The following is a 55,725-nucleotide window of genomic DNA, read 5'->3' as shown; positions in this document are numbered from 1 at the left end:
TCGGCCAGCCAGTCGATCACCACGCGCGTCTTGAACGGCAGGTAGCGGCTGCGCGAGCGGATCACGTTCAGCTCGAAGCCGAAGGGCTTTGGCTCCTCGAACACGCGCACCAGCGCGCCGGCAGCCAGCGCATCCGCCGCGAGCCACGCGGGCAGGCGCGCCAGGCCCATGCCGCCGATGGCTGCTTCGAGCAGCACCTCGGCGCTGTCGCAGCGCAGGCGCGAAGGAAGCGTCACGTCGACGAGCCGGCCGTCGGCACCGTGGAAGTGCCAGGTCGAGACCTGTCCGTCGCGCGCATAGAGCACGGCTTCATGCGGTGTCTGCGGCGCGGTGAGTGCCTCGATGCCGCGCGGATGCCCGCGCTCGGCCAGGTACGCGGGCGCGGCGCACAGCACCATCCACTGCACGCCAACCGGCCGCGCGACGAGTTCCGACGTGTCGGCAAGCTCTCCGCTGCGGATCGCGAGATCGAGGCCCTCTTCGACCAGGTCCACACGCCGGTCGCTGAACGCGAGTTCGAGCGACAGCGCCGGATGGCGACGCGCCAGCGCCAGCAGCAGCGGCCCGACCTTGAGCCGACCGAGCATGGCCGGCATGCTGACGCGCACGAGGCCGGCTGCCGTGCTGCGCGCCGTGTCGGTCACGGCTTCGGCCGCGTCGAGTTCGGCCAGCGCGCGGCGGCAGCGCTCGTAATAACCGTGGCCTTCCTCGGTGAGGCTCTGGCTGCGCGTGGTGCGAAGGAACAGCCGCGTGTTCAGCCGCGCCTCGAGCCGCGCGATGCTCTTGGCAACCGCAGAACGGGTGACGTGCAGCCGCTGCGCCGCGAGGGCGAAGCTGCCCGCTTCCACTGCCGCGACGAACTCCTCGATGCCTTGCAGGCGTCGGCTCATTGGATACTTTCAGGCGTCATATTGAAGAAAATTATCCACCACCGGATAGTTTTCATCATCAATAGCATCAAGGCTTCGCTGTTTTTCGTGGAGCTTTTTCGATGCAAGAACCTCAGACGCTGCGCCGCTGGCAGCTTCCCCAATTCGGCCGTGCCCATCTCGAACAGGTCGAAGCGCCGCTGCCCGTACCGGGCGCGGGCCAGATCCTCGTGCGGGTCGGCGCCGTGTCGCTCAACTACCGCGACCTCCTGATGATTCGCGACGGCATGGGCATGAAGCTCGCGCTGCCCTTCACGCCCGGCTCCGACATGGCAGGCACGGTGGTGGCCGCGGGCGCTGGCGTGACGCGCTTCGCCGTGGGCGATCGCGTCGTCAACACCTTCTGGGGCGGGTGGATCGACAGCCACTGGCACACCGACGCCGTGCTCGCCGGCGGGCCAGGGCCGGGCATGCTCGCATCGCATGTGCTGATCGACGCCGCGTGGGCAGTGGCCGCGCCCGCCACGCTGAACCTGGCCGAAGCCAGCACGCTGCCTTGCGCGGGTCTCACCGCATGGTTCGCGCTCGCCGAAACCGGCGCGTTGCGCGCGGGCGAGACCGTGCTGATCCACGGCACCGGCGGCGTCGCGCTGTTCGGTCTGCAGCTCGCGCGGCTGCATGGCGCGCGAGCCATCGTGGTGACGGGGAGCGAGGACAAGCGCGAACAAACGCTCGCGCTCGGCGCGTCGCACGTGCTGATGCGCGACAGCGACTGGCCGACCGAGGTGCGCAGGCTCACGAACGGACGCGGCGCGGACCATGTGCTCGAACTGTCGAGCGGCCCGAACCTCGATCGCTCGCTGCAGGCCGCAAAGCAGGGCGGGCGCGTGTCGATCATCGGCATGCTCGGCGGCGAGACCTTGAGCGCATCGTTCTATGCAATGGTGCTTGGCCGCGCGACGGTGCAAGGCATCGGCGTCGGACACCGTCGCGCGCTCGAAGATTTGGTACGCGCCATCGACGTCAACGCGCTCAAGCCCGTGATTGCGGCGCAGTACGAATTCGATGCGCTGCCCGCCGCACTCGATCACCTGGAACGCGGCGCATTCGGGAAGATCGTCATCACGCTTTGAGGTATTGAGGCCTTCCGTTCACATGCAACGCAGTTGCGGCAGCGCACAAAACTTGCGCGATCCGTGAAGAGATTCCGTTCGCTGCAACAAGGTGCTCGACGCCCCTGATTTCTCGACTCAGAATGCGCCCGCGCTCGGCCCTGGACCGGCGCATTTTCTCAACTTCAGGATGGAGCGTTATGGAACACAGTACCTACAAAAAGTGGTCGGCCGAATTCATTGGTACTTTCTGGCTCACGCTCGGAGGCTGCGGAAGCGCGGTCCTGGCGGCGGCCTTTCCGGGTGTGGGCATCGGCCTGCTCGGGGTCTCGCTGGCCTTCGGTCTCACGGTGGTGACAGGGGCCTATGCGCTGGGGCCGATTTCGGGTGGCCACTTCAATCCGGCGGTGTCGATCGGCCTCGCAGCCGCGGGCCGATTCAAGGCATCGCAACTCGCGGGCTACATCGTGTCGCAGGTGCTCGGCGCGATTGCGGCGGCCGGCATTCTCTATCTCATCGCCACGGGCAAACCGGGTGCCGACATCGGCGGCTTCGCCACCAACGGCTATGGCGAGCACTCGCCCGGCAAGTACGGCCTGTATGCCGCAGCGCTCTGCGAAGTGGTGATGACGGCCGTGTTCCTGATCGTGATCCTCGGCTCGACGGCCAAGCGCGCAGCCGGCGGCTTCGCGGGCATGGCCATTGGCCTCTGCCTCACGTTGATCCACCTGATCTCGATCCCGGTGACCAACACCTCGGTGAACCCGGCGCGCAGCACGGGCCCGGCCCTCTTCGGGCCGTCCTATGCGGTGTCGGAACTGTGGCTCTTCTGGGTCGCGCCCATCGTGGGCGCGATCATCGGCGCGGTGATCTACCGCACCTTGCTCAGCAACGGCAACGACGACTGAGGTTCGTCGTCTCTGTCGTCGCCCGCAATCAGCTGCCGCTGCCCGACTTCACCAGCGGCAGCGAGGTCGACTGGCCGATCGATTCGGTGCCGGTGGGGTGCGAGGCGGCGAAGGCGCCGGCCTGCACTTCGGTGTCCGAGACCTTCGACAGCATTGCGGGCGCGCTGGTTGACTGGCCGACGGACTCGGTGCCGCTCGGACGCGCTGCGGCCATCGCACCGGCCTGAACTTCGGGGTTTTCGGCCGAGTTCATCTGCAGCGGATGGAAGTCGGAGCCATCGGTCGTTTCGGCCGATGCATTCACGGTGCCCAGCGCTGCGAGCGCAGCGAAGGAACCAATGGCGAGAAGCTTGAGGGAAGTGCGCATGGTGTGTGCTCCTTGAGGGCAGGTTGTCTCCGGTCTCGTGCCATCGCGCGAACTGCGCTTGGCAGGACCTGAACGCACTCTAGGCAGCCCGACTGAGATGAGCGTGAGCGAAGAGTTAGCTGCGGCTTAGCGGGGCAAAGGCGGCAGATGCACGCGCGCCATGAGCCCCGGGCCGTCGTCCCGGTTGCGCAATTCGATGCGCATGCCATTGCGCTCGGCGGCGGTTCGCGCAATCGCCAATCCGAGCCCGCTGCCGCCGGCGGCCGCGCCCGGCACGCGAAAGAAACGGTCGAACACGCGCCCCATGGCGCTCTCCGGAATGCCCGGCCCGTTGTCCAGCACATCGACCACCGCATGGCCCTCTGCCTCGTGCAGCCGCACATCGACCACGCCACCCTCGGGCGCATAGCGCAGCGCGTTGTCGATCAGGTTGTCGAACACGCTGCGCAACTCGGGCGCTGGCGCGGACACCACCGGCGTGATGCTGCCTTCGAAGCCCACGTCCACGCGCCGCGCATCGGCCAGCACCATCAACTGGCTCACGCTTTCGCGCAGCAGCACCTCGATGTCGATGGCCTCGCGCACCATGGCGCGCTGCGGCGCGTCCTGCCGCGAGAGGCTCAGCAGTTGCTCGATGAGGTGCTGCGCGCGCGTGACGCCCGCTTCGAGCTGGTTGAAGCGGTCGGTGGCTTCGCCGGCCGGCACGTGCGCGCGCAGGTTCTCGATCTGCAGCCCGATGGCGGCCATGGGCGTGCGCAGTTCGTGCGCCGCGTCCTGCACGAAGCGCCGCTGCGTGGCGAAGGCGCTGCGCACGCGCGACAACAGGTTGTTGAAGGCGGTCACCAGCGGTGCGATTTCGTCCGGCACGCGCGCAAGCGACAGCTCGGTGGGGCTGCGCTCGTCCTGCGAAGCCACGTCGCGTGCCACCGCGCGCAGTGAGCGCGAGGCCGCCGACACGATGAGCCAGAGGATCAGCAGCGTCAGTGGCAGCAACACCGCGATCGGCAGGCCTTCGAGCAGCGCGCGCTTCAGCACGCGGCGCTTCCGGTAGTCCTCGTTCTGCAACACCTGCACGCGCGGCTGGTCGGCGCGGGTGCCGGGCTCGACGGTGTAGGCACGCCAGTTCGCGCGCGATCGCGTGCCGGCATCCACGTCGCTGAAACCGGACTGGGGCTGCAGCGCCACCGGCAGCAAAGGCCACGACGTTGCGCGCAACGTGCCGTCGGTATTCCAGATCTGAACGACGATGGCGCCGTGCTCGAAGATGTCGTCGGCATCGAGCGGCCGCGGCGTCTTCTGCGAATCGCCGCCCCCGTAGGACTCGGCCACCAGCCGCATCTGGTCGTCCAGCGCGTTGTGGACCAGGTGACCGTAGGCGATGAAGGTGAACCAGCCCGTGAGCACCGCCGCCGCGAGATGCAGCGTGATGAGCCAGAGCAGCAACTGCGTGCGCACCGAGCTCGGACGCCGCAAGGCCTTGCGCACGATCGGCTCGGCGGACGAAGCCGGTGCCGCCGTGGTGTTCATGCCGCCACGCGCCAGCCCAGTCCGCGCACGTTGCGAATCGACTCGGCGCCGAGCTTGCGGCGCATGCCGTGGATCAGCACGTCGATCGCGTTGCTCGTCACCTCTTCGCCCCAGCCGTAGATGCGGTTTTCAAGTTGCTCGCGAGAGAGGATTGCACCTGGCCGCTCCAGCAGCGCATGCAGCAACGCGAACTCGCGCGCCGTCAGCGCCTCGCGCGCGCCATTCACCAGCACCTCGCGCGTCGTCAGGTCCAGCTGCAGGACACCGCTGCCCACCAGCGAATGCGCCGCGCCGTCGCGGCGGCGCACGATGGCCCGCATGCGCGCGAGCAGTTCGCGGAACTCGAAGGGCTTGAGCAGGTAATCGTCCGCGCCGAGGTCCAGGCTGTTGATGCGATCGTCGAGGCCGTCGCGCGCGGTGAGCACCAGCACCGGTGTCGCGTCGCCGCGTTCGCGCGCGCGCCGCAGCACGTCGGTGCCGTCCTGCCTGGGCAGGCCCAGGTCGAGCAGCACGCAGGTGTAGCCGCCGTCGCCCAAGGCGCTCTGCGCGAGCTCGCCGTCGCGCACCCAGTCGGCGGACCAGCCCGCGCCCTCGAGCGCCTGTTTCAGGCTGCGCCCGATCATTTCGTCGTCTTCCACCAAAAGCACGCGCATTGCAGCGACTCCTTGGGCCGCAAGGTAGCACGCGATCGGGATGATCGATAGTGCCTTGCGCCGCGGCGCAGCGTAGGGGCGAAGTCTTAGGCGGCGCTTAGGCGCCGTGCGGGCGCAAGGGTCACAGCACGCGAACGTCGTGCTGCTGGCCTTCGCCTTCGCGCTCGCCGTCCGCGGCAAAGGCCAGCAGGCGCATCGCCTCTTCCTGCACGCCGAGCCGGTCGGCCTTTGACCAACGCGTGAAAGGCTCCAGCACCGCAGTGGCTGTGTTCTTCGCCCGCTCGATCTTCCAGGTGCCCGCCACGAAGCCGTCGAGCAGCACCGTGCCGCGCACGATGCCGTTGACGGTGAACACGCGGGCACGGTGGGCCTCGCTCAGCACGCGGCTGCGGTCGGCGTGGGAGAGCAGCAGGTTGTCCCATTCGGCCACGAGGCGCGGCGGCGCGGGCGTGCCAGGGTCGGGACGCGGCGCGCGTGGCAGGTCGAACAGCTCCTGGCCCTGTTCGCCGATGAACACGCGCAGCTGCGGCCGCAGGCGCTCGGCCACCGCCTTCCAGCCGGTGAGGCCCGACCACGCGCCGGCATCGGCGAGCGTGGCGGGGCCGAAGGCGGCCAGGTAGCGCAGCAGCAGGTCGTCCTGTGTGGCGAGGGCGGCATCGGCGGTGGATTCGCCGAGCCACTGCCCGATGGGCTGCAGCCGTGCGTTCTGGTGCGAGTTCCAGCTGCCCGCGGGCGGCAGATGCACCAGCGGCACGTTGTTGCGGATGAGCGCCGCGAGCGAGGCGGGCGCCCGGTCTTTCCAGTGCGCCGCGAGCCCTTGCCCGAGTTCGGTGCCGGTGAGCGGGCCTTCGTCGAGCAATGCTTTGCCGGCCTTCACCACGGCGGCGCGGTCGATGCCTTCGAGCGCCCGCGAATGTTCGCCCGACAGTCCCCGCTGATGCACGGCATCGAGCAACGGACGCCATGCCAGCGCATCCGATGCGGTCATCAGGTGCAACGTCGCGCGCAACGTCGACATGCGCACGATGCGGCGCTTCTTCAGCGCGTCGGTCAGTTGCTCGCGGCGAAAGCCTTCGAGCCGGCTCCACAGGCCGATGTACGGCGGGTTCGGCGCCTGCGCCTGCAGCCCCGCCAGCTTCTCGATGGCCTGCACGACCGTCGCCTTGCGCCGCTCCAGCAGCATCTGCCGCGCCAGCGTGGCCCGGTTCAGTGCGCGCTGGCTCAGCACCGCGAGCATGGTGTGCGAATGCTCAGAACTTCTCGTGCGGCCCGAGGTAGCGCCACTGGCCCACCGGCAGGTTGCCGAGCATCACCTTGCCGATGCGCACGCGCTTGAGGCCGACCACCTTCAGGCCCACCAGCTCGCACATGCGGCGGATCTGGCGCTTCTTGCCCTCGGTGAGCACGAAGCGCAATTGCTCGGGGTTTTGCCATTCGACCCGCGCCGGCTTGAGCTGCTGGCCGTCGAGGCTCAGGCCATGCCGCAGCCTCGCGAGCATTGCCGGCGGAAAGACCGCCTGCACGTTCTGCGTGACGGGATCGTCGTCGTCCATGCGGATGAGCTGCCCCGTGGGCGCGGACTGGCCCGGGCCGTAATAGGCCACGCGCACCAGGTATTCCTTTTCCATCACCGAGTCTTCGCCGATCAACTGGCGTGCGATGCGGCCGTCCTGCGTCATCACAAGAAGGCCGATGGAATCGATGTCGAGACGCCCGCAGGGCGCGAGGCCGCGCAGTTGCTGCGGGCTGAAGAAGAAGCGCGCGTTGTCTTCGGCCCAGCGGTTCTGCGGCGTGAAGAGGGTGACCGCCGGCTCGTGCCCGTCTTCTGCCTGCCCGCTCACATAGCCGATCGGCTTGTTGATGAGGATGGTGACCTGGTTCGCCTGCTGGCCCTTGGCGGCCTTGTCGATCTCGATGCGGTCCGATGGCGTGACCTTCACGCCCATCTCGGCCGGCTTGCCGTTCACCTTCACCCAGCCATTGGCGATCCACTCGTCGGCCTCGCGGCGCGAGCACATCTTGAGTTCGGCCATGCGCTTGTTCAGGCGCACGGGCGCATTGGGGGAGGTGGAGGGCTCGGTCATCGAAAGGCTTGATTCATGGGCGGCACCGATGCTATCCTGAACCCAAGCGCAAGTTGATTGCGCCAATTTTGGGGGATTCCCAAGTGAGCACACGCAAGTTTCAGTACGCCATCGTCATCGGGCGTTTCCAGCCCGTTCATTTCGGTCACCAGCGACTCATCGAAGAAGGCCTTCGCGCCGCCGATCGGGTCATCGTGGTGGTCGGCTCCGACCGCAAGCCGCGCAGCGTCAAGAACCCCTTCACCTTCGACGAACGCGAACGCATGGTGCGTGCCTGTTTGCGCGGCACCGAGCAGATGCGCGTGAGCGTCGTCGGCGTGGGCGACTCGCCCTACAACGACCAGATCTGGATCGCGTCGATCCAGTCGGCCGTCGACCGGTTGATCCAGCAGGACGGCCACGCACCCGCCGAGGCCAAGGTCGCGCTGGTGGGCCACCTGAAGGACGCCTCGAGCTACTACCTCAAGCTCTTCCCGCACTGGGAGTTCGTCGGCCAGCACAGCGTGGAGAGCCTGAACGCCACCGATGTGCGCAGCCTCTACTTCGACCCCGAGAACCGCGGCCAACTCGCACGCGCCGACCTGCCCGACGGCACCGCCGCCTTTCTCGACCAGTTCACCCACACCGCCGACTACGCCGAACTCTGCGAAGAGCGCGCCTTCCTGGTCGACTACCGCGACAAGTACCGCTACGCGGGCAGCGACTTTCCGCCGATCTACACCACGGTCGATGCGATCGTGGTCGAGGCCGGCCACATCCTGCTGGTGCAGCGCAAGTTCCATCCCGGCAAGGGCACCTGGGCGCTGCCCGGCGGCTTCGTCGGCCAGCACGAGCGGCTGCAGGAAGCAGCCATTCGCGAGCTGAAGGAAGAAACGCGCCTGAAGGTGCCCGTGCCCGTGCTCAACGGCAGCATGAAGGCGAGCCACGTGTTCGATGCGCCCGACCGCTCGCAGCGCGGCCGCACGATCACGCACGGCTTCTTCTTCGAGCTGGCGCACAACCAGTGGACGGGTCTTTCAGACGTGCGCGCCGACGACGACGCGGCCGAGGTGCGCTGGGTGCCGATTGCCGAATTCCTCGGCATGCAGGACCGCATCTACGAAGACCACTACTTCATCGCGAATCATTTTTTGGGTGGCCTGGGCAAGAACTGAACGACCAGGCTTTTTCAGCAAGAACGGGCCCTGGTTGACGGGGCCCACGTGAAAGGAGCTTTCACATGAACCGCAACCTCACCTCCTCGCCCCTGGGCAACAACCTCCTGCTGCGCACCGACTCCTACAAGGTGTCGCACTGGATGCAATATCCGCCCGGCACGCAGACGGTCCACAGCTACATCGAATCGCGCGGCGGCATCTTCAGCCACTCGCTCTTCTTCGGCCTCCAGGCCTATCTGCGCGAATACCTGCAGACGCCGGTGACGCTCGCCGATGTCGACGAAGCAGCCGCGCTCATGGCCGTGCACGGCGAGCCCTTCAACCGCGAAGGATGGCTGCGGCTGATCGAGAAGCACGGCGGGTTCATGCCGGTGCGCATTCGCGCCGTGCCCGAGGGCAGCGTGCTGCCGGTGCACAACGTGCTGGCCACCATCGAGAACACGGACCCCGAATTCTTCTGGGTCACGAGCTTTCTCGAAACCGAATTGCTGCGCGCGATCTGGTATCCGACCACGGTGGCCACGCTCTCTGCGGCTGCGCGCACGACGCTGCTGCGCTACCTCGAAGCGACTTGCGACGACCCTCAAGGCCAGATCGCCTTCAGGCTGCACGACTTCGGCGCGCGCGGCGTGTCCAGCCTCGAATCGGCGGCGCTCGGCGGCATGGCGCACCTGGTCAACTTCATGGGCACCGACACGCTGGCCGCATTGGTCGCGGCGCGCCGTTACTACGACTGCGATGTGGCGGGCTTCTCTATTCCGGCAGCCGAGCACAGCACCATCACAGGCTGGGGCCGCGACCACGAGTCCGATGCCTACAGCAACATGGTCGACCAGTTCGGCAAGCCAGGCGCGACCTTCGCGGTGGTGAGCGACAGCTACGACATCTTCAATGCCTGCGCGCGGATCTGGGGCGGCGAACTCAAGGCGAAGGTCGTGGCCTCGGGCGCGACGCTGGTGGTGCGGCCCGACTCGGGCGACCCGGCCGAGACCACGCTCAAGGTGGCGCAGATCCTGGCCGATCGCTTCGGCACCACGACCAACGCCAAGGGGTTCCGCGTGCTGAACAACGTGCGGATCATCCAGGGCGATGGCGTCAACCTCGACTCGCTGCGGCTGTGCCTGTCGAACTTCTTCCACAACGGCTTTTCGACGGAGAACATCTCCTTTGGCATGGGTGGCGGGCTGCTGCAGCAGGTCAACCGCGACACCATGCAGTGGGCGATGAAGTGCTCGGCCATGCAGGTGAACGGCGAGTGGCGCGATGTCTACAAGTCGCCGGTGGGCGATGTGAGCAAGGCGTCGAAGAAGGGGCGGCTCGCGCTGGTTCGGAATGCACGCGGCGAAGTGCAGACCTTGCGCGAAGAAGCGCTTGCGGATGGGCAGGTCGATCTGCTGCAGACGGTGTTCGAGAACGGGCGCATCGTTGCGAGCACCACGTTCGATACGATCCGTGAGCGGGCGGCTGTGGGGGTCAATCAGTTTGTCACTTCGCGGGCACCGCTCTGAGTTTGCGTTGCTCCTTCAGGGCGTGTGCACAGGCCACCGGGTACTCCCCTCCGCGAATGTCCCCCGGGGCTTCGCCCCTCCTCCTTGATTTCGCTGCGGGGAGCACCCGATGCCCTGCGCACTTGGGCACGCTGCTGGTGTTTCGCTGATCAACGACTGCTCTGAAAACGAGCACGCCGATGGGGTGCCTTGCGCAGCGAAATCAAGGAGGAGGCGAAGCCGGGGGACATTCGCGGAGCAAGGTACCCCGTCGGCGTGATCGCCGCCCCGAACGGCAGGCCCGAAAGCAGTGCCACACGGCTTGTCCATAATCCGCGCAGACCGTCGAATACATGACCAAACTCCTGATCCTCAGCGTGAGCGCCGGCAACGGCCACGTGCGTGCAGCACAGGCGCTCGCCGCCACCGCCCAGTCCCTCGCCCCGCCCTGCACGGCGGTCCACACCGACGCCATGGCCCATGTGGCCGGGGGCTTTCGCAAGGTCTACACCGACTGGTACATCCAGCTCGTGAACCGCGCGCCCGAGCTGTGGTCGTACCTGCATCAGCGCACCGACACCACGCCGCATCACGCGCCCTCGCAGCGTCTGCGCCGTGGCATCGAGCGACTGAGCACCGGCGCGCTGGTGCGCGAGATCCGGCGCGAGAAGCCCGATGCGGTGATCTGCACGCACTTCCTGCCCGCGGAGCTCTTGATGCGCGAACGCAACCGCGGGCGCATCGACTACCCGGTGTGGCTGCAGATCACCGACTACGACCTGCACAACATGTGGCTCGTACCTGGCATGGCCGGTTATCTGGCTGCGACGGAAGAGGTCGCCTTTCGCCTGCGCGCACGCGGCATTCCCGCGGACCGCATCCACGTGACTGGCATCCCCGTGATGCCGGCGTTCTCCGAGCCCGATGTGCCGGCGCTCGCGCGCAACACCTGCGCCGCGGAACTCGGGCTCGATCCGTCACGGCCCGTGTTGCTGATGGCCTCGGGCGGCGCCGGCGTGGGCGACCTCGCGAGCATGGTCGAGCGCGTGCTCGGCCTGGGCGGCGAAGGCAACTTCCAGGTCATTGCGGTCGCAGGCCGCAACGTGGAGGCGCACGGCAAGCTGCAGGCGCTGGCAGCGCGTTATCCGGGCCGCGTGGTGGCCGTGGGCTTCACCAACGAAATGCACAAGATGATGGCCGCGGCCGATCTCGTCGTGACAAAGCCCGGCGGCCTCACCGTGTCCGAGTGCCTCGCGCTCGGCAAGCCGATGCTGCTGATCTCGCCGATTCCCGGACAGGAGGAACACAACGCCGGCTTCCTGATGGAAGAAGGTGCCGCCTGGCTCGCCTACGACGCCATCGGCCTCGACTACAAGGTGGCGCGCCTGATGGCCGACCCCGCCAAGCTCGCGAACATGGCCGCGCGCAGCCGGGCGCTCGGCAAGCCGCAAGCGGCGCGGGCCGTGCTGCAGCACGTGCTGGGTGCCGTAGCGTGAGCGGCGCGACCGAAAAGACCGGCGTGGGCCGGACGCTCGGCTACCTCGCGTGGGTGGTCGTCATGGCTTTCTTCTTCGCCAACGCCGAGATCCAGATCGAAGGCGGCGCGGGCTGGGCCACGTCGCTGCCCACCTGGCGCATCGAGAACAGCATCTGGCTCGACCTCTTCTGGGGCGGCCGTGCGATGACTGGGTATCACGCCTGGGTCTTCACCTTCATGGCGCTGGTGTTCTTTGCGCCGCTGGCGTTCAACGGCCGATGGACCTGGCGCGACGCGGGGCTCGCCGGCGTGGGGCTGATCGTGTTCTGGGTCTGCGAAGACTTCCTGTGGTTCATCATCAATCCGGCCTTCGGCTGGGCGCGCTTCAACCCGGTCGATGCGTTCTGGCACAAGCACTGGCTGTGGGGTGCGCCGGTCGATTACTGGGGCGGGCTCGCGGTGGCGGCGCTGATCCTCACCGTGCGCCACTGGCGCCGGCGCGCGCGATGACGGCAACGAAGGTCGACGATCTGCGCCCCGGCCACTGGGCCGATCCGTTGGACGAACTGCACGTCGAGAACCTGCACCGCATCACGCCCACGCTGTACCGCAGCGCGCAGCCGCGGCGCGCGAACGTGGCAGCACTGCAGTCGCTGGGCATCCGCACCATCGTGAGCCTGCGATCGTTCAACGACGACAGGAAGGTGTTCGCCGGCAGCGGCATCAGGCTCGTGCGCGTGCCGATCAACACCTGGTCCATCGACGATGCCAAGGTGCTGCGCGCGCTGGTCGCGATCCGCGAGGCCGAGAAGCAGGGACCGGTGCTCATCCATTGCATGCACGGCGCCGATCGCACGGGCGTGGTGGCGGCGGTCTACCGCATGGCGGTGCAGGGCTGGGACAAGGAGAGCGCGCGCCACGAGATGCTGCGCGGCGGCTACGGTTATCACACGCTGTGGCGCAACATCCCGCGCTACATCGAGCGGCTCGATCCGCTCAGGATGGGCCATGCGCTGGCCCATGCCCCGGTGATTCCGGCGGTGTCCTGAAGGCGCCTGCAGTTTTCGATACCCGCTCCTATACTGGCCGCCCCGTGGCCCATGGCCATCTCCGAACGACCTTTCACAGGGGCTTCTTCCATGGCACTCCAACTGCGCTCACTCGTCCGCTCGAACGGCGAACTCGAACTCTCGCTGCACGACGAACCGATCCCCGAACCCAAAGCCGATGAAGTGATCGTGCGCGTCGAAGCGTCGCCGATGAACCCCTCGGACCTGGGTCTCTTGTTCGGCGCAGCCGACATGAGCACCGCGAAGGTGTCGGGCACTGCGGATCGTCCCGTCGTCACTGCCATCGTTCCCGAACGCGCGCGGCCTTCGATGGCGGGGCGCCTGGACCAATCGATGCCGGTCGGCAACGAAGGCGCGGGCGTGGTGGTCAAGGCCGGTTCGTCGCCGGCCGCGCAAGCGCTGCTCGGCAAGACCGTCGCGGCCATTGGCGGTGCGATGTACTCGCAGTACCGCGCGCTCCCCGCCGCGCAGTGCCTCGAGCTGCCGGCGGGCACGACGCCAGCCGAAGGCGCTTCATGCTTCGTCAACCCGCTCACTTCGCTGGGCATGGTCGAGACGATGCGGCTCGAAGGCCACAAGGCGCTGGTGCATACGGCCGCGGCATCGAACCTCGGGCAGATGCTCAACAAGATCTGCCAGAAGGACGGCATCGACCTCGTCAACATCGTGCGCAAGTCCGAGCAGGAGGCGCTGCTGCGCGGCATCGGCGCGAAGTACGTGTGCAACGCGACCTCGCCGACCTTTCTCGAAGACCTGACGCAGGCGCTGGTCGACACCGGCGCCACGCTCGCCTTCGACGCGACGGGCGGCGGCAAGCTCGCCGGCCAGATCCTCGGCTGCATGGAAGCGGCGCTGAACCGCACCGCCAAGGAATACAGCCGCTACGGCTCGACCACGCACAAGCAGGTCTACATCTACGGCGGCCTGGACCGCAGCCCGACCGAGTTCGTGCGCAACTTCGGCATGGCGTGGGGCATGGGCGGGTGGCTGCTGTTTCCGTTCCTGCAGAAGCTCGGCGCCGAAGGCACGCAGCGGCTGAAGGCGCGGGTTGTCGCCGAGTTGAAGACGACGTTCGCGAGCCACTACACGCGGGAGATTTCGTTGCTCGAAGCACTGCAGCTCGATGCGATCGGGGTGTATGGGAAGCAGGCGACGGGGGAGAAGTTCTTGCTGAACCCGAACAAGGGCGTGGCGGCCTGACGGAGGAAGTGCCGTCGTGACGTGACGGCAGTTGCCCTCACCCCAGCCCTCTCCCAGAGGGAGAGGGAGCAACACCTCTACACCGCTTGCGTCCCCCATCTTGTCCCCTCTCCCTCTGGGAGAGGGTTAGGGTGAGGGCACTGTGCCGTCGATACAGCGCGGCCTCCAGTCAACCGCTACGTTGTCCCGCAGCTAAACCACCAACCGATATCCCACCGCAGTCTCCGTCAACAGATGCCGAGGCTGCGCCGGATCGGCCTCCAGCTTCTGCCGCAGGTGCCCCATGTAGATGCGCAAGTAGTGGCTCTGGTCCGTGTGCGACGGCCCCCACACCTCGCGCAGCAGCTGACGCTGCGTGAGCACGCGGCCTGCATTCGCGACCAGCACGGAGAGCAAGCGGTATTCAGTCGGTGTCAGGTGCACCTCGGTGCCGGCGCGGCGCACGATGCGTGCGCTACGGTCCAGTTCGATATCGCCGAATCGGAAGACGGCTTCAGCGGGTTCATCGTTGCCCCCACCGGCTGCGCGCGGGCGGCGCAGGTTGGCGCGCACGCGGGCCAGCAGCTCGCCGGTGCCGAAGGGCTTGGTGAGGTAGTCGTCGGCGCCGGCATCGAGCGCGGCGATCTTGTCGGCCTCGTCGGTGCGTGCCGACAGCACGATGATCGGCACCGCGGACCAGCCGCGCACATCGCGGATCAACGAGACGCCATCGCCATCGGGCAGCCCGAGGTCGAGCACCAGCAGGTCGGGCTGCCGCGTGCCGGCCGCGGCGAGGCCGTCGCGCAGCGTGCCGGCCTCGTGCACCAGCCAGCCCTCGGCCTCGAGCGCGCCGCGCACGAAGCGGCGGATCTGCGGCTCGTCCTCGATCACGATGGCGGTGGGGGATGGCATTTCGACTTCCTGTCAGTTTTCCATCACGCTGTGCGTGACCCGCGACGCATGAGACTGCCGCGATCAAGTCGGGAGACACCACGGAACCGGCTTTGCCGGGCCGCAGGTGTCGCCCCCGGTAGGGGGTTGACGAAGCGACACGAAGTGCGCGAAGACTGGGGGCGAGTCATAGGACGGCTTCGGCCGGTTCGGGCGGCTCGCGGCGTGGCAGGGTGACGGTGAATTCTGCACCGCCGTCGCGCGCATTGGCCGCCGTGATTTCGCCGCCGTGCGCGCTCACCACCGCGCGGCAGATCGCGAGACCCAGGCCGACGCCCGGCGTGGCCGACTCGGCCTCGCCGCGCGTGAACTTGTCGAACAGCTTCTGTTCGCGCCCCAGCAGCGCTGCGGGCAGCCCGGGGCCGTGGTCGCGCACCGTGAGCACCAGCGTGCCGGGCTCGGCGCGCGCGCCCACCACGATGGGCGGCGCGCCGTACTTGGTGGCGTTCTCCAGCAGGTTGACGAGCACGCGCTCGATGAGCACCGCATCGAACTCGACCAGCGGCAAGTCCGCATCGAGCGCGGTCTGCACGACGGCGTCGCCCAGCGACGTGCGCGCAGCGCGGATCGACGATCCCACCACCTCCTCGACCGATTGCCAATCACGCCGCAGATTCACCGCGCCGCCCGCGATGCCGCTTTCGAGCCGCGCCATGTCCAGCAGGTTGTTGACCAGCGCATGCAGCTCGTGCGCCTGCGCGACGATGGCGCGTGCCGCGTTGCCGTGCTCCTCGGGCGGCAGCGTCTGCAGCGATTCGGCCAATGCGATCAGCGCGGTGAGCGGCGTGCGCACGTCGTGCGAGATCGCGCCGAGCAGGGCGTTGCGCAGGCGCTCCGATTCCATCTCGACCACGGCCTGCTGCGCCACCTCGACGTAGTGCACGCGCTCCAGCGCGATGGCGATCTGCCGCGCGAGCGTGTCGAGTTGCTGCGCCTGCTCCGGGATCAGCAGCCAGCGCGGCTGCGCGGGCGACAGCGCCAGCACGCCACGCACACGCATCGGTGCCTTCAATGGCACGTAGTGCCAAGGCTGCGCGGCCAGCGTGGCGGTCGCGAGGCCGGCAGGTTGCCCGTGGCGAAAGGCCCAGTCAGCCACCTGCGCATCGAAGCCCTCGGGCGGCTCTGTCGGCAGCACGAGCTGATCGGCCGCGTCGGTCACAAGCACCAGCGCATGGCCGCCGAAGTGGCCCTGCACCGCGGCGGCGCCGAGCGTGACGACCTGCGTGCTCTCCAGCGCCGCCGAGAGTTCGCGCGTGAGTTCGAAGAGCGAGCGGGCGCGCCGTTCGCGGCTGGTCGATACGCCGGCCGCAAAGCGCAGCCCCGCGGTGAGCTGCCCGACCAGCAGGCCGACGCCCAGCATGATCGCGAAGGTCAGCACGTACTGCACATCGCTCACCGCGAACGACAGGCGCGGCGGCACGAAGAAGTAATCGAACGCGGCCACGTTGAGCAAGGCCGCCAGCGCCGAAGGTCCGCGCCCGAAGCGCATCGCGACACCCACCACGCCGAGCAGGAACAGCATCACGATGTTCGACAACTCGAGCACGCTGGCGAGCGGCGTGCAGAGCAGGGTGAGCGCCACGCTCGTGGCCGTCGCCCACGCGTAGCCGGGCCAGTGGATCGGCGCCTTCTCGTGATCGTCGTCGTCGGCGCGCGGCGTGTTGAGCGGCGTGCGCGCGAGGCGGCGCGCGCTGTCGGCACGACCGACTTCCAGGATGTCGAGCGCGGGCGCGCGTTGCGCCAGCGCGCGCGGCAACGAGACCGGCGTGGCGGGCCACCAGCGACGCCATCCGCCGACCGGCTCGGACCGCCCCATCACCAGCGTCGCGCAGTTGAGCCGGCGCGCCTGCTCGGACAGTTGCTCTGCCACATCGGAACCCGTGAGCACCGCGGTGGCGGCGCCCAGTTCCTCAGCGAGCTTGAGCACCGCGAGGATGCGGTCGCGCTCCGCGGCGGCGAGGCGCTGCAGCCGCGGCGTTTCGACGTACGCCGCATGCCAGCGCACATTGAGCTGGCCCGCGAGCCGCGCCGCGGTGCGCACCGTCTGCGCCGCGCCTTCGTGCGGGCCGACGCAGGCGAGGATCGCGCCCGAGGTGTTCCAGGCCTGCAGCGAAGCGCCGCCCTGCCCGTTGCCGGCCGCGCCGGACTGCTCGACCCGCCAGCCGCGCACATCGTCTTCCACATGTTCGGCGGTGCGGCGCAGCGCAATCTCGCGCAGCGCGATCAGGTTGCCCTTGCGAAAGAAATTCTGCGCCGCGCGCTCGGCCTGCTGCGGCAGATACACCTTGCCGGCCGCGAGCCGCGCGGTGAGTTCGTCGGGTGTGACATCGACCAGCACCACTTCGTCGGCCTCGTCCAGCACGGTGTCGGGCACCGTCTCGTGCACGCGCACGCCGGTGATCGCGCCGACGGTGCCGTTGAGGCTTTCCAGGTGCTGCACGTTGAGCGCCGACCACACCTCGATGCCTGCGGCCAGCAGCTCCTGCACGTCCTGCCAGCGCTTGGCGTGGCGCGATCCGGGGGCGTTGGTGTGGGCCAGTTCATCGACCAGCAGCACGGCGGGCTTGCGTGCGAGCGCGGCGTCGAGGTCGAACTCGGCGAGCGTGCGGCCTCGGTAAGCCAGCTCGCGCAGCGGCAGCGTGTCCAGCCCCGCGAGCAGCGCGGCGGTTTCGCTGCGGCCATGCGTCTCGACGACGCCGATGAGCACGTCGCGACCCGCGGCGCGCTCGCGCTGCGCGGCACTCAACATCGCCCAGGTCTTGCCGACGCCGGCGCTGGCGCCGAAGTAGATGCGCAGCTTGCCGCGCAGTGCGCGCGCCTCGTCGTTGCGCAGTTGCGCAATCAGGGCGTCGGGGTCGGGGCGGGCGTCGTGCATGGCGGTGGCTGCGCAGGTTATCGCATCGGGCCGCCCTTGCGGCGCTTGGCCGCGTGCCGCCGCGCGGTGCGCGAGAGCGCCCACCAGGCAAAGCCGAGCGGCACGAACAGCGCCGCGAGCGCCAGCAGCGCATGAAAGAGATCAGTGACCATCGCGCAGCCCGCAGCGTGCCAGGTGCTCGCGCCAGCTCACGAGCCGGCCGATCTCGCCGGAGGGCACGCACTCGATCAGGCGGTGCAGCACCTCGGCGTAGCTGGCGATGGGGAGGCGGATCATGAGCCGCACGCAAGGTGCGTCGCTCTCTTGCGAGCAGAGGGCGTGCAACAGCGGCTCGCAGCGGACCACGCCCGCATCGGGGCATCCGGCGATGCTGCGGCGCACGCGCAGTGCGTCGGCACAGCAGACGGTGACGTCCAGCACGTAGAACGGGCTCGCAGTGGTCATGGACGCGTGCGTTCGCAGCACGCCGGGGTGTTCACGGTAAGCGGCATAAGCCATGTTTTTCTCCTCAGCGCACCGACGCATCGAGCGCGAGGTTCAGTGCGAGAACGTTGACGCGCGATTCACCGAGCAGCCCCCAGAGCGCGCCCTGGGTGTTCTTCTCGATCAGCGCGTTGATCTGTTCGATGGGCACCCCGCGCACACGCGCGATGCGCCCCGCCTGATAGTGCGCGGCGGCGGGGCTGATGTCCGGATCGAGCCCGCTGGCCGAGGCCGTGACGAGATCGACCGGCACCGGCGCGGTGTTGCCCGGGTCCGCGGCGCGCAGCGCTTCGACACGCGCCTTGATCGCATCCGTCAACGCCGGATTGAGCGGACCCTGGTTCGCGCCGCCCGAAGCGCTCGCGTTGTAGGGTTGCGGCGCGGTGGCCGACGGACGGCCCCAGAAGTGCTTCGGGTCGCTGAAGTTCTGGCCGATGAGTTTCGAGCCGACCGTCGTGCCATCGAGCACGATCAGACTGCCCGCGGCCTCCTTCGGAAACACCGCTTTCGCGGCACCGGTGACGGCCATCGGATAGATGAGCCCGGTGAGCGCGCTCAGCAGTGCGAAGAGCACGATGGCGGGGCGAAGAATGCTGCTGCTGTTGTTGTTGTTCATGAGAAATGCTCCTCAGACCAGGTGGACTGCGACGAGCAGCCAGTCGATCAACTTGATGCCGATGAAGGGGACGACGAGGCCGCCCAGGCCGTAGATGGCCAGGTTGCGGCGCAGCAGTGCGGCAGCGCCCACCGGCCGGTAGCGCACGCCCTTGAGCGCGAGCGGAATCAGGAACACGATGACGAGCGCGTTGAAGATCACCGCCGAAAGAATCGCCGACGACGGGCTCGCGAGGCGCATCACGTTGAGCGCGCCCAGCTGCGGATATGTCGAGACGAAGATCGCCGGAATGATCGCGAAGTACTTCGCCACGTCGTTCGCGATCGAGAAGGTGGTGAGCGAGCCGCGCGTCATGAGCAGCGCCTTGCCGGTCTCCACCACTTCGAGCAGCTTGGTCGGGTTGGAGTCGAGGTCGACCATGTTGCCGGCCTCCTTCGCGGCCTGCGTGCCGCTGCCCATCGCCACCGCCACGTCGGCCTGCGCGAGCGCGGGCGCGTCGTTGGTGCCGTCGCCGGTCATCGCGACCAGGCGGCCTTCGGACTGGTACTTGCGGATGAGCGCGAGCTTGTCCTCGGGCGTGGCTTCGGCGAGGAAGTCGTCCACGCCGGCCTCGGCGGCGATGGCCGCGGCGGTGAGCTTGTTGTCGCCGGTGATCATCACCGTCTTGATGCCCATGCGGCGCAGCTCGGCGAAGCGCTCCTTGATGCCGGTCTTGACGATGTCCTTGAGCTCGACCACGCCGAGCACGCGGTTGCCTTCCGACACGGCCAGTGGCGTGCTGCCGCGGCGCGCGGTTTCCTCGGCCGCGCGCAGCATCTCGGGGGGCATGCCGCCGCCCAGCGTTTCGACGTGGCGGCGCACCGCATCCACCGCGCCTTTGCGCAGCAGCACGACGTCGGTGTCCAGGCTGTTGGAAGCGGCAGGCAGGTCGGCTCCGCTCATGCGGGTCTGGGCGGTGAACTGCACGTAGCGCGCGCCCTCCACCGCGGTGGCTTCGAGGCCGTCGCGGCGCGCCAGTTCGACGATGCTGCGGCCCTCGGGGGTTTCGTCGGCCAGCGAGGCGACCATCGCCGCACGCGCCAGACGGGCCTTGGTCACGCCGGGCGCGGGCAGGAAGGCGCTGGCCTGGCGGTTGCCGTGCGTGATGGTGCCGGTCTTGTCGAGCAGCAGCACATCGACGTCGCCGGCGGCTTCCACTGCGCGGCCCGAGGTCGCGATCACGTTGGCCTGCATCATGCGGCTCATGCCGGCCACGCCGACGGCCGAGAGCAGGCCGCCGATGGTGGTCGGTATCAGGCACACGAGCAGCGCCACCAGCGCGGTGAGCGACACCACGGTGCCCGCGCCCGCGGCGTCCACGCTGAACACCGAGAACGGCAGCAGCGTGACGGTGACCATCAGGAACACGAGGGTGAGCGCCACCAGCAGGATGGTGAGCGCGATCTCGTTGGGCGTCTTCTGGCGCTTGGCCGCTTCGACCATGCCGATCATGCGGTCCAGGAACGACTCGCCCGGGTTCACCGAGATGCGCACGACCAGCCAGTCGGACAGCACGCGGGTGCCGCCGGTCACGGCCGAGAAGTCGCCACCCGATTCGCGCACCACGGGTGCCGATTCGCCGGTGATGGCGCTCTCGTCGACCGAGGCCACGCCTTCGATGACCTCGCCGTCGAGCGGGATCACATCGCCGGTCTCTACCAGCACGACGTCGCCCTTGCGCAGGTTCGGCGCCTGCTCCGGAAGCCATTGGCCCCCGTGTTGCGGCTCCTGAAGCTTCTTGGCCCAGGTGTCCTTGCGCAGGCCCCGCAGCGATGCGGCCTGCGCCTTGCTGCGGCCTTCGGCCAGCGCTTCGGCGAAGTTCGCGAACAGCACGGTGAACCACAGCCACACGGTGATGGCGAGCACGAAGCCGGGCTTCATGCCGGTGTCGCCGGGGAAGCTCAGCGCATGCACCCAGAGCAGGCTGGTGAGGATGCTCCCGATGTAGACGATGAACATCACCGGGTTGCGCCACTGGGTGCGCGGGTTCAGCTTGGCAAAGGCGCCCCAGAGGGCGGGCTTGACCAGCGCCGCATCGAGCAGCGAGAGAGAAGTTTTGGTGTTGGCAGTCATGGTGGGCTCCTTATTTCCAGAGCACCAGGTGTTCGACGATCGGCCCGAGGGCGAGCGCCGGCACGTAGTTGAGCAAACCGACCAGCAGCACGGTGCCGATCAGCAAAGAGACGAACAGCGGGCCGTGCGTGGGCAGCGTGCCGCTGGTGACGGGCAGGCGCTTCTTGGCGGCCAGCGAGCCGGCAATGGCCAGCACCGGCACGATCATCGCGAAGCGGCCGAGCCACATGGCGAGGCCGAGCAGGCCGTTGTAGAACGGCGTGTTGGCCGAGAGGCCCGCGAAGGCGCTGCCGTTGTTGTTGGCGGCCGAGGTCAGCGCGTAGAGGATTTCCGAGAAGCCATGCGCGCCCGGGTTCGCGATGCCCGCCTTGCCGGCGCCCGCGATCACCGCCACCGCGGTGCCGGCCAGCACCAGGATCGGCGTGACCAGGATCGCGATGGAGATGAGCTTCATCTCGCGCACCTCGATCTTCTTGCCCAGGTACTCGGGCGTGCGGCCGATCATGAGGCCCGCGATGAACACCGCGAGCATCGCGAAGATCAGCATGCCGTAGAGGCCGCTGCCGACGCCGCCGAATACCACTTCGCCCAGTTGCATGAGCACCATCGGCACCATGCCGCCGAGTGGGGTGAGCGAGTCGTGCATTGCGTTCACCGCGCCGCACGAGGCCGCGGTCGTGATCGCGGCGAAGAGGGCGGAGGCGTCGATGCCGAAGCGCACTTCCTTGCCTTCCATGTTGCCGCCGCTCTGCAATGCGCTGGACACCTGGTCGACGCCGAGCGATGCGAACAACGGATTGCCGCCCTGCTCGGCCGGCGTGATCACCATCACCGCGACAACGAACATGACCGTCATCGCCGCGAGCACGGCCCAGCCCTGGCGCATGTCGCCGACCACGTGGCCGAAGGCGAAGCACAGGGCCGCCGGGATCAGGAAGATCGCGATCATCTGCAGCAGGTTGCTGAGCGCGGTCGGGTTCTCGTAGGGGTGCGCCGAGTTGGCGTTGAAGAAGCCGCCGCCGTTGGTGCCGATCATCTTGATGGCTTCCTGCGACGCGACCGGGCCCATGGCGAGGGTCTGCGTCTTGGTGGTGGCGTCTTCCATCACCGGGGCGCCTTTCTCGTCCTTGAGAGGTTGACCATCGGTGCCGTTCTTCGGTTGCTGGAAGGCGGTGGTCTCGACGGTGGCCACATCCTTGTAGGCATCGAAGTTCTGGATCACGCCCTGGCCCACGAAGAAGACCGCGAGCACGAACGACAGCGGCACCAGCACCCACAGCGTGATGCGGGTGATGTCGGCCCAGAAGTTGCCGACCAGGCCCTTGCTCCCCGCGCCGTCGCCCCGGCGGGCGAAACCGCGCACCAGCGCGAAGGCGACCGCGATGCCGGTGCCGGCGGAGAAGAAGTTCTGCACCGCGAGACCGAGCATCTGCGTGAGATAGCTCATGGTCGATTCGCCCGCGTAGCCCTGCCAGTTGGTGTTGGAGACGAAGCTCACCGCGGTGTTGAAGGCCGAATCGGGCGACACCGCGCCCATGCCGGCCGGGTTCAGCGGCAGCACGCCCTGCAGGCGCTGCAGCGCGTAGACGGCGACGGCGCCCACGACATTGAATGCGAGAAGCGCCAGCGCATAGCTGCGCCATCTCATCGAGCGCTCGGGGGCGGTGCCCGCGAGCTCGTAGAGCGGCGCCTCGATGCGCTGCATCCAGCGCGGCACGCGCTCGTTGCAAAGCGCGGCGAGGAATTTGCCGACGGGCCAGGCCAGCACACCAAGTGCGGCGAGGAAGAGGGCCAGCAGGCCCCAGGCGGACGCGGTCATTTCAGAATTCCTCGGCGCAGATCAGCGCGAAGACGAGATAGGCGAAGAGGACGACGGCGATGAGCGCGCCGAATCCGTAGAGAACTTCGAGGCTGATCACGATGCGTCTCCGTTGCTGCCGGTTTTCGGCGGGTTCGGTCCCTCGAGCCTGTTCAGCCCTACGACCGTGGCCGCTACCACGACCCACAGCGCCAGCAAGGCGCCCATCCAGACGATGTCCATTTCGATTGCTCCTGGAGCGAAACACAAGGGCTTCAGTCTCGGCAGGCGTCCGTAAAAACGGGGAACAGAGTCGGTGGGGCCGCATAAAGAAAGCGTAAAAACGCGCCCCCTCCGCGCGCCCGCCGCGCCTTTTTTCCAAGCCCCGGCTGTCACAAAGCCGCGTGCCCGCACGTCTTCAGGGCAGGCGCCGGCCCGCAAGAACCTGCGGATAGCCCGGCCCTATCGGGGTCTTTGCGCTGTCTTGCTCGACAGCGCCTTCGACGGCATTCAATAATCAAAGCATCAACTTTGATAAATAACGGATCGAGATCATGGACACACGATCAAGGGCCTGGCTTGGTGCCGGCCTGGCGGTACTGGTGGTGGGAGCGGCCGGCTACGGGCTCGCCAGGCTGAGGCCGGCGCATGCGGAGGGCGGCGGCATGCCACCGGCCAAGGTGGCGGTAGCGGCCGCGCGGCCGACGGAGATGGCGCGCTTCCTCAGCGGCATCGGCACGCTGGAGGCCAACCGGCAGGTCGAGGTGCCGGCCGAAGTGGAAGGGCGCGTCGCGAAGATCCTCTTCACGCCCGGCGCCGAAGTGCGCGCCGGCCAGTTGCTCGTTCAGCTCAACGACGCGCCCGAGCAAGGCGACCTGGAGCGCCTGACCGCCCAGCGCGCCAACGCCAAGGCGCTGCTCGACCGCACACGCCGCCTGTTGCCGCAGCAGGCCGCCACGCAGGAGCAACTGGAGCAGGCCCAAGCCGGCTTCGACCAGGCGAGCGGCGAGTTGCGACGCGTGCAGGCGCTGGTCGAGCAGAAGCGCATCAAGGCGCCGTTCGATGGCGTGCTGGGCATCCGCAAGGTCAACCTCGGCCAGTTCGTGCGGGCCGGCGACACGCTGGTGTCGCTCACCGACGGACGCACGCTGTTCGCGAATCTCACGCTGCCCGAGACGGCGCTGCCGGCGCTCAAGCGCAACCAGGCGGTGTCGCTCGCGGTCGATGCATATCCGGGCCGTGTGTTCCAGGGCAAGCTGAGCGCCATCGAGCCGCAGATCGGCAGCGACACGCGCACCGTGCGGCTGCAGGCCACGGTGGACAACGCCGACGGCGCGCTCACGCCCGGCATGTACGTCCACGGCAAGGTCGCGCTGCCTTCGCGCACCGATGCGATCACCGTGCCCGAGACCGCCATCACCTACAGCACGCACGGCGATTCGGTCTTCGTCGTGCGGCCCGCCGAAAAAGGCGACGGCTTCACAGCACACCAGGTGTTCGTGAAAGCGGGCGACCGGCAGGACGGCCTCGTCGTCATCGAACAAGGTTTGAAGGCTGGCGAGAAGGTCGTCACCTCGGGCCAGCTGCGCCTGTACACCGGCGCCGCCGTCGCACCGGCCGGGAAGGACACGCTCGCCCTCACCGAACGCAAGTCATGAATTTCACCGACCTCTTCGTGCGCCGCCCCGTGCTGGCGCTGGTGGTGAGCACGCTGATCCTGCTGCTGGGTGCACGCGCGCTCGGCGACCTGCCGGTGCGCCAGTACCCGCTCACCGAGAGCACCACGCTCACCATCACCACGCAGTACCCCGGCGCCTCGCCCGAGCTGATGCAGGGCTTCGTCACCCAGCCGATCGCGCAGGCGGTGGCGACCATCGAGAACGTCGACTACCTCTCGTCGTCCTCCACGCTCGGCCGCAGCGTGATCAGCGTGCGCATGAAGCTCAACGCCGATGCCAACCAGGCGCTCACGCAGGCGATGGCGCAGGTGAGCCAGGTCAAGTACCGGCTGCCGGCCGAGGCTTTCGATCCGGTCATCCTCAAGTCGTCGGGCGAGGCCACCGCGGTGGCGTACGTCGGCTTCTCGAGCAAGACGATGCCGGTGCCCGCGCTCACCGACTACCTCTCGCGCGTGGTGCAGCCGCAGTTCGCATCGATTCCCGGCGTCTCGGGCGTCGAGGTGTCGGGCGGGCAGACGCTCGCGATGCGCGTGTGGCTCGACGCCAACCGCATGGCCGCGCGCGGTATCTCGGCCGGCGAGCTGGCCGACGCCTTGCGGCAGAACAACGTGCAGGCCGCACCCGGGCAGGTGAAGGGCCTCTTCGTGGTGTCGAACATCCGCGTGAACACCGACCTGGTGAACGTGGCCGAGTTCCGCGACATGGTCATCAAGCGCGAGGGCGACGCCCTTGTGCGGCTGGGCGACGTGGCCACCGTGGAACTGGGCGCGGCCAGCGCCGACAGCAGCGCGACGATGGACGGCGACAAGGCCATCTACCTCGGCCTGCAGGCGGCGCCCAATGGCAATCCGCTGGTGATCGTGAAGCGCATCCGCGACCTCCTGCCCGGCATCAAGCGGAACATGCCGCCGGGCGTGGAGGTGCAACTGCCCTTCGAACTCGCGCGCTTCATCGAGGCCTCGATCGACGAGGTGCAGAAGACGCTGCTCGAGGCCATCGCCATCGTGGTGCTGGTGATCTTTTTGTGCCTCGGGTCGCTGCGCGCGGTGCTGATTCCGGTGGTGACGATTCCACTGTCGATGCTGGGTGCGGCTGCGCTGATGCTGCTGTTCGGCTTCAGCATCAACCTGCTCACGCTGCTCGCGATGGTCCTGGCCATCGGCCTCGTGGTGGACGATGCGATCGTGGTGGTGGAGAACGTGCATCGCCACATCGAGGAAGGCAAGTCGCGCGTGCAGGCCGCATTGATCGGCGCGCGCGAAGTGGCCGGCCCGGTGATCGCGATGACGCTCACGCTGGCCGCCGTGTACGCGCCCATCGGCCTCATGGGCGGGCTCACCGGCTCGCTCTTCAAGGAGTTCGCCTTCACGCTCGCGGGTGCGGTGGTGGTGTCGGGCGTGATCGCGCTCACGCTGTCGCCGGTGATGAGCTCGTTCCTGCTGCCGCAGGACGCCACCGGCAGCCGCATGGCGCGCTATGCGGAGTCGTTCTTCCACAAGCTCGCCACCGCCTACGGCCGGTTGCTCGACGTGTCGCTGCACCACCGCTGGGTCACCGGACTCTTCGCGGCCGGGGTGCTGGTGAGCCTGCCTTTTCTCTACAACGCGTCGCAGCGCGAGCTCGCGCCGGGCGAAGACCAGGCGATGGTGCTCACCGTCATCAAGTCGCCGCAGCACGCCAACATCGATTACGTCGAGAAGTTCGGCCAGAAGTGGGACGAGGTGTTCGCCGCGCTGCCCGAGAACACCGGCCGCTGGCTCATCAACGGCTCCGACGGTGTCTCGAACAGCATCGGCGGCGTGCAGCTCTCGGACTGGAAGAACCGCAAGCGCAACGCCGACCAGATCCAGGGCGAGGTGCAGGCGAGCATGGGCGATGTGGAGGGCAGCAACATCTTCGCGTTCCAGCTGCCTTCGCTGCCGGGCTCCACCGGCGGGCTGCCCGTGCAGATGGTGATCCGCAGCGCCGGCGACCACCGCGCGGTGTTCGAGGCGATGGAAGCGCTCAAGACGGCAGCGCGCGAGAGCGGCAAGTTCGCCGTGGTCGACAGCGACCTGGAGTTCAACAACCCGGTGACCGAAGTGCGCGTGGATCGCGCCAAGGCCAACAGCATGGGCGTGACGATGAAGGCCATCGGCGACACGCTCGCGGTGCTGGTGGGCGAGAACTACGTCAACCGCTTCGGCATGGACGGCCGCTCGTACGACGTGATCCCGCAGTCGCCGCGCGACCAGCGGCTGTCGGCCGAGGCGCTCTCGCGCTACTTCGTGAAGAGCGCGAGCGGCCAGCCCGTGCCGCTCGCGAACCTGGTGACGCTTTCCACCAGCGTCGGCCCCAACAAGCTCACGCAGTTCAACCAGCTCAACGCCGCGACCTTCCAGGCGATTCCGATGCCGGGCGTGACCATGGGCGATGCGGTGGCATTCCTGAGCGAAGAGGCGAAGAAGCTGCCCGCGGGCTTCAGCTACGACTGGCAATCGGATGCGCGCCAGTTCACGCAGGAAGGCTCGGCACTGGTGGTGGCCTTCGTGTTCGCGATCGTCGTGATCTACCTCGTGCTGGCCGCGCAGTACGAAAGCCTGCGCGATCCGCTGATCATCTTGATCAGCGTGCCGATGTCCATCTGCGGTGCGCTGGTGCCGCTGGCGCTGGGCTTCGCGACCATCAACATCTACACGCAGATCGGGCTGGTGACGCTCATCGGGCTCATCAGCAAGCACGGCATCCTGATGGTGGAGTTCGCCAACGAGATCCAGGCGCGCGACAACCTCGAACGCCGCCCCGCCATCGAGCAGGCCGCGCGCATCCGGCTGCGCCCGATTTTGATGACGACCGCCGCGATGGTGGTGGGCCTGGTGCCGCTGCTGTTCGCAAGCGGCGCCGGTGCCAACAGCCGTTTCAGCATCGGCTTGGTGATCGTGGTCGGCATGCTGGTGGGCACGCTCTTCACGCTCTTCGTACTGCCCACGATGTACACGCTGCTGGCGCGCGACCACCGCACGGTGGGCCGCTCGCAGCGCACCGCCGAACTCGACGCGCTGGTCGAAGGAGCATGACCATGAACAGACTTTTCCTCAACACCGCCCCCGTCTTTCTCAGCGCGCTGGTGCTGGCGGGCTGCACGGTCGGGCCGACCTACACCGCGCCGTCCGACGCGCCCGTCGCCATCTCGGCGCCCGAGCGCTCGCTGTTCGCCAACGACGCGGTGCAGCGCGACTGGTGGCGCCAGCTCGACGATCCGGCAGCTCGATGCGCTGATCGAACGCGCGCTCGCCGGCAACCACGACATCCGTATCGCCGAGGCGCGGCTGCTGGAAGCCCGCGCCTCGCAGACCGAGGTCGAGCTGGACCGCCTGCCCGTCGTGACGGTGGGCGCGAGCAAGACGCGCAGCATCGCGCAGGGCAACAGCGGCGCGCAGCCCGATGCGCGCACGCTCGCCCAGAGCAGCCGCGCGGGCTTCGATGCCTCGTGGGAAATCGACCTGTTCGGTCGGCTGAAGCGCCTCGACGAAGCGGCCACCGCACGCACAGAAGCCAGCGCGGCCGACCTCGAACAGGTGCGCATCGTGGCCGTGGCCGAACTGGCGCGCAACTACTACGAGATGCGCGGCGCCGAGCAGCGCCTGGCGGTGACGCGCCGCACGCTCGAAAGCCTGCGCGGCAGCCTGCGCGTGACCGAGGCGCAGGTCCAGACCGGCCGCGGGCTCGAAGTCGATCTCGCAAGCGCACAGGCCAACCTCGCGACCACCGAGAGCCAGCTGCCCGCCTTCGAGACCACGCGCCGCCAGGCCGCGTACCGCGTGGCGGTGCTGACGGGCCTGCGTCCCGCCGAGCTGGAGCCGATGCTGCAGCCGCGCCCGCTGCGCGTGCTCGACAAGCGCCTGCCCATCGGCGACGTTGGCTACCTGCTGCGGCGCCGGCCCGACGTGCTGCGCGCCGAGCGCCGCCTCGCGGCCAGCACGGCCGATGTGGGCGCGACGACGGCCGATCTGTACCCGCGCTTCGACATCGGCGGCTTTCTCGGCTTCATCGCGCTGCGCGGTTCGGACCTCGGCAGTTCGTCCAGCCGCGCCTTCAGCGTGACGCCCGGCGTGAGCTGGCCGGCGCTCCGGCTGGGCTCGGTCAAGGCCCGCGTACGCGGCGCCGAGGCGCGTGCCGAAGGCGACCGGGCGCTCTACGAGCAGACCGTGCTGCGCGCCATCGAGGACGTGGAAAGCGCCCTCACCGGCTACGGCCAGAACCAGCAACGCCTGCAATCGCTGGTGCAGGCCGCGGCCCGCAGCGGCCGCGCGGCCGAACTGGCCGAAGTCCGCTACCGCGAAGGTGCCGCGCCCTACCTGAGCGTGCTCGATGCGCAACGTACATTGCTGCGTGCGCAGGACGCGGTGGCCGAGGCCGAAACCGCCTCGTACACCAGCCTCGTCGCGCTCTACAAGGCGCTGGGCGGCGGGTGGCAAGCACCCTCGGATTCGAAGGGAGGGCCGGCCGCCTGACAATCGGCCTGACAAGAGCCCCACAAGAACCCACGAAACGTCCATGTCCGCTCCCATCGACGCCAAGCCCACCTGGATGCCGCACCAGCCGGCAGACCGCATCCTCTCCACGCTCAAGACCCGTGGCGCACTCGGCATTCCCGACATCGCCAAGGTGCTGGGCGTCACGGTGGAAGCGGTGCGCCAGCAGATGGCCAAGCTGGAGGCCGAAGGCCTGGTCGACGCGGAAAGCCGCCCGAGCGGCCGCGGCCGGCCGACGCAGATCTGGCGCCTCACCGGCGAAGGCCACAAGCGCTTTCCCGACACGCACGCCGAGATGACTGTGCAGATGATCAGCGCCGTGATCAGCGTGTTCGGCGAGAAGGGCATGGACCAGTTGATCGGCGCGCGCGAGAACGCGATGCGTGCCACCTACACCGAGGCGATGCGCGGCGCGCGCAGCCTCAAGACGCGGCTGGAGCGGCTGGCCGAGATTCGCAGCCGCGAGGGCTACATGGCCGAGTTCCGGCCCGAGGGCGATGGTTTTCTCTTCATCGAGAACCACTGCCCCATCTGCACTGCGGCGCAGGCCTGCACCGGCTTTTGCCGCAGCGAACTGCAACTCTTCGACGAAGTGCTGGGGCCGGAAGTGACCGTCAGCCGCGTCGAGCATGTGCTCGCCGGTGCGCGGCGCTGCGCCTACCAGGTCAGCCCGAAGCCCCGCGACTGACTCAACACCGAACAACGATTTACCCACAACCGACCGAAAAGGAACCACGATGGAACACAAGCTCCCACCCCTGCCCTACGCCCTGGACGCGCTGGCACCCGAGTACTCGCAAGAGACGCTCGAATACCACTACGGCAAGCATCACAACGCCTACGTGGTGAACCTCAACAACCTGCAGAAGGGCACCGAGTTCGAAGCCCTCACGCTGGAAGAGATCATCAAGAAGTCCAGCGGTGGCATCTACAACAACGCCGCGCAAATCTGGAACCACACCTTCTTCTGGAACTGCATGAAGCCCCAAGGCGGCGGAGCACCGACCGGTGCGCTGGCCAAGGCCATCGATGCGAAGTGGGGCAGCTACGACGCCTTCAAGGAAGCGTTCGTGAAGTCGGCTGTCGGCAACTTCGGTTCGGGCTGGACGTGGCTCGTGAAGAAGGCCGACGGTTCGGTGGACATCGTGAACACCGGCGCCGCCGGCACGCCACTGACCACCGCCGATACCGCGCTCCTGACGGTAGACGTCTGGGAGCACGCCTACTACATCGACTACCGCAACCTGCGTCCCAAGTTCGTCGAGACCTTCCTGGCCAAGCTCGTGAACTGGGACTTCGTCGCCAAGAACTTCGGCTGATCGATCAGCCGTTGATCAGGTTCAGGATGTTCCCATCGGGGTCCTTGAACCACGCGACCTTCATGCCGCCCATGACATGGAGGTCGCCTTCGAGCTTCGTATCGGGCATGTCGTAGTGCTCGAAGCGCACGCCCTTGGCCTTGAGCGCCGCGGCGAGGCGCTCGATGTCCGCGCCGACTTCCCAGGTCACGGCCGTCGCCTGGTTGGTGCCGGCGAACGCCGAGCGATACACGTTGATGCGCGTGTTGCCGCTGCGGTAGACGACGACTTCGTCGCCCTCCGCGTCGACCTGCGAAAGGCCCAGCGTGTCCTCGTAGAAGCGGCGGGCCACCGCGAGGTCTTTCACCGCGAGGTTGGGCGCTGCATCGATGTTTCCGAGCATGGTTGTCTCTCCTTTGTATGGATCGACATGTCATGTTCGGCGCCGAAACCGCCCTGTCAAGTCGCCGCCGTCTGATACGGGGCCCATCGCAAACCACGAAAACACCATCGCGGCGCTTGCGGCACACTGCACCCTCGGTGCAGTGAGGCCAAAAGACCTCCATCGTCGCCACAGCTGCAACCCCGATCCGTCCAGACCAAGAGACAAACCCATGATCCGCAAACTCACCCGCACGCTGGCCCTTGCGCTGGCGCTTCCCCTGGCCTTTGCCGCCGTTGCCGTGCACGCGCAAAGCTACCCCGCCAAGCCCATCCGCATGATCGTGCCGTTCCCGCCCGGCGGCGGCACCGACATCCTGGCGCGCCTGGTCGCACAGAAGCTCACAGAGGCCAACCACTGGACCGTGGTGCCCGACAACCGCGGCGGCGCCGGCGGCACCATCGGCATCGCCGAGGCCGCGCGCGCCGCGCCCACGGGCTACGACATCGTGATGGGCCAGAAGGACAACATGGTCGTCGCGCCCTGGCTCTACAAGAGCCTGAGCTACAACCCGGTGAAGGACCTCACGGCCGTGGCCCACGTGGCCTACACGCCGGTGGTGATCGTCACGCAGGCCAACTCCAAGTTCAAGACGCTCGACGACGTGGTGAAGGCCGCGCGCGCCGCGCCCGACACCGTCACCTACGGCTCGCCCGGTAACGGCACCACCATCCACCTGGCCGGCGAGATCTTCAACAGCGCCGCCAAGATCAAGATGCGCCACGTGCCCTACAAGGGCTCCAACGCGGCCATGATGGACGTGCTCGCGGGCAACGTCGACCTGATGGTGTCGTCGGTGCCTTCGGCGCTGGCGCAGATCAAGGCCGGCAAGCTGCGTCCGCTGGCCGTCACCTCCGCCAAGCGCAGCACCTCGCTGCCCGAGACGCCCACCGTCGCCGAGCTCGGCTACAAGGGCTTCGACGTGAGCACCTGGTATGGCGTCTTCGTGCCCGCCGGCACGCCCAAGGACATCGTCGCCACGCTCAACACCGAGATCAACAAGCTCCTGGCCACGCCCGAAATGAAGGCTGCGATCATCGCCCAGGGCGCGGAACCGGAAAGCATGACGCCCGACCACTTCGGCGCGATGCTGAAGACCGACTACGAGAAGTGGAAGGGCATCGTGCAAGCCTCGGGCGCGACCATCGAATAAGCCTCGCAGTCGCAGAATGGTGTCTCCACAACGGGCCGCGACGACGGCATGGAGACATCGATGGCATTTCTTCGCGAGAACTCACGCACCCTGCTGCTGAAGACAACCGCCCTGGCAGCGGTTGCCGCGTTCCTCCAGGGCTGCGCGCAAACACCGGCGCAGCAACAACAACCTCCTTCGGAAGCCACCGTGGCCGCGCACGTCGCCGCGGCCACGCGCACCGCCGGCACCGATCTCTTGCCGTTCCTGTCGCTCTGCAAGCCCGCGCCCGCCGCGCAACCGCCGCAGGCCGAGCTGGACAAGGGCCTGAAGGCGCTCATCGACAAGCCCGCGCCGCCACCGGGCAAGGCCTTCGACAACCTCTACTTCGTGGGCGCCGACTGGGTGAGCGCGTGGGCGATCAAGACCTCGGACGGCATCATCCTCATCGATGCGCTCAACAACCAGATGGAAGCCGCCGCGCTCATCGAGGGCGGCATGCGCAGGCTCGGCCTCGACCCCGCGCAGATCAAGTACGTGGTCGTCACGCACGGCCACGGCGACCACTACGGCGGCGCGCCCTACCTTGCGCAGAAGTACCGCGCCCGCGTGGTGATGAGCGAGGCCGACTGGACGATGACCGAGACCAAGCTCGAGTTCGCCACGCCGATCTGGGGCGCGCCGCCCAAGCGCGGCGCGGGCGACGTGTCGGTGAAGGACGGCGACCGCCTCACGCTGGGCGACACCACCCTCACGCTCTACATCACGCCGGGCCACACCATGGGCACGATCTCGCCGGTGTTCGACGTGAGCGCGAACGGCCGGAAGCACCGCGCGATGCTCTGGGGCGGCACCGCCTTCAACTTCGGCAAGAACCTGCCGCGGCTGGAGAGCTACATCGGCGCCACGCGACGCATGGACACCGTGGTGAAGGCGCAGAACGTCGATGTGCTGCTGTCGAACCACTCGGCCATGGACAGCTCGCAGACCCGGCTCGCGTCGCTGCGGCAGCAGCCGGCGAACGGGGCCAATCCCTTCGTCATCGGCACGCCCGCGGTGTCGCGTGCGTTGAACGTGATGGGGGAGTGCGCAGAGGCGCAGCGGGATCGGTTCGCGATGCAGTGATGCTGTCTTGCTCCTTCCCCCTCTGGGGGAAGGTCGGGATGGGGGCACGCGGCGTTCGATATGCCACTGACGCTTGATACGCCGCTTGCCCCCACCCCTGCCCTCCGGGGGAGGGAGAAATACCAGGGCTTCAGTCCGGCACGAACTTGGTGTTGAAGATGTCCACGTCCGAAGCCAATTCGAACGTCGCCACCTGCCCCATCTTCCCGTCGCTCATCCTGCACGCCGAGAACAGGCTGTAGCGTCCCTTGAAGTAGAACTCGTCCATCACGATCAGCGCGTACGGGTACGGCACGAAGACCTGATGCTCGAAGACGATGCGGTGCACGTTCCTCGGCGAGGGAAAGAGCTTGTACTCAAGGGTGTCGATCGACTTTGCGGTGGCCATGGCGTGTTCGCTTTCTTCTTCCGGGCGTTCAGGCCGGGTCGCGCACGTCGGCCACGGGGTTCGCGCCGAAGTCTTCGCGCGCCAGGTACTTGAGCACCTTGGCGGCGGCGCTCGCGGGGCTGTCGAGCCGGCCTTCTTCCTTCATGCTCACGAAGCGCGTGCGGTCCGGGAAGTTCTCGGCCGATGCGCCGCGCAGTTGCACCTGCATGTCGGTATCGATGATGCCGGGCGCGAGCGAGACGATGCGCGCGCCGTTCGGTGTGCTCGCTTCCTCGAGCGCCACGGCCTGCGAGAAACGGTCCATGCCGGCCTTGGCCGCGCAGTAAGGCGCCTGGCTGCCCATCGCGTTGCGGCCGAGGCCCGACGAGATGTTGAGCACCTTGCGCGCGCCGCGCCATTCGCGCGTGGCGTTGAGGAACGCGGCGGTCAGCAGCATCGGCGCTTCCAGGCCGATGCGCAGCGCCTGTGCCAGCTCGGCCGGCACGGCGCTCGCGAGCGGCGCCGGGTTGCCGACGGTACCGGCGTTGTTGATGAGGGTCACGCTGTCGAAGCGCTGCGCATCCAAGGTCTTGAGCCAGGCCGACACACGGGCCGATGCAGCCACCGGGTCGGACAGGTCCTGCTCCCATTGAACGAGTTCGGCGCCGGCGGCCTTGGCCACGTCAGCCAGTTGCGCATCTTGTTTGCGCGAAATGCCCAGTACCGTGTGGCCGGCCTGCAGCAACTGTTCGGCCATGGCACGGCCCAGGCCGCGCGAGGCGCCGGTGATCAGGGTGAGGTGGGAAGCGGCAGCGGTCATCGGGAAAGTCTTTCTTGAACGAAGGCGGTGAGGAGGCCGGGAGGTTAAGGGGTATCGAGAGGCCTTGCGGCTCAACCGGTACGGAACTGTTTTCGCAGGAAGGCGCGGTGCCGCGCGATGTGCTGCAGCTGCGCGGGTGCGATGGTGCCGCCAAGGTCGACTTCGTCGGCACCGTTGAGCACAGCGTTGGCGTTCGTCATCGCACGCGCGACGACCTCTTCCTCGCTCACGCCGAGCTGCGCCGCGATGTCGAGCGCCACGCGGCGCATCGCGCGCTGCGAGAGCATCCACATCGCGCCGAAGCGGTCCCATGCGAGCGCGGCTTCTTCGGCCTTCTCGCGGTCGGCGAGGATCTCGCTGAGCGGCTTGGCCAGGATCGCGTCGAGCGCGTCGATCTTCTCGGTCAGCGCCTCGTTGCGTGCGATGGCTTCTTCGAGCGTCGGACCGGTTTCTGCGGCTTTCGCCTTCGTTGTTTCGGGCGGTGGAATGAAGGCCGCTTCCGCATTCGCGGGCACGACCTGGAGCTGGTCTTTGAGGGTCATGAGGTTTCCGTTTCCGCCGAGGCGTTCTTCTTGTTCGACATCGCGCTCACGCGCAGGCCCGGCAGGTCGAGCACGCGCAGGCCGCCGTATTCCACTCGGATCAGCCCTTGCGCCGAGAGCCCGTTGAGCGCCTCGTTCACGCGCTGGCGCGACAAGCCGACGAGGTACGCGAGTTCCTGCTGCGTGATGCGCAACACCTCGCCCACGCCCGGATACAGCACCGGGTTGAACAGCGACACCAGGTTGCGCGCCACACGGGCGTCGGGGTTGTTGAGCCGGTCGATCTCCAGCGCCGCGATGAACTGGCCGAGCCGTTCGTTGAGCTGGTTCATCACGAAGCGGTTGAAGCCGATCGAGTGATCGAGCAGCCAATGGAAGCTCTCGATCGGCAGGCCCGCCACCACGCTGCGGCGCAGCGCCTGGATGTTGTAGCGGTAGGGCTCGCGCTTCATCACAGTGCCTTCGCCGAACCAGCCGCCGGGCGGCACGCCCGTGTAGGTGACCGAGCCGCCGTCGGCGTTGTCGTTGCTCATCTTCAGGAGCCCCTCGACCACGCCGAACCAGTAGGTCGGCGAGCGCCCGACGCGGCAGACCAGGTCGCCGGGCTCGGCCTCGCCGACCACCAGCGCGGCCTCGGCGCGGCGGCGTTCGGCGGCCGTGAGCGTGGGCAGCCAGGGGATGCCGCCGAGCTCCGCGCCGTTGGGGGGACGCACGCGGTCTTTGATCGAACCACCGAGCGAACTCTGGTTGAGGTTGCCGTGAGGCATCGGGAAACTCCGGGGAGTAGTGTCCCTAGGATTGTCGTCGGAACGACAACCGGGCGTCAAAGTGAGAGCCTACGATCCGCCCACTGTGCAAACAAACGACCCCACCTTCCCCCGGCTGCTGCTCGCGCATGCCCAGGCCCAACCCGAGTCGCCCGCCGTGCGCGAGAAAGACCTCGGCATCTGGCAGACCTGGAACTGGAACGCCGTGGCAGAGGAGGTGCGCGAGATGGCCTGCGGCCTCGCGAGCCTCGGCTTCAAGCCCTTCGACAACCTCGCCATCGTGGGCGCCAACCGGCCGCACCTGTACATGGCGGTGGTCGCCGCGCAGAGCCTGCGCGGCGTGCCGGTGCCGCTCTATCAGGATGCGGTGGCGAGCGAAATGGTCTTCATGCTGCAGGACGCGGCCATCGACTTCGTGATCGTCGAAGACCAGGAGCAGGTCGACAAGCTGCTCGAGTGCCGCGAGCTGCAGAAGGACCAGCAGCACGGCATCCGCCACATCATCTACGACGACCCCAAGGGCCTGCGCCACTACGACCAGCCCGGGCTCATGAGCTACGAGCAGTTGCGCGCACTCGGCCGCGAGTTCGACAAGGCCAACGTCGGCTATTACGACCGCGCGGTGGCAAGCGGCGAAGCCACCGACGTCGGCGTGATCCTCTACACCTCGGGCACCACCGGCCGCCCCAAGGGCGTGTGCCAGACGCATGCGAGCTTCATCGCGGCGGGCCGCGGCGGCGTGGCGACCGACAAGCTCGGCCCCGGCGACAACATCATGAGCTACCTGCCGATGGCGTGGGTCGGCGACCATTTGTTCTCGGTGGCGCAGTGGCTGGTGGGCGGCTTCACGCTCAACTGCCCCGAGTCGGCCGAGACGGTGATGAACGACATGCGCGAGATCGGCCCGAGCTACTACTTCGGCCCGCCGCGCACCTTCGAAGGCCTGCTGACTGCGGTGTCGATCCGGATGGAAGATGCGGCCGCACCGAAGCGCTGGCTCTATGCGAAGTTCATGGCGCTCGCGCAGCGCGTGGGTGCCGACATCCTCAACGGTGCCACCGTGAGCACGGGCGACCGGCTGATGTACGGCCTCGGCAATCTCCTGATCTATGGCCCGCTGCGCAACGTGCTGGGCATGAGCCGCATCCGCGTGGCGTACACGGCCGGCGCAGCCATCGGGCCCGACCTGTTCCGCTTCTACCGCTCCATCGGCGTGAACCTGAAGCAGTTCTACGGCCAGACCGAGACCTGCGCCTATGTGTGCCTGCAGCAGGACGGCAAGGTCAAGCTGCAGACCGTGGGCACCGCCGCACCCGGCATCGAGCTCAAGATTGCCGAAGACGGCGAAGTGCTGGTGCGCGGCGTCTCGGTGCTGAAGGAGTACTACAAGCGCCCCGACGCCACCGCCGAGGTGCTCGATGCCAACGGCTACTTCCACACCGGCGACGCGGGCGTGCTCGACAGCGAAGGGCACCTGCGCATCATCGACCGGGCGAAGGACGTGGGCCGCCTCGTGAGCGGCGCGATCTTTGCGCCCAACTACATCGAGAACAAGCTCAAGTTCTTTCCGCAGATCAAGGAAGCGGTGTGCTTCGGCAATGGCCGCAACGAGGTCTGCGCGGCCATCAACATCGACTTCGAAGCGGTGGGCAACTGGGCCGAGCGCCGAGGCCTTGCCTATGGCGGCTACGTCGACCTGGCCGGCAAGCCCGAGGTGCTCGCGCTGATCGCCGAATGCATCGGCAAGGTCAACGCCGACCTCGCGAGCGAAGACGGCATGGGCGAGACGCAGATCGCGCGCTTCCTCGTGCTGCACAAGGAACTGGACCCCGACGACGACGAGCTGACCCGCACGCGCAAGGTGCGCCGCGGCTTCATCGCCGAGAAATACGCGGTGCTGGTCGATGCGCTCTACGGCGGCAAGACCGCGCAGTTCATCGAGACCCAGGTCAAGTTCGAGGACGGACGCACGGGGGTTGTCAGCGCCACGCTGAAGATCAACGAAGCCAAGACCTTCCCCATCGTGAAGGCCGCCGCATGAGCAACCGAAAGATCGGCGACGTCATCCTCGACGTCCAGAACATCAGCCTGAGCTTCGGCGGCGTGAAGGCGCTCACGGACATCAGCTTCAACGTGCGCGAGCACGAGGTGCGGGCCATCATCGGACCGAACGGCGCGGGCAAGAGCTCGATGCTGAACTGCATCAACGGCGTCTACTGGCCGCAGCAGGGCTCCATCACTTTCCGCGGCCAGACCTTCAAGCACATGAACTCGCGCCAGGTGGCCGAGATGGGCGTGGCGCGCACCTTCCAGAACCTGGCGCTCTTCAAGGGCATGAGCGTGCTCGACAACATCATGACGGGGCGCAACCTCAAGATGAAGAGCGGCCTGCTCGCACAGGCGCTGCGCTGGGGTCCGGCCGAGCGCGAGGAACTGCGTCACCGCGAGTTCGTCGAGCACATCATCGATTTCCTGGAGATCCAGGCGCACCGCAAGACGCCGGTGGGCCGCCTGCCCTACGGCCTGCAGAAGCGCGTGGACCTCGGCCGCGCGCTCGCGATGGAGCCGCAGGTGCTGTTGCTCGACGAGCCGATGGCCGGCATGAATGTCGAGGAGAAGCAGGACATGAGCCGCTTCATCCTCGATGTGAACGACGAATTCGGCGCGACCATCGTCTTGATCGAGCACGACATGGGCGTGGTGATGGACATCTCCGACCGCGTGGTGGTGCTGGACTACGGCAAGAAGATCGGCGACGGCACGCCGGATGAAGTTCGGAACAACGAAGACGTGATCCGGGCGTACCTCGGCGTGGAGCACTGAAGCCATGCCACACCCGACCCTGATGCATTGCTCCTTCCCCTCCCAGGGGAAGGCTGGGATGGGGGCACGACAGCCCTCGCAACACAGCCGCGCCTCGTCAAGCGCCGCTTGCCCCCACCCCAACCCTCCCCCGGAAGGGGAGGGAGAAAAACAAGAAAGAAACTGACCATGGGCTTTTTCCTCGAAACCCTGTTCGGCGGCCTCATGGTCGGCATGCTCTATTCGCTGATCGCCATCGGCTTCGTGCTGATCTACAAGGCCTCGGGCGTCTTCAACTTCGCGCAGGGTGCGATGGTGCTGTTCGCAGCACTCGCCATGGCGCGGTTCTCCGAATGGTTCCCGCTGTGGTTCGGCTTCCAGAGCCTGATCCTCGCGAACATCCTGGCCTTCATCGCGGCAATGGCGGTGATGGTCGTGGTGGCCTGGCTCATCGAACGGCTCGCGCTCAGCAAGCTGGTGAACCAGGAGGGCATCACGCTCCTGATGGCCACGCTGGGCATTGCCTACTTCCTCGATGGCGTGGGCCAGACGATCTTCGGCAACGACATCTACAAGATCGACGTGGGCATGCCCAAGGAACCGCTGATGGTGCTCGAAGGCACCTTCCAGGGCGGCCTGCTGCTGAGCCAGGAAGACCTGGTGGCCGCAGCGGTCTCGGCCGCGCTCGTGGTGGTGCTGGCCATCTTCTTCCAGAAGACAGCCACAGGCCGGGCGCTTCGCGCAGTGGCCGACGACCACCAGGCCGCGCAGTCCATCGGCATTCCGCTCAAGCGCATCTGGGTGATCGTGTGGTCGGTGGCCGGCTTCTCGGCACTGGTGGCCGGGATCATCTGGGGCTCCAAACTCGGCGTGCAGTTCTCGCTCTCGCTGGTGGCGCTGAAGGCGCTGCCGGTGGTGATCCTCGGCGGGCTCACCTCGATTCCAGGCGCGATCATCGGCGGCCTCTTGATCGGCGTGGGCGAGAAGCTGTCTGAAATCTATCTCGGCCCCATGCTTGGTGGCGGCATCGAGATCTGGTTCGCCTACGTGTTGGCGTTGGTCTTCCTGCTGGTTCGGCCCCAAGGCCTGTTCGGCGAAAAAATTATTGATCGCGTATGAAATACGAGATCAACAATTTTTCGGTGCAGGCTAACTTGCGAAGCAAGTTAAGCGAAGCGGGCCGTAGCCAAAAAATCATCGATCGGGTCTGAGTCATGTTCTACAGAGAGAACGGTCAATTCAAGTCCAGCTACCGGGCGGATCAACAGATCCTTCCGATCGCGCAGGATCGCATCGCGATGCTGGTGCTGCTGCTCGTGGCATTCATCGTCGTGCCGCTGGGCGTGTCCGACTATTGGATGCGTGCCATCCTCACGCCCTTTTTGATCCTGTCGCTCGCAGCGCTCGGCCTCAACATCCTGGTCGGCTACTGCGGACAGATCTCGCTGGGCACCGGCGCCTTCATGGCGGTGGGCGCGTACGCGGCCTACAACTTCCAGGTGCGCATCGACGGCATGCCGCTCATCGCCTCGCTGCTGCTGGGGGGCCTGTGCGCGACGGTGATCGGCGTGCTCTTCGGCATTCCGAGCCTGCGCATCAAGGGCCTGTACCTGGCAGTGGCAACGCTGGCCGCGCAGTTCTTCACCGACTGGGCGTTCCTGCGCATCCAGTGGTTCACCAACAACTCGTCGTCGGGCTCGGTGAGCGTGGCGGGGCTCAACGTGTTCGGCATGCCGATCGAGTCGCCGGTGCAGAAGTATCTGTTCTGCCTCATCTTCGTCGTGGTGTTCGCGCTGCTGGCCAAGAACCTGGTGCGCAGCGCCATCGGCCGCGAGTGGATGGCGATGCGCGACATGGACGTGGCCGCCGCGGTGATCGGCATTCGTCCGGTGTACGCCAAGCTCACGGCCTTTGCGGTGAGCAGCTTCATCGTCGGCGTGGCCGGCGCGCTGTGGGGCTTCATTCACCTGGGTGCGTGGGAGCCGGCGGCGTTCAGCATCGACCGCTCGTTCCAGCTGCTGTTCATGGTGATCATCGGCGGGCTCGGCTCGATCATGGGCAGCTTCTTCGGCGCCGCATTCATCGTGCTCTTGCCGCTCTTTCTGAACCAGTTGCCCGCGTGGCTGGGCTTCTCGATTTCGACCGCGCTCGCCTCGCACCTGGAGACCATGATCTTCGGCGCGCTGATCGTGTTCTTCCTGATCGTCGAGCCGCACGGCCTCGCGCGGCTGTGGTCCACGGCCAAGGAGAAGTTGCGGCTCTGGCCCTTCCCGCACTGACAACGCATTTCTAGAGTTCCGTTCGTTCGTTCGTTCGTAAAAACCGGCACCGAGGTGCCCACAAAAGGAGACAGGCATGAAACTGAAATCGCTCGCTCTGACCGCCGCCCTGGTGGCCAGCACCCTCGGCGCCATGCTCGCGCCATCGATCGCGACCGCGCAGGCCAAGGAGCAGTTCTTCCCGCTCCTGGTGTACCGCACCGGCCCCTACGCGCCCAACGGCACGCCCTGGGCCAACGGCAAGCAGGACTACATCAAGTACGTCAACGCCACCGGCGGCATGAACGGCGTGAAGATCGCCTATGAGGAGTGCGAGACCGGCTACGCCACCGACAAGGGCGTGGAATGCTACGAACGCCTGAAGGGCCGCCCGGGCGTTGCGCTGTTCGATCCGCAAGCCACCGGCATCACCTTCGCGCTGACCGACAAGGTGCCCAACGACAAGATCCCGCTCATCACGCTGGGCTACGGCCTCTCGGCCTCGCAGGACGGCGGCGTCTTCAAGTGGAACTTCCCGCTGATGGGCAGCTACTGGACCGCGGCCGACATCCTGATCCAGCACATCGGCAAAAAAGAAGGCGGCATGGACAAGCTCAAGGGCAAGAAGATCGCCCTCGTCTATCACGACTCGCCGTTCGGCAAGGAGCCGATTCCGCTCCTGCAGGAACGCGCCAAGCAGAACGGCTTCGAGCTCTCGCTGATTCCGGTGACCGCGCCCGGCGTGGAACAGAAGTCGGCCTGGCTGCAGGTGCGCCAGTCGCGGCCCGACTTCGTGCTGCTGTGGGGCTGGGGCGTGATGAACTCCACCGCCCTGAAGGAAGCCGTGGCCACGGGCTACCCGCGCGAGAAGATGTACGGCGTGTGGTGGGCCGGCGCCGAACCCGACGTGAAGGACGTGGGCGCCAACGCCAAGGGCTACAACGCGCTCGCGCTCAACACCTCGGGCACGCAGCCCAAGGTGATCCAGGAGATCCTGAAGCAGGTGCACGACAAGGGCCAGGGCACGGGTCCGAAGGAAGAAGTGGGCTCGGTGCTCTACACGCGCGGCGTGATCATCCAGATGCTGACCATCGAGGCCGTCAAGCGCGCGCAGGAGCGCTTCGGCAAGGGCAAGGTCATGACCGGCGAGCAGGTGCGCTGGGGCATGGAGAACCTCGCGCTCGACCAGAAGAAGCTCGACGCACTGGGCTTCTCGGGCGTGATGCGTCCGGTGAGCACTTCGTGCCAGGACCACATGGGCTCGACCTGGGCACGCGTGCACACGTGGGACGGCGCCAAGTGGGGCGGCATGTCCGACTGGTATGAAGCCGACGAACAGATCATCAAGCCGATGGTGAAGGCCGCCGCCGACAAGTACGCCGGCGAGAAGAAGCTGACGCGCCGCGAAGCGGCCGACTGCCAGTCCTGATGCACTGATCCCCAAAGAAAGTGCGGTGGCGGCTCGCAAGAGCCGCCATTCGCAAGGACGGCAGCCTCTCTGCTGTCCTTGCGAATGCTTCGGACCACACCATGAGCGAACCCAAAATCCTTCTCAACGTCAACGGCATCGAGGTTATCTACAACCACGTGATCCTCGTGCTCAAGGGCGTCTCGCTCACCGTGCCAGAGGGCGGCATCGTGGCGCTGCTCGGCGGCAACGGCGCGGGCAAGACGACCACGCTGCGCGCGGTGAGCAACCTGCTCGCGGGCGAGCGCGGCGCGGTGACCAAGGGCACCATCGAACTGCGCGGCGACCGCATCGAGGCGCTGTCGCCGGCCGAACTGGTCAAGCGCGGGCTCATCCAGGTGATGGAGGGGCGCCACTGCTTCGCGCACTTGACGATCGAAGAGAACCTGATGACCGGCGCCTACACGCGCACCGACGGCAAGGCCGCGGTGCAGCAGACGCTGGACAAGGTGTACGCATATTTCCCGCGCCTGAAGACACGGCGTACCTCGCAGGCGGCCTACACCTCGGGCGGCGAGCAGCAGATGTGCGCCATCGGCCGCGCGCTGATGGCCAACCCGACGATGGTGCTGCTCGACGAACCCTCGATGGGCCTCGCGCCGCAGATCGTGGAAGAGGTGTTCGAGATCGTGAAAGACCTCAACACCAAGGAACACGTGACCTTCCTTTTGGCCGAGCAGAACACCAACATGGCGCTGCGCTACGCCGACTACGGCTACATCCTGGAAAACGGCCGCATCGTGATGGACGGCGAGGCCAAGAGCCTGCGCGAGAACGAGGACGTGAAGGAGTTCTACCTCGGCGTTGGCGGTGCCGATCGCAAGAGCTTCAGGGATGTGAAGAGCTACAAGCGTCGCAAGAGGTGGCTGGCTTGACGGTTTTGTCTTGTTCCCTCTCCCGCTTGCGGGAGAGGGTCAGGGTGAGGGCATCGGCCTTTGCACAGACACAGCCTCCGCCATCGTCGCCGCCCCTCACCCCAGCCCTCTCCCGCAAGCGGGAGAGGGAGCAAGACCGAACCGAAAGATAAAGGGTACGGACATGACCGACCACTACGACAAGCTAGAGATCCGTGACCCCGCCGAACGCGAGCGCGACCTGCTCGCCGCATTGCCCAAACAGATCGCGCAGGCGCAGACAGCCACGTCCGCGTTCAAGAAGATCCTCGACGGCGTGAAGCCCGCGGACATCACGACGCGCCAGGCGCTCGAGCAACTGCCGGTCACGCGCAAATCGGAATTGCTCGAGTTGCAGAAGCAGCGCCGCGCCGACGATCCTTTCGGCGGCTTCGCATCGATCGTGCGCGGGCCTCGCATGCCGCGCGTGTTCGCGAGCCCCGGCACCATCTACGAACCCGAGGGTGAAGCGCGCGACTACTGGCGCACGGCGCGCGCGCTGCATGCGGCCGGCTTTCGCAGCGGCGACCTCATCCACAACAGCTTCAGCTATCACATGACGCCGGCCGGCTCCATCATGGAAACCGGCGCGCACGCCCTGGGCTGCACCGTGTTCGCGGGCGGCACCGGCCAGACCGAGCAGCAGCTCGAAGCCATTGCCGACCTGAAGCCCGCAGGCTATGCGGGCACGCCGAGCTTCCTGAAGATATTGCTGGAGAAGGCCGAGGAGAAAAGCCAGAAGCTGCCTTTCACCAAGGCACTCGTCTCCGGCGAAGCCTTTCCGCCCAGCCTGCACGACTGGATCGCCGCGCACGGCGTGAAGGGAACGCAGTGCTACGCCACCGCCGACCTCGGCCTCATCGCGTACGAGACCAGCGCGCGCGAAGGCCTGGTGATCGACGAGGGCGTGCTGGTCGAGATCGTGCGCCCCGGCACCGGCGACCCGGTGCCAGATGGCGAGGTGGGCGAGATCGTCGTCACCAGTTTCAATGCCGACTACCCGCTGGTGCGCTTCGGCACCGGCGACCTCTCGGCCGTGCTCGCGGGCGCCTGCCCCACCGGCCGCACCAACAAGCGCATCAAGGGCTGGATGGGTCGCGCCGACCAGACGACCAAGGTGCGCGGCATGTTCGTGCATCCGTCGCAAGTGGCGGAGATCGCGCGGCGCTTTCCGGAGATCCAGCGCGCGCGCCTTGTGGTCTCGGGCGAGATGGGTGACGACCAGATGACGTTCAAGCTCGAATGCGCAGGCGCGCCGGACGGGCTCGATGCGCGCATTGCCGATGCGGTGCGCGAGGTGACCAAGCTGCGCGGCACCATCGAGCTGGTGGCACCGGGGACGCTGCCGAACGACGGCAAGGTGATCGAGGACGCGCGCAGCTACAAGTAGCTATTGCACACACGGCTTTATCGCAATCACTGACTTGAGATCTGGTTGTTAGATGGACGCTGCCTCCGTGGAGGGCCGTTGACCGCCTCATGTTGCCGCCAACGCCACATGGTTGTGCAGTCCGTCACATCGCCCGCTCTGCAATAGTTGCCTGATTCTTTCCCTCCGTTTCCTGTGGCGGTGAGCTTCCCATAATCCGCGTCCCTGCATCTGATCGTGGGCGCGGGCTATGGGAGAGAACACATGTCCGCACTCAGTGTTGCGCAGACGCGCACGCTCGAAATCAGCAGCGTCGCCATTCCGTTGATCCTGGGCCGCCCGGCATTGGAGTCGGCGCACCTTTCAGGGCACGAAGGGCTCAACAGCCTGTTCGAGTACACGCTGCTGCTCAAGACACCCGATGTCCTGAACCTTGGCGCCAGCGATGCGATGGACTTCGATCTGGACAGCTTCATCGGGCGCGAGATCACTTGCTCGATCCAGCTCGACGGTGCGGGCCGGTTCCTTCCCGGTGCTGCGGGGGAGTCGGTGGACCACATCGGCGCAGGCGTGCGCCAGATCAACGCGCTGATCACGGATGCGGAGGTCTGGGGCGAAGAGGGACGGCATGTCCAGTACAGGCTCACGTTGCGCCCCTGGCTGTACCGCGCAACCCTGACCACCAATTGCAGGATCTTCCAGAACAAGAATGTTGTTCAGATCCTCGATGAGCTTCTTTCCGACTACACCTTTCCTGTTGACAAGCGCCTCATCGAGACCTATCCGGAGCGCGACTACCAAGTCCAGTACAACGAGAGCGACTTCGAATTCTTCGAGCGCCTGTGCCAGGAGGTTGGTGTCAGCTATTTTTTTCGGCACAGCGAAGGCAAGCACCACCTGGTTCTCATCGACAACATGGGTGCATACAAGAAGAACGACAGCACGGCCTACCAGGAAGTCGAGTACCACGCGCCCAGCTGGAAGGTGGATGCGGAGTACGTCAGCAGCTTCGTTCCACACCACCACCTGACCAGCGGCAGGTACACCACCCGCGAGTACGACTACACACGCCCCCGGGCCGACCTGAGCCAGAGCCGCAAAGACCCGAGAGCGACGGGCCAGGCCGACGGCGAGGTGTACCAATGGCATGAAGCCAGTGCCGCCGGCAGCCACTACGCACAGCCTAGGGCCGGCAGGGCCGAGGCGAACGATCCCCACGGCGAAGGCGACCAGTTGGCGCTTCTTCGCATGGAGGCCCTGCGCACCCATGGCGCCAGGGCGCGGGCCAGCGGTAATTTGCGCGGCATGGTGCCCGGTTGCAGTTTCGAGCTTCAGAAACATCCACGCCGGAAAGCCAATGCCGAGTACCTGATCCTGGACACCCGCTTCCTGATCGAAGACGTCGCGCAGGACAGCCAGATCGGCGATGCGACTCCCGGTCGCAAGCAGCAATGGAAAGTGGAGGTCGACTTCACCGCGCATCCGATGATCGAGCCGCTGCGCCCGATCCCGAGCCGGGCGAAACCCTTCACCCGAGGCCCTCAATCCGCGCTGGTGGTGGGCCCCGCCGGCCAGAACATCTGGACCGATGCGTTGGGACGCATCAAGGTGCAGTTCCCCTGGGACCGCATCGGCCAGAAGAACCAGCACAGCACCTGCTGGATTCGAATGTCCAGTCCGTGGGCGGGCAACCAGTTGGGCGGCATCCAGCTCCCGCGCATCGGCCAGGAGGTCATCATCGACTTTATCGGCGGGGACCCGGACCTGCCGATTTGCACGGGGCGGGCCTACAACCAGGCGAACCTGCCGCCGTGGGCGCTGCCGGGTCAGCAAGCGTTATCGGGTTTCAGGAGTCGCGAGCTGGCCGAGGAAGGTGGCAATAGCGCAGCGGGGCGCAGCAACCACTTCGCGATGGACGACACCGCTGGAAAGATCCAGGTTCAGCTGAAGAGCGACCATCAGCACAGCCAGCTGAGCCTTGGGCACATCACGCGAATCGAGGACAACGCGGGGCGCAAGGACGATCGGGGCGAAGGGTTTGAACTGCGCACGGACGGGCACGGTGTTCTGCGGGCACAAAACGGGATGCTCATCACCACCGAGGCGCGTGGCAATGCCGTACGACATGCCAAGGACATGGGGGAGACGGTGCAGCGCCTGACGCTCGCGCGCGAACAGCATGAGAACCTGGCAGAAGCGGCCCAGCAGGCCAAGGCTCAAGACGACGGCGTCGACCAAAGCGATGTGGCGAGCGCGCTCAAGACGCAGAACGACGTCATTCGTGGCCTTCACTCGGCAGACAGCGGTACCTTTCCCGAATTGCAGGAGCCTCATCTGGTCTTGGCCAGTCCTGCAGGTGTCGAAGTCACCACCGGCGGCAGCACCCACATTGCGAGCGAAGAACACATCGCGCTCACCAGCGGCAAGCACCTCAGCCTCAGCACCATGGGCAGCCTGTTGGCCAGCGCGAAGGAAGCCATTCGGCTGTTTTCCTTCAAGGCGGGCATGCGGCTGGTGGCGGCCAATGCCGACATCGACATCACGGCACTGAAGAACAGCCTCAATCTGCTGGCCAAGCTCAACATCACACTGACTGCCAACAAGATCACCATCACTGCCAAAGAAGAAGTGCGGATCAACGGCGGCACCAGCTACAGCCGTTGGAACAGCGCGGGTATCGAGCATGGCACCCAGGGACTCTGGCGCGAACACGCCGGCATCCACAGCACGGTGGGCCCCAAGAGCCTGCCTCTGCCGGACATCAAATTTCCGGAGCCCATTTGCAAGGAGTGCCTGCGCAAGGCGTTGGCTGCCGGCGTACCTTTTGGAAAGCGCTGATGAACCGCACCTACCTTCAAGACGAGCTTCCCTCGGCCACTCTGACTGCAGTAACGACTTGGAGCGATGGCCTGGATGCGCAGGGGCTGACTTCCGACACGCTGCCTGTTCTGGTGGACGGCGCGATCCTGGAAAGCGACGGCCTCCAACAGATGCGCAGTGTCTATGGTGCCGCCGTCCATGCGTTCGATGGCACCCCACTGGCCGACTACGAAGAGCTGGGGCTTTTTCTGTGGCCCTGGCGTGAACTGCTCGCCATTGACGGACTCGAGACTTTGCGCAAAGTCGTGGCGGGAAAACCCTGCGTGAGCTTCGTGCGCAGTTCCACAACCTTGCCCGCGCTATGCGCCACGCTCGCATGGCTGGCCGCCGCAGAAACGTCGGATGGCATGCCGCTCTACCTGCGCATCGGCGATACACGCGTACTCGGCAGTTTCTTGCCACATGTGCGGCCAGCACAGGAAGCGCGCTTGCACACCGCGCTGCACGCGTGGGCCTGGCCCGGCCGGAACGGCCGCTTGCAAGGCATAGAGACAGAGGCCATGCCGACAGCGCAGCCAGCCGCGCCCGTCTTGGTGCTGGACGACGCCCAATATGCGGCGCTGCTTGACGAGGCCGAAGCCGACATGCTGCACGCCGGCATGCAATCTGTGGAAGCTGGGTGGACCGATGAGCGCAGCGGGTCTGAACTGCATCGATGGCTGAAGGCCATGTCGCAAAAAATGGAGGCACTCGGCATCCATCGTCAAAAAGACCAATGGGCCTTCGTCTCCCTCGCATTGCGCGCCCCGGACGGATTCGAGGCGCTGCCCGCGCTGGGAGAAAGCTGGTTGCGCGTGCGCAGCGGCACCGCGGCGCTGCACGATGAAATCTCTCGTTGGGATTCCGCCCAATGGCAAGCGCTCAGACGCCTTGCAAACGAGAAAGCGGCTGCGAGCGCGGCCCCATCCAAAGGGTTCCGATGATTCACCTGTACCGCGTCTTCGTGTCGGCCTGCATGCTTCCTTCCGCCATTTCGAAATTCAGGGAGACGGACATTCGTTCGCCATACCGATGGCTCGGCGCGTCTGTCATGTTGGCGGCCGCGTTGGGTCTTGCCGCCTGCGAGGCCTCGGTTGCGAAACCGATGACTGTGGGTATCACGGGCTACAACTTCACGGCCGAGGGCGTGCAGGAGTACTACGTCAACGGCATGCGCGGTTCCAATCTACCGCCTCATGGCGGTGGAGGATCGACGTCATGCTGCGTGTCGCTGCCGGTGAAGTGGGCTCCGGGACTCACGGTCAAGGTGAGTTGGACGATTGGAGATTGGAAAGTGCCCTATGCACAAATTGCAGCGCTATCGACACAAGAACAAATCGCGTGCTGTTGGGCTGAACGCACTCTCAGCAAAGTCGTCTCCGTGGAGCGCTATGAGGTTGCAGCCCTGGTCCAAGTTTTCTTCTTGCCCCAAGACGAAATCAAGGTGTGGGTTTACGACCCCGGCCCACAAAACCCGAGCCACCCCTCGCACATGGGCTACCCGAAGAAGCCCAACATCACCGATTAACACAGCAGCCGGGAGAGCCAACTATGTCCGTCCAATCAATGCCCGCCGCCCTGCCCGGCGAACGCCCCTTCGGGCCGATCAGGGAAGGCGGAGCGGCTCGTCTTTGCCGATGGCTCGCCATGTGCATCCTATTGGCCGCCGGCCTGGGTCTTGCGGCTTGCAAGCCCACGGCTGCGAAGCCGATGACAGTGGGCATCACCGGCTACAACTTCACGGCCGAGGGCGTGCAGGAGTACTACGTCAACGGCATGCGCGGCTCCAATCTGCCACCTTATGGCGGTGGTGGATCGACGTCGTGCTGCGTGTCGCTGCCGGCGAAGTGGGCCCCGGGACTCACGGTCGAGGTGAGTTGGACTATTGGAGATTGGAAAGTGCCCTATACGCAAATTGCAACCTTGTCGACACAGGAACAAATTGCGTGCTGTTGGACTGAACGCACTCTCAGCAAAGTTATTCCCGTGAAGCCCTACGGCGAAAAAGGCGGCAGGCCTCAGGTGTTTTTTCTGCCCAAGGACGAGATGCAGATATGGGTATCGGACATCGGCTTATTGAGTCCGGAACATCCCTCGCGCATGGGTTACCCGAAGAAGCCCGACAGCACTGAATAGCACCACCGCAGAAGAACCAACCATGTCCGTCCAATCAATGCCTATCGCCCTGGCCTGCCAGCCCCATTTCAACCAATTAGTGCAAGGGGCTGCGGCGCATTTTTATCGATGGCTCGCCGCGCTTGCCATGTTGGCTGCCGGACTGGGTCTTTCCGCATGCGAGCTTTCGGCTTCGAAGCCGCTTACCGTGGGCGTCACCGGCTACACGTTCACCTCCGAAGGCGTTCAGGAGTACTACGTCAACGGTGTGCGCGGCTCCAATCTGCCGCCCTACGGTGGTGGTGGCTCAACTTCATGCTGCGTCTCGCTGCCCGCCAAGTGGACGCCCGAACTGACCGTGAAGGTGGACTGGATCACGGGCCATTGGACCGTCCCGATGGCGCAGATCATGGCCATGGATATCTCTGAAGCCATCAAGTGTTGTCTGGCACGCAGGACTCTCAGCAAAGTCGTCCCAGTGGAGCGCTACGAGGTCGGGGGCATCGTTCAAGTATTTTTCCTTCCCCAAGACGACATAAAGGTGTGGGTCAGCCAGTACGACCTGGGCCACGAGAAACATATTTCGGGGATGCGCTACCCAAAGAAGCCCGACACCACCGAATAACACCGCATCAGGGAGAACCAACCATGTCCATTCAATCAATGCCCGCCGCTCAGCCCGGCGAACGACCATTCAGTTTGGTCGAGCAGATGCAGCGCATCAGCGCCTCTGCGTGTGTCGACTACAAAGACAAGAAAAACATGTGTTCTTCGATGATCCACGTGGGGATTTTTTTCGACGGCACAAACAACAACAAGAAGCGCGATCAGGAAAATGTTAAAGACCCCAACAAGCGCAGCCACAGCAACGTGGTGGTGCTGCATGACACCTTCAAAGATGCGCCCGACGACGGCTACTACCGCTTCTATGTTCCGGGCGTTGGAACGCCTTTCGACGAGATTGGCGAGAAGACCGAAACCCCAGACGGCAAGTCCATGGCCACAGGGGGTGATGCGCGCATCAACTGGGCCATGATTCAGTTGCTCAATGCGATGAGTCGCTCCACTACAAAGGAGTACCTCGTCAGAGAGGACAAGGTCGGAGCCGACGCCACCACCGCCCCACTGCACGCCGGCCTGACAACCGGCAACAGCCTAGAAAGCAAGCGCGGTTACTTCATTGGGGGCACCTTGGGCAAGGTCAATCAATTGGAGAGGTTGCTCAACCGCAAGGCCGCCGCGACACCGTCCAGAAAGCTGCTGCAGGTCAACGTATCTGTGTTCGGCTTTTCGCGCGGTGCGGCGCAGGCGCGGGCCTTTTGCCATTTCGTGCACCACATCATGCTCAAGAAGGGGCCGGCTGGCGGCTACACGTTGGCGGGCGTGCCGTTCCGCTTTCAGTTTCTCGGACTGTTCGACTCCGTCGCCTCCGTGGGCATGGCCGACTCCTCGCCGTTCTGGCGCGGCCTGGGCGGCTGGGCCAACGGCACACTAGACATCGTGCCCAGCGTGGAACGCACAGTGCACCTGTGCGCTGCGCATGAGATTCGCATCAACTTCCCGCTGTCGACCGGGCGCATCGGCGAGAAGCAGTACCCCGCCAACTGCATCGAGAAGGTCTACCCCGGCGCGCATTCCGATGTGGGCGGCGGCTACGACCCTGGATGTCAGGGCAAGGCAGTGGACTCGCGCACCAAGTTGCTGTCGCAGATGCCGCTTCTGGACATGTACCGCGAGGCACAGCGCAGCATGGTTCCGCTGTTAAGCGTCGAAAAATTAAAGGAGATTGCCGTTGGTGGTGCTGCCGTTGCGGACGACCTGAAAATTGACCCCACTTGCGAAAAACTCTTCAACGCCTACCGCGGATTCGCCACCAACATCAGCGGCACCGTCGAAGACCACCTGCACGGCCACGTCCAGCTGTATTGGCGCTGGCGTCTTCAGCACAAGGGCCAGATGCACAAGTTGCCTTCCTACGCGAAGGCCGTGCGGCAAGACCAGATCGACGTGTGGGAAAGCGACTCCGACTTTTCTTCGGACATTGCGAAGGCCCTTGAAATGGAGCAAGTCGCAGACCGACAGGCAAAGGCCAATCCGCACGGACCCGACACTTCACGTCTCGATCAAGCCCAGCGCGACTTCCTGCGCGTGCGCAAGGAATATCTGCACCCGCCATCGACCAGGATGCCAAAGCTGGTCGACGATTTCTTCGACCAGATGCTGCACGACTCGCATGCATCCTTCTACATGGTGGGGCCGGTGACTGATTTCGACCGCAAGGAAAAGATTGCGCAGATCCAGCGCAAGGTGGACCTGACCGCCGCGAACATGGAGTGGCTCCGCACAGGCAACGGCACGGTGCGTCCTCAGACGAGCTACAACGAAGCCAGACCCTTGGCGTCGCTGTCGGATCTGGAGCGCCGGATCCATGAGCACCAGACCTCGCATCAGGGCGGATTTCCCGAGCTCACCGACAAGGACCGCGAGCAACTGCTGGCCATGGAAAACCTAACGACCAGCGTCGGAGTGCGGGTGGTGACCAACAAGACGCGTCGCGAACTTGGTGGCCATGTGCGCTACAGGCGTGTCTTCGACAAGAGTTGACGCAACACTGCGGCGCACGCACGCTGCTACAGATCGCGGCGATACAGCCAGCACGCTGCCGAACGACAGCAAGGTGATCGAGGACGCGCGCAGCTACACGTAGCGGCGGTAGAACCAGCGCGTGACTCCGCGCATGAGCATCACCAGCAGCACCAGGTAGATCGCCGCCAGCGCCACGATGTAGTCGAGCATCTTGCTGCCACCGGGCAGGCCGACGTCGCGCGTGATCCACAGCATCCAGCCGGCAGCAATGCCGGTGCAGGTGAGCTGCAACAGCACGAAGGCCAGCGCCGCCGCAGCCACGGCGCGGAACGGATGCGCCTCGGCCCGCGCGGCCTGTGACGCAGCGCCGAGCCAGGCGCCCCAGAACGCCAGCATGCCGGCCAGCAACGAAATCGCGACCCAGCCGAGCAGCAGCGGTCTTGCATCCATCCCGGCGTGCGCATCGCTCCACCTCAGCGCAATGCTGCCGGTCCACAGCTGAAGCCACACGAACACAGCCGCGCCGACGCAGGCGATCGCGCGCCGCGGCGAGACGATCGCGTCGCTGTTTTCAGGGGCGCCGTCCGCCTCGCCGGCCTGCACGGTGCGGCCGCCCTTGCGCAGCGCGAACCATGCGGCGAACCAGACGCCCGCCACCAGCACGACCGCATGGACGATCGACTGGATCAGCATGGCAGTGACCATCCGGGAGCGCACGGTGACGACTCCGAAGAGCGCCTCCAGCGATCCGTCCGGCATGAAGCGCATCTCCAATCGAAAGAGCAGGGGGCTGAGCACGAAGGCCTGCAGAACAAGCGCCCCCAGGTACGCCAGCGCGAAGCGGCTTCCCGGATTGAGGATGCGGGCCAGGCTGCCGGCGCCTCGTTCGTCGAGCGCGTTGCGCGCATGGCTCCAGGCCAGGGCGGTTGCCAGCAGCCCGGTCGCCCCGGCGTGGAAGAGCAATGGAATCCATACGCTCGGCATCGCGTAATGGTTGCGCAACACCTCGCTGCCGATCAGAAGCGGCAGGAGTTGCAGGAACGTGGTCGCGACGAAGAGCGCTGCATGAAGGCCCGCCGCAAGCCATGCAACGTCGCGAGGCAAGCGCCGTGCGCGCTCGACGGAAAGATTGGTCGCCATGGGAATGCTCACCCGATCACTGCGCAGGCGCAGCCTGGACGCGCCGATAGAGCCAGCCCACGGTCGAACGCGTCAGCATCACCATCAGAACCACGTAGATGACCGCCAGCCCCACCGCGGGGCCGACGATGTTGCCCACGTGGCCGGGGCGCAGGACCCACAGCATCCACGCGATGGCAATGGCGATGCAGACCAGCTGCAGCAGCACGAAAGCCAGCGCCGACGCGGCGATGGCGCGCAGCGGCCGCGGCTGCGCGGCCTCGCGCGCACCCATCCAGGCGCCCCAGAACGTCAGAGCCAGCACCACCAGCGGCACGACGATCCAACCCAGCACGAGCGGGCCGGCGCCTGGGGCCTGCTGCATGCCGATCCAGCCCTGGAACAGGCTGCTCATCAACATCTGCAGGCACACGAAGAACACGCCGACGACCCATGCGATGGCGGCGCGCGAAGACGACGAGGAAGAAGCCGCGGGCGCCGAGGCATTCACATCGCCGTCACTGCCGCCGCCGGATCGGCGCCGCAGCGCCAGCCAGCAGGCGAACCACGCGATCAGCGCCACCAGCACCAACTGCAACACCGAACTCAGCGCGAAGACAAAGCCCGCAGCGGCCATCGACCCAGCGGTGTTCTGGATATAGGACAGCGCCGCCTGGTGGACCAGCGGCGCCAGCACATAACCCTGCGCCAGCACCAGCAGCAAGAAGACGACCCCGAAGATGCCGCGGGCACCTGCTGGACGCGCCAGCCCGGCGGGGCCATGGCGATCGAGCGCATGGCGTGCGAAGCACCAGGTCAGAAGGGCGGCGAACGCCCAGTTCACGAAGGCCGACGACAGCATCGGCACCAGGGTTTGCGCCGTGGCGTAGACCCGGCGCATGTCTTCGGCATAAGGCGACCAGATCAGTTGCGCGCCGATGCCGGCCACAGCGATACCGGCCTGGATGGCCAGCGCGATCAGCGCGAGGTCTTTGGGCAGGCGCTGCGCGCGTTCGATGGAGGATGTCGTCATTGGGGATACCTTCGCCTTACATGACACGCGGTGCGGCCGGCAAAGGCCCCGGTGCGCGAAAACGGCGAGGGTATCGGATTGCGACAGGTGCGCCCGAGAAGCGGTCGCCTCAGTGCGCGAGTTCGGTATCGGCGTCTTGCGGCATGGGGCCCACGTACACCGATTGCGGTCGGATCAGCCGCCCCTTCTTCACCTGCTCTCGCGCATGCGCCACCCATCCGCTCACGCGGCCCGCGGCGAACACGCAGGTGAAGCTCTCGCGGCCGAAGCCCAGGGCTTCTAGCAGCAGTGCGGTGTAGAACTCGACGTTGGTCTCCAGCGCGCGGTCGGGCTTCTTTTCGCGCAGGATCGCGAGTGCGGCCTGCTCGGCGGCCTCGGCCAGTTCGAAGCGCGCGGCGTTGACGCTGCCCTCCACACTCAACCGGCGCAGCGCGCCCTTGAGCGCGTCGGCGCGCGGATCGCGCACGCGGTAGATGCGATGGCCGAAGCCCATCAGGCGCTGGCCGCTGGCCACAGCGCCTTCGAGCCACTGGCGCGCGTTGGCCGCGGTGCCGATGGCATCGAGCGCATCGAGCACCGGGCCGGGCGCGCCGCCGTGCAGCGGGCCCTTGAGCGCGCTGATGCCGGCGAGCACCGCCGATGCCAGGCCCGCCCCTGTCGATGCGACCACGCGCGCCGCAAAGGTCGAGGCGTTGAGGCCGTGGTCGCACACGGTGACGAGGTAGGTGTCGAGCGCGGCGGCCTGCGCGGCCGTGGGTGTGCGGCCGTGCAGCATGCGCAGCATGTCGGCCGCATAAGGCAGCGACTCGTCGGGCGCGAGGGCCTGCACGCCAAGGCGCCAACGCATCACGGCGGCCGTGTAGACCGCGGGGGCCGCGACCAGCCGCAATGCGGTGGCGAGGTCGTCGCCATCGGGCAGCCGCGCGAGCAGCGCGCGCACCGCCTCGATCGGCGGCATCTTGCGCAGCACCGCGTCGTCGTTGGGCTGCAGGCGCTCGAAGGCTTCGCGGCGCGCGCGGCCGAGGGCGCCGCGCAGTGCGGCGGCATTCGGCACCGTGTCGAAGAAGCCCTGGAACAACAGCGCCACCACGTCTTCATAGCGCCACCGCTGCGCGATCTCGTCGAGCTGGTGGCCGCGGATCACCAGCCGGCCGGCGGCGCCGTCCACTTCGGACAGCACCGTGTGCGCGGCCACGACACCTTCGAGCCCGCTGACTCCGTCTTCGTCATTCATCGCTTCGTACTCCTGGTTTTTCACGATGACGTTGATTCTGGCGAGGCTAATATTGACGTCAATCTTGATCTATTCCATCAACATGACCAAGGCTCCTCTCTGGCTTCCCGCTGCCGAAGCGCTCGAACTGATGCAGGTGCGCCCGCAGACGCTTTATGCGAGCGTGAGCCGCGGGCGCGTCCGCGCCAAGCCCGATGCGACGGACCCGCGCCGCAGCCTCTATCACCGCGACGACGTGCAGCGCATCGCGGCGCGCACGCGCGGTCGGCGCAGCAGCGAAACGGTGGCGAGCGAGGCCATCCAGTGGGGCGAGCCGGTGCTTCCCTCTGCGGTGTCGACGGTGGCTGACGGACGGCTCTGGTATCGCGGGCAGGACGCCTGCGAGCTGGCGCAACACGCCACGCTCGAAGACATCGCGGGACTGTTGTGGGAAAGCGCGCCACCGTGTTTCGCGGCCGCGAGTTCCGGACCGGCGCATATCGACAAAGCCGCGACGCCGTTGCAGGCCGGCTTGCTCGCACTCGCCGCGCGCGCCGCCACCGACCCGCCTTCGCGCGGCCGTTCACGCAGCGTGCTGC

General features: G+C 66.6%; 51 protein-coding genes and 1 pseudogene (2 of these 52 running past the window's edge). 29 read left to right on the top strand and 23 right to left on the bottom strand.

The window, feature by feature from the left end:
* A protein-coding gene (locus tag QF040_RS26705; RefSeq protein ID WP_429613508.1) for a LysR substrate-binding domain-containing protein crosses the window boundary here: on the bottom strand, positions 1-890 show its 5' portion. The gene continues 31 nt to the left of window position 1, outside the view; only the first 890 of its 921 coding nucleotides appear in the window; the start codon lies at positions 888-890; its stop codon lies off the left edge, out of view.
* Between the two features lie 101 nt (positions 891-991).
* Between QF040_RS26705 and QF040_RS26700 the strand changes: the two genes are divergently transcribed.
* Together QF040_RS26700 and aqpZ are read left to right on the top strand one after the other, a co-directional pair.
* A complete protein-coding gene (locus tag QF040_RS26700; protein ID WP_429613507.1) occupies positions 992-2,002 on the top strand; it encodes a zinc-dependent alcohol dehydrogenase family protein in 1,011 nt (336 codons plus the stop codon).
* A gap of 179 nt (positions 2,003-2,181) precedes the next feature.
* Complete coding sequence (aqpZ, locus tag QF040_RS26695) at positions 2,182-2,889, top strand: aquaporin Z (protein WP_429613506.1); 708 nt, start codon at positions 2,182-2,184, stop codon at positions 2,887-2,889.
* Between the two features lie 28 nt (positions 2,890-2,917).
* Here the strand turns inward: aqpZ and QF040_RS26690 are convergent, their stop codons facing one another.
* From QF040_RS26690 to QF040_RS26670, 5 genes are all read right to left on the bottom strand, one after another.
* Positions 2,918-3,256, bottom strand: a complete 339-nt coding sequence (locus QF040_RS26690) for a hypothetical protein (RefSeq protein ID WP_429613505.1) — start codon at positions 3,254-3,256, stop codon at positions 2,918-2,920.
* A gap of 126 nt (positions 3,257-3,382) precedes the next feature.
* A complete protein-coding gene (locus QF040_RS26685) occupies positions 3,383-4,783 on the bottom strand; it encodes a sensor histidine kinase (RefSeq protein WP_429613504.1) in 1,401 nt (466 codons plus the stop codon).
* Entirely contained in the window at positions 4,780-5,436 is a 657-nt protein-coding gene (locus tag QF040_RS26680; RefSeq protein ID WP_429613503.1) for a response regulator, read from the bottom strand. Before QF040_RS26680 ends, QF040_RS26685 begins: the two co-directional genes overlap by 4 nt.
* Positions 5,437-5,557: 121 nt before the next feature.
* Complete coding sequence (locus tag QF040_RS26675; protein ID WP_429613502.1) at positions 5,558-6,673, bottom strand: winged helix DNA-binding domain-containing protein; 1,116 nt, start codon at positions 6,671-6,673, stop codon at positions 5,558-5,560.
* Between the two features lie 13 nt (positions 6,674-6,686).
* A complete protein-coding gene (locus tag QF040_RS26670) occupies positions 6,687-7,520 on the bottom strand; it encodes a pseudouridine synthase (protein ID WP_307646491.1) in 834 nt (277 codons plus the stop codon).
* 83 nt (positions 7,521-7,603) lie between these two features.
* Between QF040_RS26670 and QF040_RS26665 the strand changes: the two genes are divergently transcribed.
* The 6 genes from QF040_RS26665 to QF040_RS26640 all read left to right on the top strand — a co-directional run bounded on the left by QF040_RS26665 (position 7,604) and on the right by QF040_RS26640 (position 13,911).
* A complete protein-coding gene (locus QF040_RS26665; protein ID WP_307685768.1) occupies positions 7,604-8,674 on the top strand; it encodes a bifunctional nicotinamide-nucleotide adenylyltransferase/Nudix hydroxylase in 1,071 nt (356 codons plus the stop codon).
* A 65-nt stretch (positions 8,675-8,739) separates the two neighbouring features.
* Positions 8,740-10,185 carry a nicotinate phosphoribosyltransferase gene (locus QF040_RS26660; protein WP_429613501.1) on the top strand — a complete coding sequence of 482 codons (1,446 nt, stop codon included), beginning with the start codon at positions 8,740-8,742 and terminating at the stop codon, positions 10,183-10,185.
* A 332-nt stretch (positions 10,186-10,517) separates the two neighbouring features.
* Entirely contained in the window at positions 10,518-11,660 is a 1,143-nt protein-coding gene (locus tag QF040_RS26655; RefSeq protein ID WP_429613500.1) for an MGDG synthase family glycosyltransferase, read from the top strand.
* The gene (locus QF040_RS26650; RefSeq protein WP_013544031.1) at positions 11,657-12,151 is read left to right on the top strand and encodes a hypothetical protein; all 495 of its coding nucleotides are present in this window, start codon (positions 11,657-11,659) and stop codon (positions 12,149-12,151) included. Before QF040_RS26655 ends, QF040_RS26650 begins: the two co-directional genes overlap by 4 nt.
* Complete coding sequence (locus QF040_RS26645) at positions 12,148-12,690, top strand: dual specificity protein phosphatase family protein (RefSeq protein ID WP_429613499.1); 543 nt, start codon at positions 12,148-12,150, stop codon at positions 12,688-12,690. The genes QF040_RS26650 and QF040_RS26645 overlap by 4 nt, the downstream gene beginning before the upstream one ends.
* Before the next feature lie 90 nt (positions 12,691-12,780).
* Positions 12,781-13,911 (top strand): zinc-binding dehydrogenase, encoded by a 1,131-nt coding sequence (locus QF040_RS26640; RefSeq protein ID WP_429613498.1) that lies wholly within the window; start codon positions 12,781-12,783, stop codon positions 13,909-13,911.
* Positions 13,912-14,103: 192 nt separating this feature from the next.
* On the opposite strand, the gene kdpE is transcribed toward QF040_RS26640, so the two are convergent.
* From kdpE to QF040_RS26595, 9 genes are all read right to left on the bottom strand, one after another.
* Entirely contained in the window at positions 14,104-14,802 is a 699-nt protein-coding gene (gene kdpE, locus QF040_RS26635) for a two-component system response regulator KdpE (protein WP_429613497.1), read from the bottom strand.
* Between the two features lie 166 nt (positions 14,803-14,968).
* Positions 14,969-17,716, bottom strand: coding sequence for a DUF4118 domain-containing protein (locus QF040_RS26630; RefSeq protein ID WP_429613496.1), 2,748 nt, complete (start codon positions 17,714-17,716; stop codon positions 14,969-14,971).
* 17 nt (positions 17,717-17,733) lie between these two features.
* A complete protein-coding gene (locus QF040_RS26625) occupies positions 17,734-17,868 on the bottom strand; it encodes a hypothetical protein (protein WP_307612825.1) in 135 nt (44 codons plus the stop codon).
* A complete protein-coding gene (locus QF040_RS26620) occupies positions 17,858-18,214 on the bottom strand; it encodes a hypothetical protein (protein ID WP_307646500.1) in 357 nt (118 codons plus the stop codon). Before QF040_RS26620 ends, QF040_RS26625 begins: the two co-directional genes overlap by 11 nt.
* Positions 18,215-18,224: 10 nt before the next feature.
* The gene (gene kdpC, locus QF040_RS26615) at positions 18,225-18,815 is read right to left on the bottom strand and encodes a potassium-transporting ATPase subunit KdpC (protein ID WP_429613495.1); all 591 of its coding nucleotides are present in this window, start codon (positions 18,813-18,815) and stop codon (positions 18,225-18,227) included.
* Between the two features lie 12 nt (positions 18,816-18,827).
* Complete coding sequence (gene kdpB / locus QF040_RS26610; protein ID WP_429613494.1) at positions 18,828-20,927, bottom strand: potassium-transporting ATPase subunit KdpB; 2,100 nt, start codon at positions 20,925-20,927, stop codon at positions 18,828-18,830.
* Between the two features lie 10 nt (positions 20,928-20,937).
* Positions 20,938-22,746, bottom strand: coding sequence for a potassium-transporting ATPase subunit KdpA (kdpA, locus tag QF040_RS26605; RefSeq protein ID WP_429613493.1), 1,809 nt, complete (start codon positions 22,744-22,746; stop codon positions 20,938-20,940).
* Between the two features lies 1 nt (position 22,747).
* The gene (gene kdpF / locus QF040_RS26600; protein ID WP_019657711.1) at positions 22,748-22,846 is read right to left on the bottom strand and encodes a K(+)-transporting ATPase subunit F; all 99 of its coding nucleotides are present in this window, start codon (positions 22,844-22,846) and stop codon (positions 22,748-22,750) included.
* Positions 22,843-22,968 (bottom strand): hypothetical protein, encoded by a 126-nt coding sequence (locus QF040_RS26595; RefSeq protein WP_429613492.1) that lies wholly within the window; start codon positions 22,966-22,968, stop codon positions 22,843-22,845. Before QF040_RS26595 ends, kdpF begins: the two co-directional genes overlap by 4 nt.
* 311 nt (positions 22,969-23,279) lie before the next feature.
* Between QF040_RS26595 and QF040_RS26590 the strand changes: the two genes are divergently transcribed.
* The 5 genes and pseudogenes from QF040_RS26590 to QF040_RS26570 all read left to right on the top strand — a co-directional run bounded on the left by QF040_RS26590 (position 23,280) and on the right by QF040_RS26570 (position 30,237).
* Positions 23,280-24,383 carry an efflux RND transporter periplasmic adaptor subunit gene (locus QF040_RS26590; RefSeq protein WP_429613491.1) on the top strand — a complete coding sequence of 368 codons (1,104 nt, stop codon included), beginning with the start codon at positions 23,280-23,282 and terminating at the stop codon, positions 24,381-24,383.
* Positions 24,380-27,460 (top strand): MexW/MexI family multidrug efflux RND transporter permease subunit, encoded by a 3,081-nt coding sequence (locus QF040_RS26585; RefSeq protein WP_429613490.1) that lies wholly within the window; start codon positions 24,380-24,382, stop codon positions 27,458-27,460. The genes QF040_RS26590 and QF040_RS26585 overlap by 4 nt, the downstream gene beginning before the upstream one ends.
* Positions 27,457-28,897: pseudogene (locus tag QF040_RS26580) on the top strand (efflux transporter outer membrane subunit). The gene QF040_RS26585 and the pseudogene QF040_RS26580 overlap by 4 nt, the downstream one beginning before the upstream one ends.
* A 43-nt stretch (positions 28,898-28,940) precedes the next feature.
* Complete coding sequence (locus QF040_RS26575; RefSeq protein WP_429613489.1) at positions 28,941-29,606, top strand: helix-turn-helix transcriptional regulator; 666 nt, start codon at positions 28,941-28,943, stop codon at positions 29,604-29,606.
* Between the two features lie 49 nt (positions 29,607-29,655).
* Entirely contained in the window at positions 29,656-30,237 is a 582-nt protein-coding gene (locus QF040_RS26570) for a superoxide dismutase (protein ID WP_429613488.1), read from the top strand.
* Positions 30,238-30,241: 4 nt separating this feature from the next.
* Here the strand turns inward: QF040_RS26570 and QF040_RS26565 are convergent, their stop codons facing one another.
* On the bottom strand, positions 30,242-30,619 hold the full coding sequence (locus QF040_RS26565; protein ID WP_429613487.1) for a VOC family protein: 378 nt from the start codon (positions 30,617-30,619) through the stop codon (positions 30,242-30,244).
* 211 nt (positions 30,620-30,830) lie between these two features.
* On the opposite strand from QF040_RS26565, the gene QF040_RS26560 reads away from it, so the two are divergent.
* Both QF040_RS26560 and QF040_RS26555 read left to right on the top strand, forming a co-directional pair.
* Complete coding sequence (locus QF040_RS26560) at positions 30,831-31,811, top strand: Bug family tripartite tricarboxylate transporter substrate binding protein (RefSeq protein ID WP_429613486.1); 981 nt, start codon at positions 30,831-30,833, stop codon at positions 31,809-31,811.
* A 60-nt stretch (positions 31,812-31,871) separates the two neighbouring features.
* Positions 31,872-32,915 carry an MBL fold metallo-hydrolase gene (locus QF040_RS26555; protein ID WP_429613485.1) on the top strand — a complete coding sequence of 348 codons (1,044 nt, stop codon included), beginning with the start codon at positions 31,872-31,874 and terminating at the stop codon, positions 32,913-32,915.
* A gap of 130 nt (positions 32,916-33,045) precedes the next feature.
* Here QF040_RS26555 and QF040_RS26550 read toward each other — a convergent pair whose 3' ends face one another.
* From QF040_RS26550 to QF040_RS26535, 4 genes are all read right to left on the bottom strand, one after another.
* Positions 33,046-33,303: a hypothetical protein gene (locus tag QF040_RS26550; protein WP_013544053.1), complete on the bottom strand. Its 258-nt coding sequence runs from the start codon at positions 33,301-33,303 to the stop codon at positions 33,046-33,048.
* Positions 33,304-33,331: 28 nt separating this feature from the next.
* Entirely contained in the window at positions 33,332-34,102 is a 771-nt protein-coding gene (locus tag QF040_RS26545) for an SDR family NAD(P)-dependent oxidoreductase (RefSeq protein ID WP_429613484.1), read from the bottom strand.
* A gap of 71 nt (positions 34,103-34,173) precedes the next feature.
* Positions 34,174-34,644: a hypothetical protein gene (locus tag QF040_RS26540; RefSeq protein ID WP_429613483.1), complete on the bottom strand. Its 471-nt coding sequence runs from the start codon at positions 34,642-34,644 to the stop codon at positions 34,174-34,176.
* Positions 34,641-35,411: a Crp/Fnr family transcriptional regulator gene (locus tag QF040_RS26535; RefSeq protein WP_429613482.1), complete on the bottom strand. Its 771-nt coding sequence runs from the start codon at positions 35,409-35,411 to the stop codon at positions 34,641-34,643. Before QF040_RS26535 ends, QF040_RS26540 begins: the two co-directional genes overlap by 4 nt.
* An 85-nt stretch (positions 35,412-35,496) precedes the next feature.
* On the opposite strand from QF040_RS26535, the gene QF040_RS26530 reads away from it, so the two are divergent.
* The 13 genes from QF040_RS26530 to QF040_RS26470 all read left to right on the top strand — a co-directional run bounded on the left by QF040_RS26530 (position 35,497) and on the right by QF040_RS26470 (position 51,779).
* Entirely contained in the window at positions 35,497-37,452 is a 1,956-nt protein-coding gene (locus QF040_RS26530; RefSeq protein WP_307612848.1) for an AMP-binding protein, read from the top strand.
* Complete coding sequence (locus QF040_RS26525; RefSeq protein ID WP_307511447.1) at positions 37,449-38,234, top strand: ABC transporter ATP-binding protein; 786 nt, start codon at positions 37,449-37,451, stop codon at positions 38,232-38,234. The genes QF040_RS26530 and QF040_RS26525 overlap by 4 nt, the downstream gene beginning before the upstream one ends.
* Positions 38,235-38,402: 168 nt before the next feature.
* On the top strand, positions 38,403-39,332 hold the full coding sequence (locus QF040_RS26520; RefSeq protein WP_307687156.1) for a branched-chain amino acid ABC transporter permease: 930 nt from the start codon (positions 38,403-38,405) through the stop codon (positions 39,330-39,332).
* A gap of 95 nt (positions 39,333-39,427) precedes the next feature.
* Entirely contained in the window at positions 39,428-40,492 is a 1,065-nt protein-coding gene (locus QF040_RS26515) for a branched-chain amino acid ABC transporter permease (protein ID WP_306882063.1), read from the top strand.
* Between the two features lie 76 nt (positions 40,493-40,568).
* Positions 40,569-41,900, top strand: coding sequence for an ABC transporter substrate-binding protein (locus tag QF040_RS26510; protein WP_307602900.1), 1,332 nt, complete (start codon positions 40,569-40,571; stop codon positions 41,898-41,900).
* A 101-nt stretch (positions 41,901-42,001) separates the two neighbouring features.
* Entirely contained in the window at positions 42,002-42,814 is an 813-nt protein-coding gene (locus QF040_RS26505) for an ABC transporter ATP-binding protein (protein ID WP_013544063.1), read from the top strand.
* A gap of 163 nt (positions 42,815-42,977) precedes the next feature.
* Complete coding sequence (locus tag QF040_RS26500) at positions 42,978-44,222, top strand: phenylacetate--CoA ligase family protein (RefSeq protein WP_429613481.1); 1,245 nt, start codon at positions 42,978-42,980, stop codon at positions 44,220-44,222.
* 243 nt (positions 44,223-44,465) lie between these two features.
* Positions 44,466-47,039: a type VI secretion system Vgr family protein gene (locus QF040_RS26495; protein ID WP_429613480.1), complete on the top strand. Its 2,574-nt coding sequence runs from the start codon at positions 44,466-44,468 to the stop codon at positions 47,037-47,039.
* Positions 47,039-48,004: a DUF4123 domain-containing protein gene (locus QF040_RS26490; RefSeq protein WP_429613479.1), complete on the top strand. Its 966-nt coding sequence runs from the start codon at positions 47,039-47,041 to the stop codon at positions 48,002-48,004. The genes QF040_RS26495 and QF040_RS26490 overlap by 1 nt, the downstream gene beginning before the upstream one ends.
* Positions 48,001-48,588 (top strand): DUF3304 domain-containing protein, encoded by a 588-nt coding sequence (locus QF040_RS26485; protein ID WP_429613478.1) that lies wholly within the window; start codon positions 48,001-48,003, stop codon positions 48,586-48,588. The genes QF040_RS26490 and QF040_RS26485 overlap by 4 nt, the downstream gene beginning before the upstream one ends.
* Before the next feature lie 38 nt (positions 48,589-48,626).
* On the top strand, positions 48,627-49,196 hold the full coding sequence (locus tag QF040_RS26480; protein WP_429613477.1) for a DUF3304 domain-containing protein: 570 nt from the start codon (positions 48,627-48,629) through the stop codon (positions 49,194-49,196).
* A gap of 22 nt (positions 49,197-49,218) precedes the next feature.
* Positions 49,219-49,800, top strand: coding sequence for a DUF3304 domain-containing protein (locus QF040_RS26475; RefSeq protein WP_429613476.1), 582 nt, complete (start codon positions 49,219-49,221; stop codon positions 49,798-49,800).
* A gap of 23 nt (positions 49,801-49,823) precedes the next feature.
* On the top strand, positions 49,824-51,779 hold the full coding sequence (locus tag QF040_RS26470) for a T6SS phospholipase effector Tle1-like catalytic domain-containing protein (RefSeq protein ID WP_429613475.1): 1,956 nt from the start codon (positions 49,824-49,826) through the stop codon (positions 51,777-51,779).
* A 93-nt stretch (positions 51,780-51,872) separates the two neighbouring features.
* Here QF040_RS26470 and QF040_RS26465 read toward each other — a convergent pair whose 3' ends face one another.
* The 3 genes from QF040_RS26465 to QF040_RS26455 form a co-directional block, all read right to left on the bottom strand.
* Positions 51,873-52,901, bottom strand: coding sequence for a hypothetical protein (locus QF040_RS26465; RefSeq protein ID WP_429613474.1), 1,029 nt, complete (start codon positions 52,899-52,901; stop codon positions 51,873-51,875).
* Between the two features lie 16 nt (positions 52,902-52,917).
* Positions 52,918-53,913 (bottom strand): hypothetical protein, encoded by a 996-nt coding sequence (locus QF040_RS26460; protein ID WP_429613473.1) that lies wholly within the window; start codon positions 53,911-53,913, stop codon positions 52,918-52,920.
* A gap of 109 nt (positions 53,914-54,022) precedes the next feature.
* Complete coding sequence (locus QF040_RS26455; protein WP_429613472.1) at positions 54,023-55,147, bottom strand: citrate synthase/methylcitrate synthase; 1,125 nt, start codon at positions 55,145-55,147, stop codon at positions 54,023-54,025.
* An 82-nt stretch (positions 55,148-55,229) separates the two neighbouring features.
* On the opposite strand from QF040_RS26455, the gene QF040_RS26450 reads away from it, so the two are divergent.
* Positions 55,230-55,725, top strand: partial view of a citrate synthase gene (locus tag QF040_RS26450; RefSeq protein WP_429613471.1) — the 5' portion only. 674 nt of this gene lie beyond the right edge of the window; the window shows 496 of its 1,170 coding nt (coding positions 1-496); the start codon lies at positions 55,230-55,232; the stop codon falls past the right edge of the window.

The organism is Variovorax sp. W2I14 (assembly GCF_050435205.1).
In the GTDB taxonomy this organism is placed as follows: domain Bacteria; phylum Pseudomonadota; class Gammaproteobacteria; order Burkholderiales; family Burkholderiaceae_C; genus Variovorax; species Variovorax paradoxus_C.
The sequence above is the reverse complement of the archived record's forward strand: the minus strand, read 5'-3'. Positions and strand labels throughout refer to the sequence as shown.

What these genes read in the sequence shown, in the direction of transcription:
- QF040_RS26700 (WP_429613507.1), top strand. Translation starts at nt 992, where the DNA reads ATGCAAGAACCTCAGACGCTGCGCCGCTGGCAGCTTCCCCAATTCGGC.
- aqpZ (WP_429613506.1), top strand. Translation starts at nt 2,182, where the DNA reads ATGGAACACAGTACCTACAAAAAGTGGTCGGCCGAATTCATTGGTACT.
- QF040_RS26690 (WP_429613505.1), bottom strand. Translation starts at nt 3,256, where the DNA reads ATGCGCACTTCCCTCAAGCTTCTCGCCATTGGTTCCTTCGCTGCGCTC.
- QF040_RS26685 (WP_429613504.1), bottom strand. Translation starts at nt 4,783, where the DNA reads ATGAACACCACGGCGGCACCGGCTTCGTCCGCCGAGCCGATCGTGCGC.
- QF040_RS26680 (WP_429613503.1), bottom strand. Translation starts at nt 5,436, where the DNA reads ATGCGCGTGCTTTTGGTGGAAGACGACGAAATGATCGGGCGCAGCCTG.
- QF040_RS26675 (WP_429613502.1), bottom strand. Translation starts at nt 6,673, where the DNA reads ATGCTCGCGGTGCTGAGCCAGCGCGCACTGAACCGGGCCACGCTGGCG.
- QF040_RS26670 (WP_307646491.1), bottom strand. Translation starts at nt 7,520, where the DNA reads ATGACCGAGCCCTCCACCTCCCCCAATGCGCCCGTGCGCCTGAACAAG.
- QF040_RS26660 (WP_429613501.1), top strand. Translation starts at nt 8,740, where the DNA reads ATGAACCGCAACCTCACCTCCTCGCCCCTGGGCAACAACCTCCTGCTG.
- QF040_RS26655 (WP_429613500.1), top strand. Translation starts at nt 10,518, where the DNA reads ATGACCAAACTCCTGATCCTCAGCGTGAGCGCCGGCAACGGCCACGTG.
- QF040_RS26645 (WP_429613499.1), top strand. Translation starts at nt 12,148, where the DNA reads ATGACGGCAACGAAGGTCGACGATCTGCGCCCCGGCCACTGGGCCGAT.
- QF040_RS26640 (WP_429613498.1), top strand. Translation starts at nt 12,781, where the DNA reads ATGGCACTCCAACTGCGCTCACTCGTCCGCTCGAACGGCGAACTCGAA.
- kdpE (WP_429613497.1), bottom strand. Translation starts at nt 14,802, where the DNA reads ATGCCATCCCCCACCGCCATCGTGATCGAGGACGAGCCGCAGATCCGC.
- QF040_RS26630 (WP_429613496.1), bottom strand. Translation starts at nt 17,716, where the DNA reads ATGCACGACGCCCGCCCCGACCCCGACGCCCTGATTGCGCAACTGCGC.
- QF040_RS26625 (WP_307612825.1), bottom strand. Translation starts at nt 17,868, where the DNA reads ATGGTCACTGATCTCTTTCATGCGCTGCTGGCGCTCGCGGCGCTGTTC.
- QF040_RS26620 (WP_307646500.1), bottom strand. Translation starts at nt 18,214, where the DNA reads ATGGCTTATGCCGCTTACCGTGAACACCCCGGCGTGCTGCGAACGCAC.
- kdpC (WP_429613495.1), bottom strand. Translation starts at nt 18,815, where the DNA reads ATGAACAACAACAACAGCAGCAGCATTCTTCGCCCCGCCATCGTGCTC.
- kdpB (WP_429613494.1), bottom strand. Translation starts at nt 20,927, where the DNA reads ATGACTGCCAACACCAAAACTTCTCTCTCGCTGCTCGATGCGGCGCTG.
- kdpA (WP_429613493.1), bottom strand. Translation starts at nt 22,746, where the DNA reads ATGACCGCGTCCGCCTGGGGCCTGCTGGCCCTCTTCCTCGCCGCACTT.
- QF040_RS26595 (WP_429613492.1), bottom strand. Translation starts at nt 22,968, where the DNA reads ATGGACATCGTCTGGATGGGCGCCTTGCTGGCGCTGTGGGTCGTGGTA.
- QF040_RS26590 (WP_429613491.1), top strand. Translation starts at nt 23,280, where the DNA reads ATGGACACACGATCAAGGGCCTGGCTTGGTGCCGGCCTGGCGGTACTG.
- QF040_RS26585 (WP_429613490.1), top strand. Translation starts at nt 24,380, where the DNA reads ATGAATTTCACCGACCTCTTCGTGCGCCGCCCCGTGCTGGCGCTGGTG.
- QF040_RS26575 (WP_429613489.1), top strand. Translation starts at nt 28,941, where the DNA reads ATGTCCGCTCCCATCGACGCCAAGCCCACCTGGATGCCGCACCAGCCG.
- QF040_RS26570 (WP_429613488.1), top strand. Translation starts at nt 29,656, where the DNA reads ATGGAACACAAGCTCCCACCCCTGCCCTACGCCCTGGACGCGCTGGCA.
- QF040_RS26565 (WP_429613487.1), bottom strand. Translation starts at nt 30,619, where the DNA reads ATGCTCGGAAACATCGATGCAGCGCCCAACCTCGCGGTGAAAGACCTC.
- QF040_RS26560 (WP_429613486.1), top strand. Translation starts at nt 30,831, where the DNA reads ATGATCCGCAAACTCACCCGCACGCTGGCCCTTGCGCTGGCGCTTCCC.
- QF040_RS26555 (WP_429613485.1), top strand. Translation starts at nt 31,872, where the DNA reads ATGGCATTTCTTCGCGAGAACTCACGCACCCTGCTGCTGAAGACAACC.
- QF040_RS26550 (WP_013544053.1), bottom strand. Translation starts at nt 33,303, where the DNA reads ATGGCCACCGCAAAGTCGATCGACACCCTTGAGTACAAGCTCTTTCCC.
- QF040_RS26545 (WP_429613484.1), bottom strand. Translation starts at nt 34,102, where the DNA reads ATGACCGCTGCCGCTTCCCACCTCACCCTGATCACCGGCGCCTCGCGC.
- QF040_RS26540 (WP_429613483.1), bottom strand. Translation starts at nt 34,644, where the DNA reads ATGACCCTCAAAGACCAGCTCCAGGTCGTGCCCGCGAATGCGGAAGCG.
- QF040_RS26535 (WP_429613482.1), bottom strand. Translation starts at nt 35,411, where the DNA reads ATGCCTCACGGCAACCTCAACCAGAGTTCGCTCGGTGGTTCGATCAAA.
- QF040_RS26525 (WP_307511447.1), top strand. Translation starts at nt 37,449, where the DNA reads ATGAGCAACCGAAAGATCGGCGACGTCATCCTCGACGTCCAGAACATC.
- QF040_RS26520 (WP_307687156.1), top strand. Translation starts at nt 38,403, where the DNA reads ATGGGCTTTTTCCTCGAAACCCTGTTCGGCGGCCTCATGGTCGGCATG.
- QF040_RS26515 (WP_306882063.1), top strand. Translation starts at nt 39,428, where the DNA reads ATGTTCTACAGAGAGAACGGTCAATTCAAGTCCAGCTACCGGGCGGAT.
- QF040_RS26510 (WP_307602900.1), top strand. Translation starts at nt 40,569, where the DNA reads ATGAAACTGAAATCGCTCGCTCTGACCGCCGCCCTGGTGGCCAGCACC.
- QF040_RS26505 (WP_013544063.1), top strand. Translation starts at nt 42,002, where the DNA reads ATGAGCGAACCCAAAATCCTTCTCAACGTCAACGGCATCGAGGTTATC.
- QF040_RS26500 (WP_429613481.1), top strand. Translation starts at nt 42,978, where the DNA reads ATGACCGACCACTACGACAAGCTAGAGATCCGTGACCCCGCCGAACGC.
- QF040_RS26495 (WP_429613480.1), top strand. Translation starts at nt 44,466, where the DNA reads ATGTCCGCACTCAGTGTTGCGCAGACGCGCACGCTCGAAATCAGCAGC.
- QF040_RS26490 (WP_429613479.1), top strand. Translation starts at nt 47,039, where the DNA reads ATGAACCGCACCTACCTTCAAGACGAGCTTCCCTCGGCCACTCTGACT.
- QF040_RS26485 (WP_429613478.1), top strand. Translation starts at nt 48,001, where the DNA reads ATGATTCACCTGTACCGCGTCTTCGTGTCGGCCTGCATGCTTCCTTCC.
- QF040_RS26480 (WP_429613477.1), top strand. Translation starts at nt 48,627, where the DNA reads ATGCCCGCCGCCCTGCCCGGCGAACGCCCCTTCGGGCCGATCAGGGAA.
- QF040_RS26475 (WP_429613476.1), top strand. Translation starts at nt 49,219, where the DNA reads ATGTCCGTCCAATCAATGCCTATCGCCCTGGCCTGCCAGCCCCATTTC.
- QF040_RS26470 (WP_429613475.1), top strand. Translation starts at nt 49,824, where the DNA reads ATGTCCATTCAATCAATGCCCGCCGCTCAGCCCGGCGAACGACCATTC.
- QF040_RS26465 (WP_429613474.1), bottom strand. Translation starts at nt 52,901, where the DNA reads ATGGCGACCAATCTTTCCGTCGAGCGCGCACGGCGCTTGCCTCGCGAC.
- QF040_RS26460 (WP_429613473.1), bottom strand. Translation starts at nt 53,913, where the DNA reads ATGACGACATCCTCCATCGAACGCGCGCAGCGCCTGCCCAAAGACCTC.
- QF040_RS26455 (WP_429613472.1), bottom strand. Translation starts at nt 55,147, where the DNA reads ATGAATGACGAAGACGGAGTCAGCGGGCTCGAAGGTGTCGTGGCCGCG.